Raw genomic sequence first — 57,671 nt, 5'->3', positions numbered from 1 at the left:
GCGGCGGGGAATTTCAGCACGCGGGTGGAAGTTGACAGCGAGGATGAGCTGGGCAAACTGGCGCAGGATTTCAACCAGCTGGCGATGACGCTGGAAAAAAATGAACAGATGCGGCGGGCATTTATGGCTGATATCTCCCACGAACTGCGCACCCCGCTGGCGGTGCTGCGCGGCGAGCTGGAAGCCATGCAGGACGGCGTGCGTAAAATGACCCTCGGCTCGCTGGAGTCGCTGCAATCCGAGGTGTCGATCCTGACCAAACTGGTGGATGATTTGCATCAGCTTTCCCTTTCTGATGCCGGCGCACTGGCTTATCGCAAAGTCGATACCGATGTCGTGCATCTGGTCCAGCTGGCAGAGGCCGGTTCGCGCGATCGTTTCCACAGCAAACAGTTAACCCTGACCAGCACGCTGCCGGAGCGCGCCGAGGTGTTCGGCGATCCGCAGCGTCTTTCTCAGCTTTTCAATAATCTGCTGGAAAACAGCCTGCGCTATACTGACCCCAATGGCGGGCTGGAAATCCTGGGTGAAATCCGTGAGAAATCGCTGTGTCTGACCTTTCAGGACAGCGCCCCCGGCATCAGCGATGAACAGCTGACGCGCATTTTTGAACGCTTTTACCGCACCGAAGGCTCGCGCAATCGCGCCAGCGGTGGCTCAGGTTTAGGCCTGGCGATCTGCCAGAATATCGTCGAAGCACACGGCGGGCAGATAAGCGCCAGCCACTCTCCCGCAGGCGGCGTGCGTGTCACGGTCGTCCTGCCGCTTTCTGTTCCACATGGACCGAGAAACTGATGAACGATTCTGTAATGTCCGGCCCTGCGCCGTTAAAAATTATGATCGTGGAAGATGAGCCGAAACTCGCTCAGTTGCTGATCGACTATCTCGAGGCCGCAGGTTACGCCACGCAGTGGCTGGCGGACGGCCACGATGTGATCGCCCAGGTCAAGGCCCACCCACCCGCGCTGATTTTGCTGGATCTGATGTTGCCGGGCAGCAGTGGTCTGTCTATCTGTCGCGATATTCGCCAGTTTTCTGACGTGCCCGTCATGATGGTCACGGCAAAAACTGAGGAAATTGACCGCCTGCTGGGGCTGGAAATTGGCGCAGATGATTATATCTGCAAGCCTTACAGCCCGCGTGAAGTGGTGGCGCGTGTAAAAGTGATCCTGCGACGCTGCGTGCGGCCTGAAGAAACGTTCACGAAAAGCCACGGGCTGCACATTGATGAGGCGCGTTTTCAGGCGTCATTCCAGGGGCATGAACTGGAACTGACACCGGCGGAGTTCCGGCTGCTGAAGACGCTTTCGGTGAAACCGGGCTACGTGTTTACCCGCGAAGTGCTGCTGAATAATCTCTACGATGATTATCGCGTGGTGACGGACCGCACCATCGACAGTCACATCAAAAATCTCCGCCGTAAGCTGGAATCTCTTGATGGGGAAAAAGCCTTTATCCGCGCGGTTTACGGCGTCGGTTATCGCTGGGAAGCGGAGCCCTGCCACCTCGCCTGATGCACTCCGGGCCGGCATTTCAGTTTTGTAAAGTTACTGAAAGTCTGTCGGCCGGTTCACATTTCATGCCATAACTTCCTCTTATTGCCGCGAAACATTCTTCTTTAACTACACTTATCTCAGGAAAATCACCCCCTCTTGCTGGAGATAACTTTTATGGCAACTGGTCACTATGATCTGAAAAAAGCAAAGAATGGACAGTTTCACTTCAACCTGAAGGCCGGGAACGGAGAGATTATTCTCACCAGTGAAATGTATGCCAGTAAAGCATCGGCGGAAAACGGCATCACCTCGGTACAAAACAATGCCCCGCACGAAGAGCAGTACGAAGTGAAACCGTCAAAAGACGGTCAGTTTTACTTCGTACTGAAAGCCAAAAACCATCAGGTAATTGGCGTGAGCGAAATGTACACGACCGAAAGTGCAGCAAAAAAAGGCGTGCAGTCGGTGGTTAAAAACGGGAGCACCACGGATATCCGTGATCTGACCCAGCAAACTGCCTGATCGCCCTTTTCCTGAGGTTGTCACGTTCCTGCGGCAACCTCAGTCGCCAAAAATTGATCTGACCCCGTAAAACCCCAAATACCCACACTAACCGGCTGCTTTTGATCAACTCAGACGTTACAATTCTGGCCTTTCGTCGCCCCGCATACGGGACGGCCCTGACTTGTGATCAGACTGAGATTGACTATGTTGACCCCCGATTCTTTTGTTCCTGAACTGCTTTCCCCTGCCGGTTCCCTCAAAAACATGCGCTACGCTTTCGCCTATGGCGCAGATGCGGTCTATGCCGGCCAACCGCGCTACAGCCTGCGCGTGCGTAATAACGAATTTAACCATCAGAATCTGCAAACCGGCATCGACGAAGCCCATGCGCTGGGTAAAAAGTTCTACGTGGTGGTCAACATCGCCCCGCACAATGCCAAGCTGAAAACCTTCCTGCGTGACCTGCAACCGGTGATCGACATGGGGCCGGACGCATTGATCATGTCCGATCCGGGGCTGATCATGATGGTGCGCGAAGCCTTCCCGCAGATGGATATTCATCTCTCGGTGCAGGCCAACGCGGTGAACTGGGCGACGGTGAAGTTCTGGAAGCAAATGGGGCTGACGCGGGTCATTTTATCGCGTGAACTGTCACTGGAAGAGATCGCTGAAATCCGCACCCAGGTGCCGGACATGGAAATCGAAATTTTCGTTCACGGTGCGCTGTGTATGGCGTATTCTGGCCGCTGCCTGCTTTCCGGTTACATCAACAAACGCGACCCGAATCAGGGAACCTGCACCAACGCCTGCCGCTGGGAATATAAGGTTCAGGAAGGCAAAGAGAACGATATCGGCAGTATCGTGCATCAGCATGAACCGATCCCGGTACAACAGGTGGATGCCGTGGAACCGACGCTGGGCGTCGGCCAGCCAACGGACAAAGTCTTCATGCTGGAAGAAGCGATGCGTCCTGGCGAATACATGAGTGCGTTCGAAGATGAACATGGCACCTACATCATGAACTCAAAAGATCTGCGCGCCATTCAGCACGTTGAAACCCTGACCCGGATGGGCGTGCATTCTCTGAAAATCGAAGGCCGCACCAAATCTTTCTATTATTGTGCCCGCACCGCGCAGGTTTACCGCCGCGCCATTGATGACGCCGTCGCCGGAAAACCCTTCGACCCGACGCTGCTCTCTACGCTGGAAGGCCTGGCGCATCGCGGCTATACCGAAGGTTTTCTGCGCCGCCATACGCACGACGCACAGCAAAACTATGAATACGGTTTCTCGGTCAGCGACCGTCAGCAATTCGTCGGTGAATTCACCGGCAACCGCGTTGATGGCTGGGCGGAAATCGATGTGAAGAATAAATTCAGCGTCGGTGACAGCGTGGAAATGATGACGCCGCAGGGCAACATCCAGTTCAAACTGGAGGCCCTGCGCAACAAAAAAGGCCAGCCGACCGACGTGGCGCCAGGCAACGGGCACATTGTGTATGCTGCACTGCCGGAGGATGTCAGCCTGGAATTCGCTATCTTGTTGCGCAATCTGGAAGAAACCGATACGCGCAATCCGCACGCGAAATAAGGCTTTTGTTGAAAACAAGAAACTGATCACATCTATTTCTTGCCGGGCTGGATAATATGCATTCGCAATTTACTTCGAATGCAAAATAAAGCACCGGACTACACTAGGAACCACCTCCTTGGCCAGCTCAATCTCCCTTGAGCTGGCTTTTCTTTTGGTAATCAATCCCCTCTGAATGTTCGCCGTCCTGTCTCATTATTTTTTCTTTCCTTTCTATTAATAAATAAAATTGACGCCTAAATAATAGCTTTAATAAATATATATAATTTCAACCATTTCATTTATGAATGAGGTTTTCGATCATTTATCTGATAGCCAAGTATGCGCTTAATCATTTATGGTAGTTATAGAAAGAAACGAGGAGCATACATGACCACAGCACTGTTGATTTTGAATGGAAAAGGCGCAGGCAATGAAGAGCTGCGTGAGGCCGTCGGTGCTCTGCGCAAAGAAGGGATCGAACTGTTTGTCCGCGTGACCTGGGAATACGGCGATGCCCTTCGTTACGTCGCAGAAGCTGTCGCCCTTGGGTGTGACACGGTGATCGCGGGTGGCGGTGATGGCACCATCAACGAAGTCGCCGGCGCACTGGCGCAACTTGAAGGCCCGCGTCCGATCCTGGGCATTGTGCCACTCGGCACTGCCAATGATTTTGCGACCGCTTGTAATATTCCGCTGGCGCCTGAACAGGCATTATTGCTGGCGATCAAAGGCCGTGCAGAAGCCATCGATTTGGCTCAGGTGAATGATAAACATTTCTTCATCAATATGGCGACGGGCGGTTTTGGTACGCGCATCACCACTGAAACGCCGGAAAAACTCAAAGCGGCACTCGGCGGCGTCTCGTACTTCATTCACGGACTTTTACGTCTGGATACGCTGAAGGCTGACCGCTGCGAGATCAAAGGCCCGGATTTCAGCTGGGAAGGCGACGCCCTGGTCATCGGCATTGGTAATGGCCGTCAGGCCGGTGGCGGGCAGCAGATTTGCCCGGAAGCGCTGATCAACGATGGTCTGCTGCAACTGCGTCTGCTGACATCAGAAGAACTTCTGCCGTCTTTCCTTCGCAGCCTGCTCAACAACGAAGAAAACAAAAATATCGTCTCCGCCCATCTCCCGTGGCTGGAAATCACTGCCCCCCATGACATGACCTTCAATCTGGATGGCGAACCGCTGACCGGGAAACATTTTCGCATTGAAGTTCTGCCCGAAGTCATCGAGTGCCGGTTGCCACCCCATTGCGAGTTGCTGGGCTAACCTCTCCCCTCCTGTCATTTGTTTATTCTCTGTACTGTGATCTGCCTTACAGTACAGAGGAAATCCGTCCCTGATTTTGTGATCCCTCCTGTTAAATCCCGATAAATATACTTGTATGGTAGCCGTGCATTACCTAGGTTTACATTGCCTATGCCGCTGAAGGTCCACGGATGAAGTTCTGCGGGCGTTATTATTCGTGTCTTTTCATGACTTTTATTTATCTCAATTTTATTGGATACAGAGGCATCATGATTAATCATCATAAAGAAAGACCGATATCGCTTAAAAATATGCTGGCGTACGGCGGAGGTGATTTCTTCGGCGGCGGATGTTTTGCGGTATTGGGTTTGTGGATAATGTTTTTCTATACCACTTATGCCGGATTAAGCCCCGCAGAGGCGGGAGCCGTTATTGCAACGGCACGTCTGCTGGACGCTTTTTTTGATCCACTGATGGGATATGTCACTGATAATTTCTACCGTAACCCGCTGGGTAAAAAATACGGACGCCGGGGATTCTTCTTCTTATTCGGCGCACCGTTAATTATGGTGACTTACATTATTATGTGGGTCAGCGGCATGGGGTTCTGGTATTACCTGGTCACGTATATTTTATTCTATGCTGCCTATACGCTGGCCATTGTGCCGTATGAAACGCTGGCAGCAGAAATGACCTCCAGCTTTAAAATGCGCACCAAACTCACCGGCGTCAGAATGTTCTTTTCTACCGGCGCGGCAATATTAGCGGCATGGTTACCGGGGCGGATTATTGCGTATCTCGGAGATGACTCTTCTTCTTCTTTTCTGATTATGGGTGCCATTTTTGGCGTGCTGTTTGCCGTGGTGATCCTGCTGTTGTACTTCTACACCTGGGAGCGCCCTATCCCTGTGGATGTTTCTGCACCTAAGCTCTCTTTTCGACGGGACATGAAACATCTGTTTAAATCCCTGGTTTCCACCATGAAAGTGCGGACTTTCCGCCAGCATGTGGGCATGTATCTGGGGGGCTATGTCGCGCTCGACGTGCTCGGCGCAGTGCTCGCTTATTACATCATTTTTGTTCTCGGGCAGAATGCCGTGTCAGCCTCCAACGCCATGACATTAATGACGCTGGTCCAGTTTGTGTGCGTCGCGCTGTTTATTTTTCTCTGTATGAAATGGGGAAATGGTGCATCGTACAGAATTGCTCAACTGTTTATGTTAGCCAGTGTCGGCTTATTCATTGCCATTCATCTTCTGCAATTGCCTTATAATATGGCGCTGATTTATGTGTCTGTTATTCTCATGGGCGTCGGGCGTTCCGGCACCAGTTATGTTTGCTGGAATATCTACAGCTTTATTCCTGATGTGGATGAAATGCTCACGGGTAAACGTCGCGAAGGTATATTCGCCGGGGTAATGACCTTCGTGCGCAAGGCCGTTCAGGCAGTGGCGTTATTCAGCGTCGGGCTGTTATTACAGCATTATGGATTTACCCCAAAAAGCAGTACTCAACCTGCCGAAGCTGTTTATGGTATTACGCTGGTGTTCGGTGCCGGTTCAGTTATTTTCCTGCTGATCGGTTTATACAGTTCAATGAAATTCAAACTTACCCGCCATAATCATGCCTTGCTGGTTAATGAAATCGAACGCCTCAAAGCCGGTGGCAGTAAATATGACGTCACGCCTGAAACCCGTTTAATCGCCGAACAACTGACCGGCTGGCCTTACGAAAAATGCTGGGGTGATAATAATATTCTTAGTCAAACCGACATTATTTCTTCCCCGACTTCCCCTGAACTCTCAACCGGAGCCGACCATGCAAAGAATTGAATTCAGCCTGATGCAACAGACAATCCAGCGCGCCCTGCTTAATGCCGGGCTGGATGATGAAAGTGCGCGGGTTTGCGCCCGTATCCATACCGAATCCAGCTGCGATGGCATTGCCTCACACGGCCTGAACCGGGTGGCGCGCTTTGTGGATTATGTCAAAAAGGGCTGGATTGATATTCATGCCAAACCGGAACTTGAAAAATCTCTGGGCGCCATCGCTATTTACAACGGACATCAGGGGATCGGCATCACCAACGCCCTGTTCGCCGTTGAAAAAGCCGCAGAGATGGCGAAGGAATACGGCGTCGGCATTGTGGCACTGAAAAACAGCAGCCACTGGATGCGCGGCGGAAGTTATGGCTGGCACGCAGCCGAACATGGCATGGCCGCGATATGCTGGACGAATACTGAATCCTGCATGCCTGCCTGGGGCGGTAAAAACACCCGCGTCGGCAACAACCCGTTCGTGATGGCGGTGCCCCGCGCCAAAGGCCCGATCGTGCTGGATATGGCGATGTCACAGTATTCCTACGGCAAATTACAGGTTACCCGGCTGAAAAACGAAAAACTGCCTTTCCCCGGCGGCTACGATAAAGAGGGAAATCTTACCGACGATCCGGGCCCGATCGAAGCCTCCATGCGTATTTTACCCACCGGTTACTGGAAAGGTTCCGGTCTGGCGATTGTGCTGGATGCCATGGCGGCACTGTTGTCAGCCGGAGCCCCCACCAATGAGATCGACAAAATAGGCAAAGGCAGCTGCACCGGCGCCAGTCAGATCTTCATGGTGTTCGATCCGCAACAACTCGGTGGCGCTGAGTTCACCGAACGCATGGCCGACAGCGTGGCAGATTACGTGAATGGATCCGATCCCGCCGAAAACAGCCGTGATGTGCGGTATCCGGGGCAAACGGCGGCATCAAACCGCCGTGAGAACCGCAGCCAGGGGATCCCGGTGGATGATGCGGTATGGGAGGAAGTGATGCGGCTGGCGCAATAGAAGCACCCGAAGCCTCCCACAGTGGAGGCTTTTTTATTGGCATCCGTGGCCGGTTTCCCGCCTCTCCTCATATTCACTTTTCCGCAACAAAGTGTGATCCTCCCCGGCAAAAAACGATAAACATACTTGTATGGTAGTTGTCATGTGGCGTATTTATAGCCAAAGAAAATGCATCTTACTTTACTGCAGAAGGTCATAACCGATGAAAATCGTGAATGCTGAAGTCTTTGTTACTTGTCCGGGGCGCAACTTTGTTACGTTGAAGATCACTACCGACAGCGGGCTGACCGGGATCGGTGATGCCACGCTGAATGGCCGCGAACTGCCGGTGGCGTCCTACCTGAAAGATCATGTTTGCCCGCAACTGATCGGGCGTGATGCGCATCAGATCGAAGATATCTGGCAGTTCTTCTACAAAGGCGCGTACTGGCGTCGTGGCCCGGTCACTATGTCGGCGATTTCCGCCGTGGACACCGCGCTGTGGGACATCAAGGCCAAAGCCGCCAATATGCCGCTGTATCAACTGCTCGGTGGCGCATCGCGCACCGGCGTCATGGTTTACTGCCACACCACCGGCCATTCGGTGGATGAAGTGCTTGATGACTACGCTAAACACAAAGAGCTGGGCTTCAAGGCGATCCGCGCGCAATGCGGCGTACCGGGCATGAAAACCACTTACGGCATGGCGAAAGGCAAAGGGCTGGCCTACGAACCGGCCACCAAAGGCAACTGGCCAGAAGAACAGCTGTGGTCAACGGAGAAATACCTCGATTTCACACCAAAACTGTTTGAAGCCGTGCGTAACAAATTCGGCTTCGACGAACACCTGCTGCACGACATGCACCACCGCCTGACGCCAATCGAAGCAGCGCGCTTTGGTAAAAGCATTGAAGACTATCGTCTGTTCTGGATGGAAGATCCGACCCCGGCGGAAAATCAGGAATGCTTCCGTTTGATCCGCCAGCATACGGTGACGCCAATCGCGGTAGGGGAAGTGTTCAACAGCATCTGGGATTGCAAACAGCTGATCGAAGAGCAACTGATCGACTATATCCGCACCACCATTACCCACGCGGGCGGCATTACCGGCATGCGCCGCATTGCTGATTTCGCCTCGCTGTATCAGGTGCGTACCGGCTCGCACGGCCCTTCCGACCTCTCACCCGTTTGTATGGCGGCGGCGCTGCACTTCGACCTGTGGGTGCCAAACTTCGGAGTGCAGGAATATATGGGTTACTCCGAGCAAATGCTGGAAGTCTTCCCGCATAACTGGACGTTCGATAACGGCTACATGCACCCTGGCGAAAAACCGGGTCTGGGCATTGAGTTCGACGAAAAGCTGGCAGCGAAATATCCGTATGAACCGGCCTATCTGCCGGTAGCCCGTCTGGAAGACGGTACGTTGTGGAACTGGTAAGGGAGCGAATAATGAACAGTGTCGTTATACAAGAACCAGGAAAACTGGTGATCGAGCAACGTGCCTTGCCGGTACCTGCCGCCGGTGAGGTACGAGTTCGGGTCAGTTACGCAGGGATTTGCGGTTCGGATGTGCACATTTATCACGGGCATAATCCGTTCGCAAAATATCCACGGGTGATCGGCCATGAGTTCTTCGGGCACATCGACAGCGTCGGAGAAGGCGTAGACACCTCGCGTCTCGGCGAGCGCGTGGTCGTTGATCCGGTGGTCAGCTGCGGCCATTGTTATCCCTGCTCCATTGGCCGCCCGAACGTGTGCGCCGAGTTGCAGGTGATCGGCGTCCACAGGGACGGGGGTTTCAGTGATTATGCCTGCGCACCGGCGAAAAATGCCTACCTGGTGCCTGCGGCCATTCCGGACAAACTCGCCAGCATGGTCGAACCCTTTACTATCGCGGCCAATATCACCGCCTTTCTCAAACCGACACCGCAGGATACTGCGCTGGTGTACGGTGCCGGTCCGATGGGGCTGACGGTGATTCAGGTACTGAAAGGCGTCTACGGCGTGCAGAAAGTGATTGTCACCGATCGCATTGAAGAACGTCTTCAGATGGCACAGGAAAGCGGCGCGGACTGGACCATCAACAATGCAGAACGCAGCGTAGCCGACGTGCTCGCCGCAGAAGGTGTGCGCCCGACGCTTATCGTGGATGCCGCCTGCCATCCGGCGATTTTGCAGGAAGCCATTCTGCTGGCGTCTCCGGCAGCACGCATCGGCATGATGGGTTTCTCCGGCGAACCCAGTTCGGTGACGCAGCAAAGTATTACCAGCAAAGAGATTTCGTTGTTCTCTTCACGCCTGAACAGCCACCGGTTCCCGCAGGTGATTGAATGGATTGAGCAAGGGAAGATCGCGCCCGAAAAGCTGGTGACGCACTGGATGCCCGCCAGCGAAGTCGAAGCCGCGCTGACGCTGTTTGAGAAAGATCAGCGTTCGTGCTGCAAGGTTCTGCTGGCATTCTGATCACGAAGATATCTGACGATTTGGCTTTAACGGGAGGAGAATTCAATCCTCCCGTCTGTTGTACCTCATATTCTACTTATAAAAACGTAACACTATTAAAACAACACTACGTGGAGCATCTATGTTTAAGAATCTACGCTGGATAATCGTATTCCTGCTATTTATGGTTTACATGATCAATTATCTCGACCGCGTTGCGCTGTCGATCACGGTCCCGATGATAGAAAAAGAACTGGCCATCAATCCTGAACAGTTCGGCATGATATTTGGCAGCTTCTTCTTTGGTTACGCGATATTTAACTTCCTTGGCGGTCTGGCTGTCGATAAATTTGGTCCGACCATCGTCATGGGGTTAGCCGTCGGGTTATGGTCACTGTTTTGTGGCATGACCGCTATCGCCACCGGCTTTTATTCCATGCTTATTCTGCGGGTATTATTTGGCATGGCCGAAGGCCCGATATGTGCCTCGGCAAATAAGATGATCAACGGCTGGTTCCCAAAGAAAAAGGCGGCGACCGCCATGGGTCTGCTCAGCGCCGGTTCGCCGCTCGGCGGCGCTGTGGCCGGGCCTATTGTCGGGTATCTGGCAATCTCCTTTGGCTGGCGTCCGGCGTTTATGGTCATTGCCGCGATTGGTATTGTGTGGATGGTAATCTGGTTCTTTACGGTGGCTGATAATCCGCTGAAAAGTAAGCGCGTGTCCCAGGAAGAATTACGTTTAATTGATGCAATGAAGAATGAAAATATCAGCGAAGAAGAAGATCTGGCGCAGGCTGCGCATGGGCTGGGGTATTATTTAAAACAACCGATTATTCTGGTCACTGCCTTTGCATTCTTCTGCTACAACTATATTTTGTTCTTCTTCCTCAGCTGGTTCCCGGCTTATCTGGTGCAGGCGCATGGCCTGAATATTAAAGAGATGAGCCTGACAACGGTTATTCCGTGGATTGTCGGCTTCGTCGGACTGGCACTGGGCGGTTATATTTCAGATAAGATCTTCAATATTACCGGCCGCTTATTGCTGTCGCGTAAAATTATATTGGTGGTCAGCCTGTTAGCCGCTGCCATTTGTGTCGCCCTCGCCGGTATCGTCACCAGCGTGGTGCCGGCGGTGGTGCTAATGTCAGTGTCTATTTTCTTCCTGTATACCACCGGGGCAATTTACTGGGCGATTATTCAGGACGTAGTACATAAATCCCGCGTCGGCGGCACCAGCGGATTCATCCATCTGGTCGGCAGCATCTCCGGCATCATCGGGCCCGTAGTCACCGGATTTATTGTCCAGAATACCGGTCGTTTTGACAGCGCCTTTATTCTCGCAGGCGGCGTCGCCGCGCTGGGGGCAATTCTGGTGTTCTTCGTGATCAAACCGCCTAAACAGTCCGCCGAGACAACACTCTCTCACAGCTAAATCAGTGAAAGGTTATTCAAAACCCGGCCACCTGCGCCGGGTTTATTTTTTGGAGGCTGGTTCAGCCTTTTCTACACTTCATCAATCCACACCCGCATCTCCCCTTCCCCACGGTTCGCCCAGGAAAAATACGGCACAAAGGTCATGGTTTGCGGCAAGGTTGCTTCCTCTGGCGGATTGTAGCGGTACAACGGCTGCTGCCCGGCCTGTACCGACGGGCGTCGCTCGCCCTGCGTTTGCAGCAATGTTTTACCCGCGAACAGTCCGCTGCCTGAAATCAGGCGGAACGGCGCATCGTGCGGCAAACGAATGTTATGCAGTTCACGGCCGTTATCCGCCTGTTCCAGGCAATACACCAGTGGCCCGCGCTGCACGGCGACTTTTCCGGCGACATGGCGCAGCAGTGCGTTACCTTTCACGCGGGTGACCGGCATCGGTAAGGTCATTTCAATGCGATCGCCTTTCTGCCATTGCCTGGTCAGACGCAAATACCCGCGCTGCGTCAGGCTGGTCAGTTCAAGCGGATGACCATTGATAGTGACCTGCGGGCTGGCGCACCAGTCTGGTAAACGCAGCGCCAGCGTGGCTTCCAGCGTTTCATCGGTATCGACGTCAATCGTTACGTTTTCAGCCCACGGGTAGCCGCCGGACTGTTTCAGCCGCAGCGGTTTTCCGCCGATTTCCGCCTCCACATCGCTGCCGATATACAGATTGATATCCACACCGTCCGGGCGCCGGGTATAAATGTAATGGCCGAGTGACGCCAGCAGCCGCGCGATGTTGGGCGGGCAGCAGGCGCAGCCGAACCAGCGCTGACGCACCGGTTTTACGTGATCATAAATATGGTTGAACGGGATGCTTTTCGGGTGCACTTCCAGCGGATTCACATAGAAGAAATGTTTACCGTCGAGCGCCATACCGGCCAGCACGGTGTTGTAAAGCGCACGTTCCATCACGTCGCTGTAACGGCTGTCGGCCTCCATCTGCAACATGCGGTTGGCAAACATCATCAGGCCAATCGAGGCGCAGGTTTCGGTATAGGCCGTGTCATTGGGTAAATCGTAATCCGAGGAAAACGCTTCGCCGCTGCTTTGCGAACCAATCGCACCGGTGATGTACATCTGCCTTTGCGTCATGTTTTCCCATAAGCGCTGGCAGGTTTCGCGTTTTTCCTGATCCTGACTCAGCCTCGCCAGGTGCGCGACACCGGCGTACAGATAAACGAATCTCACCGCATGGCCGACCGCCGTGGTCTGTAGTGCTATCGGCAGATGCGCCTGCGTGTAGGCTTTATCCTTAACCATCCACGCCGGGCCGTAGTTATTCCAGTGCGATGTTTTACCGCGTTTTTCATATTCGATATCGTAAAAATGCGGCTGCGCCCCGCGCTGCTCAACGAAATACCTTGTCAGTTCGAGATAACGGGTTTCGGCGGTTTGCTCATACAAACGCATCAGCGCCAGTTCAATTTCAGGGTGACCGGGGTAGCCGTGTAATTGCTTTTCGCCCGGCCCGAAGACGTCGGCAATGTGATCAGCCAGTTTGCAGACGATCTCCAGCAAACGGGTTTTGCCCGTAGCCTGCGCATAAGCCACACCGGCTTCGATCAGATGTCCGGCGCAGTAAAGCTCGTGACATTCCGCCAGATTGGTCCAGCGGTGTTGCGGCTCTTTGACGGTGAAATAGGTGTTGAGATACCCGTCGGGCTGCTGCACCGCGCCGACCAGTTCGATCACCTGATCGGCGGTTTCCTCCAGCGCCGGGTCCGGCGTTTTCGCCAGCAAATAACCCACCGCTTCCAGCCATTTGGCAACGTCGCTGTCCTGAAAAACCATGCCGTAAAACTCACCGTCACTTTGCCCGGCGGCAATGCGGAAGTTTTCTATCGCGTGGCTCGGTTCGGCATCGGCAACCTCATCATTGAGCGCCTTCCACTGATACGGCACCACCACATCTTTCACCAGACGCTGATACTCCCGCCAGAACGCGTCGGAGACATTCACCTTGTGCAAAGGCACTTCTAAGGATTCAACCGGAGAAAAAGACATACAACCTCCTGAACAGTTATCAACATTAAACGTTTGCCGCCAGCTCGCGGGACATGCGGGTCAGCAATGTGTTATTGAGCTTGCAGAACATCAGCGTCCCGGCCAGCAGTAAATGCATCGCCGCGGGCAACAGCGTTTCCAGCAGCGTGATCCCGCCAAGGGATGCCGCGGTCTGGTGCTCGGCACCGGCCTGATAAGACACCCAAATAAAGACCAGGCTGATGATCCCGGCGCTGGAGGCCCAGGCCAGTTTGATAAAGAAAAGATTGAAGGCGAAGTTCATGCCGGAAGAGCGGATACCGTTTTTCCAGTGTCCGTAGTCATCGGCAAACGCCATGATGGAAAAGTGCAGCGGCAGCGTGAAGCCGAGGATCACACAATGTATGAAGATAATGCCAAGCCACAGCGTCTGGAATTGTTCACCCACCGGCACAAACCACAACAGCAGGGAAAACACCGCCAGCACCAGATTGGTGATCAGGTAGAGACGCACGCTGTCGATAAATTTGGTCAGCTGATTGACGATGATCGCGCCGAGAATTGACGCCAGCGTCACCATGCCGAAGAACATCGACGCGTACCCCGCGCCGCCTTTCAGCACGTAGGTGATGAAATACATATAGCCGCCACCGCGCAGGTTGAACACGTTGATCAGCAGGAATGACATGAGGAGAACCAGCAGCAACTGATCGTTTTTCAGCATTCCGCGGATGTGCTCTTTAATGCTGAACTGCCCCAGCAGCGCCAGCGGCAGACGCTCGCGAACCGTGAAGAAGCACCACAGGAACATCACCACCGCCACCGCGCACAGCAAGCCGACGCCCTGCTGATACCCCCGCGCAGCATCACCTTTGCCGAAGAGTTGCACCAGCCACGGCAGCCCGACGGAAACCATAAATCCGGCCACACCGCATAAAACAAAGCGCCATGACTGGCAGGAAATCACCTCCCGGTGATCGGTGGTCATGGTGTTAATCAGCGCGCAATACGGCACGTTGATGGCCGTGTATGACACCGAAAGCAGGAAGTAAGTGAAGAAGGCGTACGCGATTTTGGCATCACCGCTCAGGCCGGGCACCGTGAAGGTGAGAAAACCGACTACGCCAATCGGCAACGCTATCCACAACTGCCATGGACGAAAGCGCCCCCAGCGGCTTTGGGTGCGGTCAGCCAGAATGCCCATCAGCGGATCGGAAATCGCGTCAATCACCCGCAGGGAAATAAACAATGTGCCGACAATCGCCGGTGTCAGCCCGAAGACATCGGTATAAAAGAAGGTCAGAAAACTGGTGATCAGACAGGTTATTATCGTGCCACCGGCGTCACCTAATCCGTAACCGATTTTCTCACTGACGGAGAGTTTAGCGTTAACAGAAATTATTTTTCCCTCAACGCTTACCGGCGAAGAACCGGTATTAACTGAATCTGTTGGCATTATTTTTCCTCGCTTTTATATCGTTATTTATAAGCTGTAGGAACACAATGAATAAGGCTGATTTTTCGCATCAGCCCTGAGATGAAATAAGGTACGCCATAAATTTGGCATAGAGACTTCATGCCAACAAGAGGAGGATAAAGTAGTTAAACGGGACAATTCCGACTCACGAACAGAATCTGTGAAGCAGATCAAAACCTCTTTACGCCCGGCGGGTAGCGCGTGTTTCTTGTGCTACTGTCAGTCTACACCTGCCTGATGAGCGCCTGAAAATGCCTGAAATGCTTGCGTTTCCCGTTAATTACCCGGTAAAAGTGCAAAACGGTGGTCTGTTTATTTCACGGGGGATTGGCACACATCCGACCCGACGCCTGAGTTCGCACGAGTTAATTTATGTCGTGCGGGGTTCGCTGTCTTTGCAGGAAGAAAATAACCGTTTTGATTTACACGCAGGCGAAAGTTTATTGTTATTTCCAGGGCGTGAACATAAAGGGATCACAACATTCGATCCCGATTTAAAATTTTACTGGCTGCATTTCGATATTGTGAAAGATAGCGCAATAATGAAAATACAACCAAACAGTCCCTCTTTACAGCTGAATATTCCACAGCACTGTAAAGTCAGAGACAGCGAAACCCTGTTAACGCTGTTCAGATTATTTTTATATGAACAGGAACGCGGAGGTAACTCTCTCGAGCTGTTTCTGATATTGCTGTTACAGGAAGTCTCGCGTGCCTGGCCGGAGAATGTCGAACCGGGCGGCCCCGGCGTGGCACTGGCTTATAAAGCCCGCCAGCTCATCACGACACAGTTTCACCTGCCGCTGGGGGCTTCGGAACTGGCGGAACGACTGCACTGCAACGCGGATTATCTCGGACGGGTTTTCCGCCTGACTTTCCAGATGACGCTGACCGAAGCATTGCATAAACAACGTGTTGCCGCCGCCGAGAAACTGTTGCTGGCGAATACCGGCAATGTGGCGGATGTGGCCCGCCTCACCGGGTTTAATGACGTGGCGTATTTTCGACGAGTGTTTCGCAAACTGCTGGGGATCACGCCAGCGGCGTATAAAAAGCTCTATTGCCGTGAGCACATTAATTCGGATTAGCTTTGATGAAATAAGCCAAATATCTGTGAAAACCTTGCGCTAACAATCTCAAAATCCTGAGAAAACTCATGTTAGTATTGTGGACTCCCGATTCTTAAGACAACTTTTGCCCATGACAGACGCCTTTGAATTTCTCAGCAATGTACCGGTTAATCAGCAGATTTACCGTACCTTGCGTCAGGACATCGTCACCTGCGCCATTGCGCCGGGGGCATTCCTGTCGGAGAAAGAGATTTCCACACGCTTTAACGTGTCCCGCCAGCCGGTGCGCGAAGCCTTTATCAAACTGGCGGAAGCCGGGCTGGTGCAGGTACTGCCACAGCGCGGCACCTATGTGATGAAAATTTCCTCCAAGCGGGTGGCTGACGGCCGTTTCATTCGCGAAGCCGTCGAAACCGCCGTGGTGCGCCGTGCGGCGATGGTCGCCACCGGGAAAGATCTGGCATTGCTGGAACACAATCTTGAACGCCAGACGCTGGCCGCCAAAAGCCAGCAAACGCAGGAATTCCTGCTGCTTGACGATGATTTCCACCGCACCATCGCGCAAATCATTGACTGCCGTCTGGCGTGGGAAACCGTCGAACACATCAAAGCCACCATGGACCGCGTGCGGTTCCTGACGCTCAGTAAAGTCTCCCCGCCGGAGAATCTGATTGCACAGCATTATGCGATTTTCGATGGTCTGAAAGCACATGACCCGGATGCTGCGGAAAAAGCTATCCGCATTCATTTGCAGGAAATGATTTCCACTATCACGCCCATTGCTGAACAGAACAGTGACTGGTTTGATGCCGAGTGAGTTTGTCTTCCCGCGTGGTAAAACGATGCCAACGCGGGAGATAATTTTCACTTCAGGGCAATTTGTTCCAGTCTTTTGAAGGGCGGTAGCAGGCTTCTCGCGGGCCAAGCAGCACACCTCCCCCTTCAAAACCTTCAACATCTTTTTGACCTTCATATTTTTCATCGCAGGATCTTAAAAATCCGACAACGAGTTCCACAAGTTCTGTCTGCCGAGGCGTTAAATTAACCGGTTTTTCCTTGTCTCGCTTCATGTGCTGCTCCTGATAAGTCTGATAAAAATTCTCTGTCTGAAATGATGAATTCATTCTTCAAACGTTGATATTAAATAAATCCATATTTATATATTCACGTAATAAATAGTAAGTGGATTCGCACTCCATCTCTTGCGAAACTTGCGACAGGGGCGCTGCGGAGATATAAAAACGCATTACATCATCATTAACAACATCTTTAATTACAAATCTCGCCCTTTCTTTCTTTAATATACCCAGCTCATTAAGAACCTCAGCGTAAATCACCATAAGACAAAGGCTGTAATACAGCATATTCCTTTTCAAAGGATGCCCTGCTGTCTTGCGATAAAAATTCTCCAGTGCATTGAGCTCCAGTTCTTCTGATAAGCACCGGCACGAGGTTAACAGGAACGCGGCCCGCTCCTGCTGCAGGTTATTGAGACAAAACACATAAGCGGCCTGCTCCATACCTGAATTCTGCGGCTTATTTTTCCGATACTGGTTAAACAGCCATTTCCAGTTAAGCTGGTGTTTTTCAGGTTGTCGTAAATTACGCCTCCCCCGACGCTGCTGCCAGATAATATCACTGCGACGAATACACTTTATAATAAGAGAGACATCTAACTTACTGAAGACGGCATTCATTATTGTGACCATCTCATTAATCACCCTTTCATGTAACGTCATCCTTTCCATTTTATTTCCACAGGTTGCATATAATTTCGCAAGAATAATCCGCAATCCGGGAATAACAATCATGATGCGTTTTTTTTTCGAGACGTCTCGTAAAATTTCATCATGACCTGGGTCTGTAAGGCGAAGGTTTTCTGTCCATCCCACTGTCTGCGGCGTTCAATTTTTGCGGGTTAGCGCCAAAATCTGTATGACAACTTAGTGTAAGCTGTAAACCACATTAATATCGTGGATACCTTTATGCCAGCCGCAGCCCCCCTGAAAAAAAGCTATTACAGTGCCGAACAGTCACTCTCCCTCGCCCAACTGGATGAAGAAAAGATCAGCCAGATTGCACGCGATCTGGACGTGGCCGAAAGCGAGAAAGAGCATTATCTCACCGGATGGATGGGCCAGAACAGTGTGGTGCTGGTAAGAAATTATCAGGATAAACGTGGCACCGCGAACGGCCTGGTGATGTCGCGGGGTAACCGTTACAAACTGACCGTGCAGGCCATCACTTTTCGCATACCCAAAGTGCTGCTGTGGGTGACTTTCCGCCGCACGCCGCGCACCATGACCGTCATTGCCTATAACAAACTGGGCGAACAGGCGACCGGCCTGCAACAGTTTATGCATGTGCAGGATCCTGAGCTGAAAGAGCGCCTCGAAAACGACTGGCGCGAGCTGAATGATTATCTTGGTATGGCCTGCTGGCAGATGGACAATAACCGCCCGTTATGGCGTCAGCTGCATGAAGAGATCACCCCGCAGGCACTGTGGCTGCTGGCGGATTCATCGTGGTTCAGCGGCAAAAAACTGCAAAAAGATGGCGAACTGGAAGGCTTGTGGCTGCATGAGCAGTTTATTGGCCGACGCAGCGGCGAACACGCGGCGCTGGTTCTTTCATGGAAAGATGAAGAGAATCAGGACATCGCCAGTTATCTGTATGAGCGGATTTCTGTCAGCCAGATCCGGGTGATGCTGCGCCCGCGTAAAGACGAGAAATTCTACCCGCTGAATCCGTTTGATGCCGTGCATTTACAGCGGGCGCTGATGATGTTTCATCAGGCAGAACAGGCACTGGAAAAATCGCAGCGCAGCGCCTGACTGCCCGTCACTATCGCCTTACCACCAGCGATGAAAATGATGCACCGGCCCGATGCCCTGCCCGACATCCAGCGAGTCGGCCTGTATCAGCGCCTGTTGCAGATAGGCTTTGGCTTCGCGCACAGTGTCTGCCCAGCCGCTGTGGCGCGGGCGCAGTGCCGCCAGGGCGGCTGACAACGTACAGCCGGTGCCATGTGTATGGTGGGTGTTCACCCTCGGCGCAGTGAAACGCTCACGCGTATCCCGCATAAATAACCAGTCCGGACTCTCTTCGTCGCTAAGATGCCCTCCCTTCATCAACACCGCGCCACACCCCATCGCCAGTAAAGCTTCGCCCTGCTCGCGCATTTCCGCTTCACTGGTGGCGATGGCGCATTCAAGCAACGCTGCTGCTTCGGGCAGGTTTGGGGTGATGATCGACACCTGAGGCAAAAGCAGCCGCCGCAACGCCTCGACCGCTTCCGGTTGCAATAAAGGATCGCCGCTTTTCGCCAGCATCACGGTATCGAGCACCACGAACGGCGGCTGATAATGGCCAAGCCGCTCCGCCACCGTTTCCACAATCTGACTGTTTGCCAGCATGCCAATTTTAGCGGTGTCGATACGCACATCGCTGAGGACGGAATCAAGCTGCGCCGCCACAAACTCCGGTGCGATGTAACAGACCGACTGAACGCCACGGGTATTTTGCGCCACCAGCGCCGTGATCACGCTGGTGCCATAAGCGGCGAGGGCGGAGAAAGTTTTCAAATCTGCCTGAATGCCCGCGCCGCCGCTCGGGTCCGTTCCGGCAATGGTCAGCGCATTAATGCGTTTCATGACAGCCCTCCCCGTTCAGCCATGTTTCGTTCAATAAATACAGATTATCGAGGAACGCTGGCGTAAAGCTGCCCGGCCCGCGGGCTGTCGCACAAGCCCGTTCACCGGCACATGACATGACGCGACACGCCGCCGCGACGTTGTCCAGCCGGTCGCCCGGTAAAGCCGAAAATGCCGCTACCACGGCAGATAATGCACAGCCGGTACCGACCACGCGGGTCATCATCGGATGCCCGCCCGGCACAGCCCAATGGCGTTTGCCGTCGGTGACGTAATCCGTTTCGCCGGTCACAGCCACTATCGCCCCGGTTTGCTGCGCCAGTTGCTGTGCGGCAGGCAGAGCGGAAAGCGAATCGTCGCCGCTGTCAACGCCGCGGCCTGACGCGCTCAGGCCACTGAGGGCACGGATTTCAGACGCATTGCCACGAATGGCGGCGGGTTTTAACGGCAGGATATTGAGGCAAAATTCGGTTCGCCAGCTCAGGCCACCGACCGCGACGGGATCTAACACCCAGGGTTTCCCGGCCTGATTGGCGGCATGAATCGCCGCCAGCATCGCGTTAGCGTGGGGATGTGTGAGCGTGCCGACGTTCACCAGTAAGGCATCGGCAATGGCGCTGAACTGCGCCGCTTCATCGGGATCGACCACCATCGCCGGAGAGGCACCTAGCGCCAGCAGGACATTGGCAGTAAAAGATTGCACCACATCGTTGGTCAGGCAATGGACCAGCGGTGAGGCATGGCGGAGTTGATGTAAAGAACCGGCGGCAGTAGCACCGGGAAATACGGAAGGTCGGACGTTCATAAGTCTCCCAACCGGCTTTCAGGAAGGCGGCATCGGGAGAGATACCTGACTTCCCTACGCTGGCATAATCCAGATCAGGTAATACGGGTAAAATCTCAGCCGTTCTTTTGCAAGCGCGGCACCCCGAGTCAAGGGAGCATTATTGGTGTGGACGGCGGGAAGATCAATCAGCAATTGATACAAAAAAGCCCTGTCCATTGACAGGGCTAATGAAACAACCGCGATTTACAACGTAGCGGGCACGTCGCCAGTCGTGCCTTCGCTGCGCGCCTGCCACAACGTTATCCAGCGCAGAACAGATGCCACCATAATCACCGCGCCGAGGGCGACCATGATGATTGAGATGGTGCCGTTGAACAGGTTGAAACCTTTGGCCGCAGAATTGAAATACACATGAGCGACCATCCAGTACGCCGCATAGTTGACCGTGACATAGAGATAGGCCAGCGGGATCAGGCAGGTCAGCATGTAGCGGCGTTTGTCCGCCAGACGCAAGATAATGGTCGCACCGATCATCAGGCCAATCGAGGCCATCAGCTGGTTTGAAACGCCAAACAACGCCCAGACGGAGTTGATGTCGCCCGAGTTAAGAAGGTATCCCCACAGCAGGCAGGCGACGATGCTGCACGCCACTGTGCCCGGCCACCAGTCAGTACGTTTGAGCGGCGACCACAGATCGCCGAAGAAATCCTGTAACAGATAGCGCGCCACGCGGGTCCCGGAATCCACGGCCGTCAGGATAAATACCGCCTCGAACATCACCACAAACTGGAAGAAGTACGAAGACAAATGGCTGAACCACGGGATGCGGGTAAAGATATCCGCCATGCCGACTGCCAGCGTCACAGCCCCGCCGGTACGGCCACTGAGATCCAGACCAATTTCCTGGCTGAGTGTCGGCAGATTCACCACCTGCATCCCCAGACCGGCAAAGACCTCGGGCGCCGAGTTGATCGCAAAGTAATCCGCCGGATGCAGCGCAGTCGCGGCAATCAGCGCCATCACGCCGACCACGCATTCCGCCAACATCGCACCAAAACCGACCGGTAAGATGTCGCTCCATTTATCGATTTGCTTCGGCGTCGTGCCGGAACCGATAAATGCGTGGAAGCCGGAGATCGCGCCACAGGCGATAGTGATTGAGATAAACGGCCAGACCGGCCCGGCCAGCACAGGGCCGCCACCGTGGATAAACGGTGTGATCGCCGGAAACTGGATCTCGGGGTTAATGAACACTACCCCGACGATGAGCGCCCCGAACACGCCGATTTTCATGAAGCTGGAGAGATAACCGCGCGGTGTCAGCAACATCCACACCGGCAATGCGGTCGCGAAGAATGCGTAGACCGGCAACACCAGGCTGACCGTCGAAGCACGCAGGCTCAGCCATTCCCCAAACGCCGAAGCCTGAATGTACGGCCCGATCACCACACAGGCCATGATGGCAATAATCCCCACCCACGAAGCGGCTTTCATACTGCCGGTCAGACGTTCCCACAGGCCAACGCAAATCGCCACCGGGATGGTCATGAAGACGGCAAACGTCCCCCACGGATTACGCTCAAGAGCGTGGACAACCACCATCGATAAACCGGCCATGGTGATAGTGATGATGAACAACATCGCCAGCCCCGTGCACCAGCCTGCCACCGGGCCAAGCTCTCGCTTAGCGACCTCGGATAACGATTTCCCCCGGTGTTTCATGGAGGCAAACAGCACGACGGTATCATGCACCGCGCCGCCGACCACACAGCCGATCAGCAGCCATAACATGCCGGGCAGATAACCGTATTGCGCGGCCAGCACCGGGCCGACCAGTGGCCCCGCCGCCGCGATGGCCGCGAAGTGGCTGCCAAAGTTCACCCATTTTTTGGTCGGGACGTAGTCTTTCCCGTCTTCCAGTAAATGCGACGGTGTGACCTGAGCATCATCGGCTTTCAGCACTTTACGGACGAAAAACACCCCGTAAAGCCGGTAACAGATTGTCAGAATACACAAAGTCGCGATGACAAAAGTCAGTGCGTGTTGCATCTTGTTGTTCTCCGGATAAGGAATAATCCGGCGCAACGTAACAAAGTGCCGATGAAAGCGCTCCGGCTGTTGGCGTGAGCGGCGTAATAGCGATTTAAACGGTTAAAACGCCGGAGTGAACGGTGCGGGTTACAGGCCCAGCCGGGACTTCAGGGCTTTCAGGTAGCGACGACTGACCGGCACCCGTACCTCATTTTTCATCACAAGCTCTGCCAGCCCGCAGTCATCAAAACGGATTTCGCGCAGATGCTGCATATTAATCAAATACTGCCGGTGGCAACGCAGCAACGGTGTGCGACTTTCCAGCGTGCGCAGCGTCAGCTCTGTAAAGCATTCACTGCCGTCGGCGCGGTTCACAAATACCCCGCTGACCCGTGAGCTGACAAAAATCACCTCATCTGTGGAGAGCAGATAAATACGGTTCTGCCCGCAGCAGGGGATCAGGGCCAGATCTGGCTCCCCCGCCATCAGCGCACTGACATTTTGCGCAGGAAGATGCTGCCGCAGGCGATGAAGGGTTTTCTCCAGCCGTGAGGCCTGAACCGGTTTGAGCAGATAATCGAACGCATTCTCTTCGAACGCCTGCAGGGCGTACTCATCATATGCGGTGAGAAAGACGATATGAGGCATGCGCTCGGGGTCGATCATACCGACCAGTTCCAGACCGCTGATGCGCGGCATGTGTATATCCAGAAACACCACGTCAGGTCGCAGCCGGTTGATCGCGCCAAGGGCTTCCACCGCATTTTCACATTCGCCAGCCACGATGATGTCAGCGACCGGCTGCAACAGCACGCACAGGTTTTCACGCGCCAGCGGCTCGTCATCAACAATCAATATTTTCAGCATGTCGGCTCCTGGCTGGCAAACGTAAAATGACGCGGGTGAACCTTTCCGGCTCGCATTCAACCTGTAACCCGAACTCGTCGCCGTAACGCCCACGCAGTCGGCGATCGACCAGGCTCATCCCAAGCCCGTTACCGTTCGCCGACGGCGCGTACAGCCCGGCGTTATCTTCCACGGTGAGCACCAGACACTCTCCCTGCCCGATGGCTGAAAGACGAAGCTGCCCGATACCGAGCAACTGCGATGTCCCGTGTTTGATGGCGTTTTCCACCAGCGGTTGCAGGGTAAAAGCGGGTAAACAGAGCTGTTGCAGCGCCTCGGGGAAATCAAAGGTGACATTCAGACGGTCGCTGAACCGCGCTCGTTCGATATGCAGATAGGCTTGCACATGCTCGATTTCGTCGGCCAGCGTCACCACTTCCTGCGGGCGTTTGAGATTTTTGCGAAAAAACGTAGAAAGATGCTGTACCAGTTCACTGGCCTGTTGGCTGTCGCGACGGATCACCGCCACCAGGGTATTCAGCGCGTTAAACAGAAAGTGAGGATTCACCTGCGCGTGCAGCAGTTTAATTTCCGACTGGATCAGCAACTGTTTGTGCCGTTCGTACTGTCCGGCGAGGATCTGCGCCGACAGCAGGCTGGCGATGCCTTCGCCCAGCGTACGGTTGATCGAGCTGAACAGCCGGTTGCGCGCTTCATACAGTTTGATCGTGCCGATCACTTCCTGATTTTCACCGCGCAGCGGGATCACCAGCGTCGAGCCCAGCTTACACGACGGGCTTTGCGTGCACTGATAGGCCACCTCATTGCCGTCGGCATAAACCACCTCGTTATGTTCGATGGCGCGGTGCGAATGTTCGGACAATATCGGCGATCCCGGCAAATGGTGATCGTCGCCGATCCCGACAAACGCCAGCAGCTTCTCACGATCGGTAATCGCCACCGCGCCGATATCCAGCTCCTGATAAATGATCTGCGCCACCCGTGCAGTATTCTCCTGATTAAACCCCTGACGCAGCACACCTTCGGTACACGCGGCGATATTGAGCGCGCGGGCGCTGAACGCCGTGGTGTAACGTTCAAACATCGCCCGCCGGTCGAGCAGAATGCGCATAAACATGGCTGCGCCGATGGTATTGGTCACCATCATCGGCGTGGCGATGCTTTTGACCACCCGCAGCGCTTCGTCAAAAGGACGCGCAACCATCAAAATGATCGCCATTTGCAGCACTTCAGCAAACAGCGTGACGCCCGCGACGGTCAGCGGATTAAACAGCCGGTCAATACGTCCCCGCCGCATCAGCACACGATGCACTATGCCGCCGAGCAATCCCTCGATAACCGTCGAAATCATGCAACTCAGCGCTGTCATGCCCCCCAGCGAATACCGGTGTAACCCGCCCGTCAGACCGACCAGAACACCGACGACCGGCCCGCCGAGTAAACCGCCCAGCACCGCGCCGATAGCCCGGGTATTGGCGATGGAATCCTGAATATGCAGACCAAAATAAGTGCCCATAATGCAGAACATCGAGAACATGAAATAACACAGCAATTTGTGCGGAAGCCGCACGGTGACGTGCATCAGCGGGATAAACAGAGGAGTTTTGCTGAGTAAATACGCAATGACTAAATAGACGCACATTTGCTGCAACAGCAACAAAACCAAATTGAACTCATACATAGTCGCTGGCAGTATCGTTAAGTGAGTTGCGTACCATACGCACAAATAACCCCACAGTCTTTGAGGAGTCTCACTCTTTGGTATCACCACTTCACATCCGGGCTTACGAAGAAGCCGATCGTCCTTTTTTACGCACGCTGTATCTGGCCGCACGCAAAGATACCTGGACATGGCTGACAGAGGTTGACTACAAGCTGGAAGATTTTGACCGTGCGGTGATCGGCGAGACGATACTTGTCGCGGAGCGCGATGGGCATTTACTCGGGTTTGCCTCGATTTTTACCCAGGAAAACTTTCTGCATAACCTGTTTATCGACCCGCAATTTCAGGGGACTGGCGCCGGCAGCGCCTTACTGCGTGCCGCTGAAAAAACCTTTACCCGCACCGGTTCGCTGAAATGTTTGGTAAAGAGTCAAAAATCGGTCGAATTTTATTTATCAAAAGGCTGGGACATCGTCGCCACGGGGGATAGCCCTAAAGGCGAGTACTATCTCTTTCATTCACCAAATAAATGAGACGAGCGTGATCAATCATGCGCTCCTCTCACAAATATCAATACTCTGTTCTTCATCAATTTTTCTTTGTTGTTAAGAGGTTAAATTCCCCAGCGGTGCTATACATACTTTGTCTTCCTTAAAAATTTCGAGGGTTCGAATGAAAAAAATAAAGCTGCTGCAGATTGCTCTTGTGACCGGTACGATGTTTTTAGCGGGCTGTACAAGCCATGTTACGCAGACTGAAAAATTCTCAGGCTTCCTGGGGGATTATTCGGGCCTCAAGGAAGTGAAAACTGCCTCAGGAAATCCGGTTCTGCGCTGGATCGATCCTTCGTTTAAGAAAGAGAATTACTCCTACATTAAATACGAACCGATTAAATTCTATCCTGAGCCTCAGCCTACTGAGCAAATCAGCAAAGAGACACTTCAGGGGGCTCTGGATTATGCCAACAGCCGCATGAAAACTGCGCTGTCTGAGCGTCTGCCGCTGACCGATCACGCGGGGCCACGTACTTTGATCTTCAAAGGTGCCATTACCGGTGTGAATACTTCGGCTGAGGGTTTGCAGTTCTATGAAGTTATTCCGGTGGCGCTGGTGATTGCAGGTACCGAAACGGCCACCGGCCATCGTACCCGTGATACCGAAGTGTACTTTGAAGGCGAGCTGATCGATGCCAGCACCGGTAAAGCGGTGATAAAAGTTGTTCGTAAAGGATTCGGCAAACAGGTTTCCAACGATAAACAAAAAGTGACGGCAAACGATCTGAAAAGCGTCGTCGACAGCATGGCGAACGACACCCGGTTGTTCAACGAATAACGCCCACATGTGGCATGACAACAAGGCGGCCTGAGGGCTGCCTTTTTTGTTTTATTTTTTTCGACTTTCATTTTTGATATCAAATAGTGATATCATAAAAATTTGGCGGCAATCACTTTCGAAGGATCGATAAATTATGAAGATGCTAAATGCCGCACACCTGAAAACGTTACATCTTATTTTTGCCTTACCCACCCCCTCAACGCTCGAATGGCGAAAAATAGAGGTTTTATTTATCGCTTTGGGTGCCAAAGTCAGTGAAGGCAAAGGTTCGCGGGTACGCTTTGAAATTAACCAGGTTGTTGCTTCATTTCACCGGCCACACCCGGAAAAAGAAGCGAAAATTTATCAGGTACGGGATGCCAGAACATTTCTTGAAGCGACAGGAGTAAAACCATGAGTACCATGACCTATCAGGGATATGCAGCCAGGATAGAATATAGCGACGAGGATCAGTGTCTGATCGGGCACATCGCGGGTATTCAGGACGTAATAGGTTTCCATGCAGATAACGTCTCAGACCTCAGGGCTGTTTTTGAAGAAGCCGTTGACGACTATCTCAGTTATTGTGCTGAGCAAGGTCGCGCTCCTCAACGTCCCGCAAGCGGTAAAATCAGCCTGAGGATTCAGCCTGAAGTCCATGCTGCTATCAATATTGCAGCAGAGATCTCCGGTAAAAGTGTCAATCAATGGATTAACGATATGTTGATTCAGGCAGTTCACGGTTAGAAAAATGTACCCGGAATGAGGCAGCCCGTTGATTGCCTCATTTCAAATTGATTGCGCGATAATTTTCCGCGCACTCAATCTTCTGGCACCCATGCCGCAGTTCCGCCGTTATCCGCGTCTGACACTCAACTCAGACACCGCGCCAGAGAAGAATGGGTTTGGGGCGCACAGAAAATAAAACTCTGAGAGGATTTCACACATAAAAAAACGCCAGCGGATCTTGCGATCGCACTGGCGTTTTTACGGATTCAGGCTTCAGCTTTTGCTAAAACTTATTCCCACTCAATCGTCGCTGGTGGTTTACCCGAGATGTCGTAAACAACGCGGGAAATGCCGTCAACTTCGTTGATGATGCGGTTGGAGCAGCGGCCGAGGAAATCGTACGGCAGGTGTGCCCAGTGCGCGGTCATGAAGTCGATGGTTTCCACTGCGCGCAGGGAAACGACCCAGTCGTATTTACGGCCATCGCCCATCACGCCAACAGAGCGGACTGGCAGGAAGACGGTGAAGGCCTGGCTGACTTTGTTGTACAGATCGGCTTTGTGCAGTTCTTCGATGAAGATAGCATCGGCACGGCGCAACAGGTCGCAGTACTCTTTCTTCACTTCGCCCAGCACGCGAACGCCCAGACCTGGCCCCGGGAACGGGTGACGGAAAAGCATGTCGTATGGCAGACCGAGTTCCAGACCGATTTTACGCACTTCGTCTTTGAACAGCTCTTTCAGCGGCTCAACCAGACCCAGTTTCATTTCTTTTGGCAGACCGCCCACGTTGTGGTGGGATTTGATCACGTGCGCTTTGCCGGTGGCAGAGGCCGCAGATTCGATCACGTCAGGGTAGATCGTGCCCTGCGCCAGCCATTTCACCGCATCCTGCTTGCAGGCTTCTTCATCGAACACTTCAACAAAGACGCGGCCAATGATTTTACGTTTGGCTTCAGGTTCATCAACGCCTGCCAGCGCAGACAGGAAACGCTCTTCGGCAGCGACGTGAACGATGTTCAGGCCGAAACGGTCGCCGAACATTTCCAGAACCTGATCGGCTTCGTTAAGACGCAGCAGGCCGTTATCCACAAATACGCAGGTCAGACGGTCGCCAATCGCGCGGTGCAGCAGCATCGCAGTCACAGAGGAGTCAACGCCGCCGGACAGGCCGAGGATCACGTGATCGTCGCCAATCTGCACGCGCAGACGCTCAACCGCGTCTTCGATGATTTTCGCTGGCGTCCACAGGGCTTCGCACTCGCAGATGTCCATGATGAAACGTTCGAGCATACGCAGGCCCTGACGGGTGTGCGTCACTTCCGGGTGGAACTGCACACCGTAGAAGCGTTTTTCTTCGTTCGCCATAATGGCAAACGGGCAAGTCTCGGTGCTGGCAACGGTCACAAAACCGGACGGGATGGCCGTCACTTTGTCGCCGTGGCTCATCCAGACGTCGAGCAGCGGTTTGTTGTTCTCGCTCAGGGCGTCCTGAATGTCGCGGATTAACGCGCTTTCAGTCTGAACTTCAACCTGCGCGTAACCAAATTCGCGCTCGTTAGAGCCTTCAACATGGCCGCCTAACTGCATTGCCATGGTTTGCATGCCGTAGCAGACGCCCAGAACCGGCACACCGGCTTCGAAGACGTAATCAGGGGCGCGCGGGCTGTCATGCTCGGTGGTACTTTCCGGGCCGCCGGACAGGATGATCCCGTTCGGGTTGAATTCGCGGATTTGGGCTTCGGTTACGTCCCAGGCCCAGAGTTCGCAATAGACACCCAGTTCACGCACGCGGCGCGCAACAAGTTGGGTGTACTGGGAGCCGAAATCGAGGATCAGGATACGGTGCTTGTGAATATTTTCGCTCATGAGGGGGCGTTTTCCAGAAAGCAATAAAAGCGTTAAAACAACAGGTTAAATTTTCTGACAATCTTAAAAGCAGACAGCGAGCCTTTAGCTCGCTGTCTTTCGGGTCAGGAACCCATGCGGTAGTTCGGTGACTCTTTGGTAATGGTCACGTCATGTACGTGGCTTTCCTGGATCCCTGCACCGCTGATGCGGACAAATTCAGCCTTGGTGCGCAGGTCGTCGATGGTAGCACAACCGGTCAGCCCCATACAGGAGCGCAGACCGCCCATTTGCTGGTGGATGATTTCTTTCAGACGGCCTTTATAGGCCACGCGACCTTCGATACCTTCCGGTACCAGTTTGTCAGCGGCGTTGTCCGTCTGGAAGTAACGGTCAGAAGAGCCTTTGGACATCGCGCCCAGAGAACCCATACCACGGTAAGATTTGTATGAACGGCCCTGATACAGCTCGATTTCGCCCGGCGATTCTTCGGTCCCTGCCAGCATCCCGCCAACCATCACGCAGCTTGCGCCAGCCGCGATAGCTTTAGCGATGTCGCCGGAGAAGCGGATACCGCCATCAGCGATAACCGGAATGCCTGTGCCTTCCAGCGCTTCAACCGCGTCAGAAACGGCGGTGATTTGCGGAACACCCACGCCGGTCACGATACGGGTAGTACAGATGGAGCCAGGACCGATACCGACTTTCACCGCGCTCACGCCCGCTTTCGCCAGTGCCAGAGCACCTGCGCCAGTTGCGACGTTACCGCCAATGATTTGCAGATCAGGGTATTTAGCGCGGGTTGCGCGGATACGTTCCAGAACGCCTTCAGAGTGACCGTGAGAGGAGTCAATCAGCAGAACGTCAACACCGGCCGCGACCAGCGCATCGATACGCTCTTCGTTGCCCGCACCTGCGCCAACCGCAGCACCGACGCGCAGGCTGCCCTGCTCATCTTTACAGGCGTTCGGTTTACGTTCGGCTTTCTGGAAGTCTTTTACGGTGATCATACCGAGCAGATGGAATTGCGCGTCAACCACCAGCGCTTTCTCTACGCGTTTTTCGTGCATTTTCTGCAGCACGACTTCGCGGGCTTCGCCTTCTTTGACGGTGACCAGACGCTCTTTCGGCGTCATGACTGCCGTTACAGGCTGTTCCAGATCGGTCACGAAGCGCACGTCACGACCGGTAATAATACCGACCAGTTCGTTTTCTTCCGTCACGACCGGATAACCGGCAAAACCGTTAATTTCAGTGAGTGCTTTAACCTGACGCAGAGTGGTCGAAGGTGTGACGGTTTTAGGGTCAGCAACAACGCCGCTTTCATGCTTCTTCACGCGACGGACTTCTTCCGCCTGACGCTCAATAGACATGTTCTTGTGGATGAATCCGAGGCCGCCTTCCTGCGCCAGAGCAATCGCCAGATTCGCTTCAGTCACGGTATCCATGGCTGCGGACAGCATAGGGATATTCAGACGGATTTTAGCGGTCAGTTGAGTACCGAGATCGGCAGTATTGGGCAGAACTGTGGAGTGGGCTGGAACAAGGAGAACGTCGTCGAACGTTAGTGCTTCTTTTGCGATACGTAGCATGGGCAATATCTCACCAAGGTGGATGCGGAAAAGATAAAATATTGCAGCGGGAGTATACAGGTGAGTAGGCATTCCGACCAGAACTATTTCAAAAACTTCTTGATTACCTTTTGCGGGCATGTAGTATCGTTCGATTAAGTCTCTGTTTTTGAATTTGATCTGGATCACATGTCACTACCTTCTTCGCCTCCTATTTTTACCGTAAGCCGCCTGAATCAGACGGTCCGACAGTTGCTGGAAAACGAAATGGGTCAGGTCTGGCTCTCCGGTGAGATTTCAAACTTCTCTCAGCCGTCCTCCGGCCACTGGTATTTCACGCTCAAAGATGACCGCGCTCAGGTCAAATGCGCGATGTTTCGCAACACCAATCGCCGCACGACGTTCCGCCCGCAAAACGGTCAGCAGGTTCTGGTCCGCGCGACCATAACCTTGTACGAACCGCGCGGCGATTATCAGCTGATTGCCGAAAGTATGCAGGAAGCCGGTGACGGCCTGTTGCAGCAGAAATTCGATCTGCTGAAACAGCAACTGGCCGCCGAAGGTCTGTTTGATGCGCAGTTTAAACAGCCGCTGCCCTCGCCTGCCAAATGCGTCGGTGTGATCACATCCGCCAGCGGTGCTGCGCTGCATGACGTCTTAAATGTCTTAAAACGTCGTGACCCGTCATTACCCGTCATTATCTATCCGACTTCCGTTCAGGGCGTGGATGCGCCAGGGCAAATCGTTCGTGCCATTCAGCTGGCGAATGCCCGTGAAGAAGTGGATGTCCTGATTGTCGGGCGCGGCGGCGGTTCGCTGGAAGATTTGTGGAGCTTTAATGATGAGCGCGTGGCTCGGGCGATTTTCGCCAGCCGCATTCCGATCGTCAGCGCCGTCGGCCACGAAACAGACGTCACCATTGCCGATTTTGTCGCTGATTTACGCGCGCCGACGCCGTCTGCCGCCGCCGAACTGATCAGCCGCAACCAGCTGGAATTGCTGCGTCAGATCCAGTCACAGCAGCAGCGCCTTGAAATGGCGATGGATTATTATCTCGCGCAGCTCACTCAGCGTTTCACGCGTCTGAATCATCGTCTGCAACAACAGCATCCGCATTTACGTCTGGCGCGCCAGCAAACGGCGCTGTTCAAACTGCGCCGTCGTCTTGATGAAGCCATGCAAAATCAGCTGCGCCAGATGCTGCGCCGCACCGACCGTTTACAGCAACGCCTGACACAGCAGCAGCCGCAACAGCGTATTCACCGCGCTCAGCAACGGGTCCAGCAATTACAGTACCGCTTGCAGCAGGCGATGTCCGCGCAACTGGGCGAACATCGCGAGCGCTTCGGCAAGGCCTGTGCACAACTGGAGGGCGTCAGCCCGCTGGCAACGCTGGCACGCGGTTATAGCGTGACCACCACGCCACAAGGCGCGTTACTCAAGAAAACCACCCAGACCGCACCGGGCGATACGCTAAAAACACGTCTGGCCGATGGCTGGATTGAAAGTGAAGTGAAATCGATTGTGGTGGAGAAGAAGGCGCGGAAACGGACGGTTAAATAAACGTTGGGTTTAAAACCTCCTCCCCTTTTCAGAGGAGGAGTTTGAAATACTTAAAGATTATAGCCAGTTGTCTTCACACCGTTCACCCACACCTCACGCGCTTCGCCTGCCGGCAGCACAATGTTAAGGGTTTTCCACGCCGGTTTGAATTCCCCGCGCTGAGTGATTGTGATATCGATGCGTTGCGCGTCAGTGACAATATTCCAGTTCAGCCACAGCGCCTGATTTTGCTGCCAGCGGTGGCTTTCGCCGTCATCTTCGAACAGCATTCCCGCTGACGTCAGCTCACCCGGTGCCGGATAAATGTGCAGCTCGCGCTCCAGGTCTTTATGGCTGTCAACGTGGGCCAGCCGTGCGGATTGCGGCAATGCGGCGCCGGCACGGACCAGCAGCGGCAAGCGCTCAAGCGGTGCATCAAGGGTGATTGTCTGGCCGCCTGCAAACCATTCCCCGGTGTAAAAATCACACCAGCCGATACCGTTATCCGGCAGATAAACCTGACGTTCACGCTGACCTTCATCCACCACGCTGGCGACCAGCAAATCCTGCCCCATCAGGAAATCATCGGTTTCCGCGAAGGTGTTTTTGTCGTGCTCGTGGTCGAGGAATGTCGGGCGCAGCATCGGCTCATCGTCGGCATGTGCCTGCCACAACAAGGTGTAGAAATACGGCAGCAGACGGTAGCGCAAACGGATCGCGTCGCGGATAAGCGGCGTCACCTGCGGGTACATCCACGGCTCATTCACCGTGTGATCGTCATTCCAGGAGTGAATGGTAAAACGCGGATGCATCACGCCGTTTTGCACCCAACGTACAAACAGTTCAGCATCGGGCTTATCGCCAGAGAAGCCGCCGACGTCGTGGCCGACGTTGTACAAACCGGACAAACTCATGCCAATGCCCATGCGCGTGTTGTACCGCAGCGTCTGCCAGCTGGTGCGATTGTCGCCGCTCCACGTCTGCACGTAACGTTGCATTCCCGCACAGCCGGAACGTGAAATCAGATACGGACGTGTTTCCGGCGCGAAACTTTGCTGCGCTTCAAACGACGCACGCATCATCAGCAGCGGCATTACCGGGCGGATATGTTTAATGGCGATGGACTTACCGAAACCGTGACAGCGCGCATCGTTGTCCCAGACTTCGTATTCGTTGTTGTCGTTCCAGGTTGAGCCGATGCCCTTTTCCAGCAACTGCTGCGTCACCCCTTTTTGCCACCAGCGCACCGCGGCCGGGTGGGTGAAATCGAGATGCGATCCTTCGTCGTCCCAGAAAACAGAACGTTCCGGCACATTGCTCTCGCTGTCACGAATGAACAATCCCTGCTCCGCCACCTGCCCGTATTGCGGGTGATCCTGCAACAGACAAGGTTTGATGTTGGCCGCCAGACGAATACCCGCATCAAGAAATGCCTGCGACATCACTTCTGGCTGCGGCACTTTGTCGTAGTTCCAGTTGAAGACATAACGCTTGTTGCCAATCGAGGTATAACCCGATGAAAGCTGGAAAGAGTCGCAGGGAATTTCATGTTGCTGACACAGCGTGATGAATTTCATCAGCTGATGCTGGGCGTCCGGCGAGTCGGTGTAGTACATGGTCGAGCCACTGTAACCGAGGCTCCATTTCGGGCCAAAGGTAGTTTTACCGGTCAGCTTCACCAGTTTTTTGGTGACATCCAGCGCAGTCGGGCCGATAAACAGGTAGTAATCAAGATCCCCGGCTTCGGCGCTGAAACGGCGGTATGGCAGATGGTAGTTATCCAGCTCATTGCCAAGATCAAGCCAGACATTGCTGAGATTGTCGTAGAACAAGCCAAAACTGACGTCGTTGCGGCGGGTCAGGGTAAACGGAATATGTTTGTATAACGGATCGGTGCTGGCGGCGTTATAACCCATCGCATCCAGATTGCGCATTTCAAAACGACGCCCGCTGCGGTTAAGATCCCCGGCTTTTTCGCCCAGCCCGTACACGCCATCCTGTGCTTCACGCAACTGATAGTGCGCCGAGGCATCGCCTTTCACCGACAGCATATACGCGCCGGTTTTTCGATCGCTGACCAGCGGTAACCAGACGCCCGCCTCATTTTTATGTTCCCACTCCAGCCACAAGGGCTGATGCACGGTGACACGTAACATTTCGGTGGTCACCGTCAGGGTATTTTCGCCGTGCGAAAGTTGGTAACCCGGCAACGTAAAACCTTCATTGCTCAGACGATCGCGCCCTTCCCACGGCACATCATTTTGCGGCGCAATGCTCCAGGTGCGGTCCAGTGCCAGTTCGCCATTGCGCTGAATAAAGACACGGATTAACCCCTGCTCCAGCACCCTCAGACAAAACAGATGCTTACCTTCGACACGCAAATCCACGCCTGCGTCATGATGTCCGGCCAGCTCCCAGTGTTTCAACGTCTTCATACATGCTCCCTTTTTGCCGGATTGCGGCGTTCAGCGATCAGCGCAACCAGGAATATTGCCCCAATCAAATCAAAGAATCCCATTGCGATAAACAGCGGATTGAAACCAATCGTGTCGGCAACTGCGCCGATCAGCAGTGAAAACAGGAAGCTGGCGATCCACGCGGAGGAACCGCGCATGCCGTTGACGGTCGCTACCTGATTTTTGTCAAACGTCTCTACCACCACGGCGCTCAGCATGCAGGAAATCACCTGGTGCCCGAAGCCACCGATGGAGATCAGCGCAATCGCCGCGTAAGGACTTTGTGTGAGTGCAACCAGGGCCAGAGACAGCATCATGAAAGCGCCGGTCACGGAGCTGGCAACGATGGAGTTAATGCGCGTACAGCCAAATACTTTGCGGTAGAGCGTGGTGAGATAACCGCTGGCGATACTGCCCAGATCGGCGGCCAGGAAGGGTAACCAGGCGAACATCACGATGTGTTTCAAATCCATACCGCGTTCGTTGGCCAGATACAGCGGCACCCAGAAACTGAACACGGCCCATGCCGGTTCGGCCAGAAATGCCGGAATGGCGATCCCGTAGAACTTTTTGTTTTTGCAGACGATTTTCAGCGACTTAAGGAACGGCAAACGCGTTTGCTGCGGCTCGTTATCAGAGCGGATCAGCGCCAGTTCGTCTTTGCTCAGGTTCGGATGGGTTTCCGGTGAATGATAAAATTTCCACCACAGCAGCACCCACAGCATTGAGAGCACACCGCAAAACAGAAACGCACCGCGCCAGCCAAAAGACAGGTGCGCCACCAGAATAATAGGCGGCGCCAGCATCGCGCCTATCGAGAAGCCTACGCCAGCCCAGCCGGCAGCAACCGGCCGCTCTTTACGCGGGAACCAGTCGGAAATCGCTTTGGCGTTGGCCGGGGTGGCCGCCGCTTCTGCGCTGCCCATGAAGAAACGCAAAATCGCCAGCTGGATCCAGCTGCCTGCCCCGGCATGCAGCATACACACCACCGCCCAGACGGAAGCGCAGATCAGGAAGCCAAGCTTCAGACCGATCACGTCAATCAGCCAGCCGCACAGGGGCTGGAAAATGGTGTACGCCGCCTGAAACGCGGCGACGATGTAGGAATATTGTTCGGTGGTCATGTTCAGGCTGGTTTTAAGTTCCGCAGCCAGTAAACCCAGAGAGTTACGGGTGATGTAGTTAACGGTCACACCCAGCAGGAACAGCGCCAGCATCCACCAGCGCAAGGCTTTTATTTTTCGACGTCCGATAACGGCCGTATTTTCGGTGTTGATTTGAATTGTCATGTCCGTTCTCCCACCCGTCGGCCTGGCCGCAGATGATGTGTTATGTGAGGTACTTTTGCAGAGTAGGCAGGCGGATTTGTGAGTGGAACGTGATTTTTTGCAAAAGCTTTCACGCTATAACTGCGTAGCGAAATCAGAGCGGATAAAAGCTTATGGATGAGCGGGCTTCTCAGATGAAAAATTTTGCATGAGCGATTTTGAAGGAGATCACAGTTTGAAAGGAAAGTTAAATATCCAGCAAATTGCCGACCAGACAGGGCTCTCAATCAGCACCGTTTCACGGGTTCTGGCCGGAAAAAATAACACCAGCAGCAAAGCACGCGATCGCGTGCTCGAATGTGCGAAATCACAGGGCGTTTTTAACGGGCTTTCAACCGGTCGCCTGATGCTCAACAACATCATGATTTTCGCCCCGGCACGCGCTTTCGATGTGCGCAGCGATATTTTTTATTACAAAGTGGTTCAGGGGATCCTGGCGGCGACGGCTCACCATGAAGTGCGGGTGCGCTATTGCGCGATGGAAGAAGAAAATGCCAACGCGGCGTTGTTTATCGCCAAAATGACCGACCCGCTGACCGAAGCTGCCTTGCTGGTCGGTATCGACGATCCGCATATTCATCTGCTGGCGGCGGAAATGGGTAAACCCTGCGTGCTGGTGAACTGTCATGACCGGCACATGCGCCATGACAGCGTCAGCCCCGATCATCAGAGCATGGGGGATTTTGCCTGTGACTACCTGTTTTCACAGGGCCATCAGCACATCGTCACGCTGCAATGCCTGCGCCGACATACCATGGAACTGCGTCTGAGCGGCATCAAACAGGCCTTCACCCGCCACCATCAGACCTTCAGCGACAACCATCATCTGATCAACACATCAGGTTTTGGCGCGCAGGAAAGCGAACAGGCGTTACTCGAATATCTGGACGCTTTACCCATCGGGCAACCCTTGCCGACAGCGATTCTGGCCGGGGGAGATTACATGGCGTCCGGCGTGGTGGCTGCGTTGAGTAAAAAAGGGATTTCGGTACCCGGTGATATCAGTGTGCTCAGCACCGACGGGTTTAATCTGGCGGAGATCCATGACGTTCTGCTCACTGCGGTGCACGTGCCGCGTGATGAACTGGGAACCGAGGCTATCGCGCTGTTACAGCGCCGTATGTTGCGCCCTGACGCGCCTTATACCAGCCAGCTGTTACAAGGGAAGCTGGTGGTGAGAGAATCGGTACGCAAGGCGTCTGGTCGCGCGGTGATCCCCCGTCCGCATCATCTTTATGATCAACCTGTTTTATAAGCGGGTATTGTGTGACCCGCAGGCGGACAGATAAATCTCATCTTTCACGGGCAGGTTGTCGCGCGGTTCTATACTGAAAAGTGACGACTAAACATTAGCCGCTTTTCACTATCAGACTGTCCGAACACCTTTCTTTCACCTCCGGGTGACCCTTGATAAGGAGATTCACGATGAATCACAGTTCCGCGAAACGTTACAACAGCGTCATCCCACCTTATATGCTCAACCGCATTATTGAACACGGCTCAGAACCTCAGCGCAGATGTGCAAAACAGACGCTGGTGCATGTTAATACCCTGATGGCCCAGCCTTACGCCAAACCGCAAAAGACGGTGACGGCCAAAGCGGGTCTGGTTGAGCGCGATATTTACGACGCCAAAAACACCACCCGCCTGCCGGGCGAATCCGTGCGAAAAGAAGGCCAGGCGAGTAACGGCGATGTCTCGGTGGATGAAGCCTATGATTATCTCGGCGTAACCTATGACTTCTTCTGGCAGGCGTATCAGCGAAACTCTCTCGACAATAAAGGACTGGCATTGCTCGGTACCGTTCATTACGACAAGGGCTATCAAAATGCCTTCTGGAACGGTCAGCAAATGGTATTTGGCGACGGTGACGGGGAAATATTTAACCGCTTCACCATTGCTATCGACGTGGTTGGCCATGAACTTTCCCACGGTGTGACTGAAACAGAAGCCGGCCTGGAATATAACGGGCAATCCGGCGCGCTGAACGAATCGATGTCGGATGTGTTTGGCTCGCTGGTGAAACAGTTCCATCTGAAACAGACTGCCGATAAAGCCGACTGGATCATTGGTGAAGGATTACTGGCAAAAGGCATTCGCGGCACCGGCCTGCGGTCGATGTCACATCCCGGTACTGCGTATGATGATCCGCTGCTCGGCAAAGATCCGCAGCCTGCCGACATGAGCGGCTACGTCAACACCCGCGACGATAACGGCGGTGTGCACATCAATTCCGGCATCCCTAACCGCGCATTTTATCTGGCGGCGACGACACTTGGCGGTAACGCGTGGGAACGCGCCGGTTATGTCTGGTATGACACAATCTGCGATAAGTCCCTGCCCAAAGACGCAGACTTTGTGACCTTCGCCCAACTAACGGTTCAGCATGCGGAAAAACGGTTTGACGCTTCTGTCGCTCAGGCGGTACGTGAGGCCTGGGAGCAGGTTGGAGTGATGTAAATGAAACCTTTAGATTCGCTGGAAAGTAATGCGGTGATTGAGATTTACCGCGAAGGCGGCATCGCGTTTATCCCCAAACTCAGCGGGCCGCGCAGGGTCGAGCTTGCAGGAATGAGCGATGACAAACGGCAGCAAATTTGCCAGCTCATCAACCAGGCCATGCCCTTCGCTCAGGAAAAAGAAAACGCCGGTCGCGGTGACCAGCGTTATTTCCGTATTGAGATTTACGTCGAATCGGCCGAGCACTCTGCCAGTCTGGTGGTGATTATTCCCGAAACCGAAGCCCCGGAGGCGCTGGTGAATTTATGGAAACAGGCTCAGCCCGATGATCATCCCTCTGAATAAGGCGAATACGTAAACAACACCCGTTTTTTAGATACCATCCCGTGCCCGTTTTGGCAGAAATAGTCGACCGCGCCGCAGGCTTTCAGCTCCTGCAACGGTTGCTGACAATCCGGGCATAACGCCGTTTGATTGTATTCTGTGCCGCAGGCGTCGCAGCGAAAGTGACCGCTCACCCAACTCATTGGCTGCTCACAAACCGGACAATATGCTTCCATAATGCCTCTCCTTTAAATGACCCCGAGCGTCCGTAATAAATACAGGCCCAGCGCGGTGGTAAAAAATGATCCCAACGTCGTGACCGCAATAATGTTCGCCGCCAGCGTGGCATTTCCGCCCATGGCGCGGGTCATTACGTAGCTTCCTGCGGCCGTGGGCGTGCAGGAAAAAAGGAAAATGACGCCAAGCGCCGCGCCGCGAAAACCAAAAGCCCATGCGCCCAGCGTCATCAGCGCAGGCACAAATACCACACGCGAGGCGGATGACCAGGCGGCCACATTCGAACTGCGGAACATCGCACGCCAGTCAAGGCTGGCACCGGCGCACAGCATCGCCAGCGGCAGCGCCATGCCGGAGATGAACGCGCCGGTGCTGGCGAGAGTTGCCGGCATCGGCAGATGGCTGTGCTGGAATGCAAGCCCCAGCACCAGGCCAATAATCAGCGGATTGGTCAGGATACCGTGCAACACAGGCCGCATTCCGATGCGCTTACCCTGCCCGCCCTGCAAACTGCGGGTCAATGTAATCACCGACAGCACGTTGAACAAAATCACCGTCACTGCCAGATACATCGAGCCGAGCGCAATGCCTTCACTGCCAAAAGCCAGCGACGCATAGGCCAGCCCAGCGATGCCGGTATTCGCGCGAAATCCGCCCTGCACAAATATGCCGCGCTCACGCGGATCTTTCACCAGCTTTAGCGCTACCAGCTCCAGCAGCAGGAAAGACACCACTGTCGCCACGCCACCATAAATCGCCAGCGGCAGGTTAGAACCCGAAGAATCATGCCCTTGCGCCACACTGAAAAAGAGCAGGCAAGGTAACGCGATATTGAAAACAAGCCGGCTGGCTTTCTCATTAAAACTGTCGTCCATCAGGCCGGTACGGCGTAAAACCATGCCTAACAATAAAATCAGTAAATTTGGCACCGTTACGCCAAATGCAAAACTCCAGGTCTGCCAAAACATCCAGCCAGTTCCTTGCGAAAAGTGGGGCAAAAAAATGGGGTACATTTTCATGCACCCCATCAGTTTAGGATTTGTTTTTCAGATGCTGCAGAAGGCGTCGACGTTTACGCTGCTGGTGTGGTGACAGCGTGTTTTTCTTGCCTTCATACGGGTTCTCACCCTCTTTAAACTGGATGCGGATAGGCGTTCCCATCACTTTCAATGAACGGCGGAAATAGTTCATCAGATAGCGTTTGTAGGAGTCAGCCAGATCTTTCACCTGGTTACCGTGGATAACCACGATCGGCGGGTTATACCCCCCGGCATGAGCATATTTCAGCTTCACACGACGGCCATTGACCAGCGGTGGCTGATGATCGTCCGCCGCCATCTGCATGATACGGGTCAGCATGGAAGTGCTCACTCGCGTGGTCGCGCAGGTGTAGGCTTCGATCACTGACTCAAACAGATTGCCAACGCCGCTGCCGTGCAGGGCCGAGATAAAGTGGATTCGGGCGAAGTCGACAAAACCAAGGCGCAGATCCAGCTGGTCTTTCACCTGTGCACGCGCATCTTCACTCATGCCATCCCATTTGTTCACCACAATCAGCAGTGAGCGCCCACTATTGAGGATGAACCCCAGCAGTGAAAGGTCCTGATCGGAAATGCCGTCGCGGGCATCAATCACCAGCATCACGACGTTCGCGTCTTCAATCGCTTTCAGGGTTTTGATGACGGAGAATTTCTCAACGGTTTCAGTAACTTTACCGCGCTTACGCACGCCGGCAGTATCGATCAGAACGTATTCACGCTCGTCACGCACCATCGGGATATAAATACTGTCACGGGTGGTCCCCGGCATGTCGTAAACCACGACACGCTCTTCCCCCAGAATACGGTTAGTCAGTGTGGACTTACCTACGTTAGGACGCCCGACAATAGCCAGTTTGATTGGCAGGGACTGCGGATCAAAGTCGTCTTCTTCGTCTTCCGGGATTTCATCACCGGTCGCTTCTTGTTCTGCCCAGTAAGCGGCGTTAGCCTCTTCTTCAGTCAGTTCGACTTCTTCCGGCTTTTCACCGACAAACGGGATCAGCACGTGTTCAATCAGCTGCGCCACACCACGGCCATGAGAAGCCGCGATCGGGTAGACTTCGCCTAAACCCAGTGAGTAGAAATCGCCGACGGCGCTGTCCGGATCAATACCGTCGGTTTTGTTCGCGACCAGGAAAGTGGATTTTTCACGGCTGCGAAGATGTTGGGCAATGCCCTGATCGGCAGGCATCAGGCCCGCGCGCGCATCGACCATGAAAAGCACGATGTCCGCTTCTTCGATTGCCAGCAATGACTGGCCAGCCATGCGGGTTTCAACGCCATCTTCGGTACCGTCAATACCGCCGGTATCCACGATGATGAATTCATTACCCTCAATCTCAGCACGACCATACTTGCGGTCACGCGTTAGCCCCGGGAAATCCGCAACCAGCGCGTCGCGCGTCTTGGTCAAACGGTTAAATAAAGTGGATTTACCCACATTCGGGCGCCCAACAAGCGCAACGACAGGTATCATTTTGAAGCCTCAGTTTTTTTATTTATAGCTAAACGCAAATAGCCTGCAGCCCTTCACTTCTGGACAAACAGCTATAATTCAATTTGTTACAGCGCAATCTGTTCGAAAAATTGCACGGTTTTCAGAATACGAAACGGCCCCTGAGCAATTCAGGAGCCGTTTTTAAGCCCGCGATCAAACGATCTCAGGGCCAGACGCCGGGCGCGATATTAGCGGGTGAAGGAGTAAACTTCGCCACCTTTCGCCTGCACGACCAGCTTGTCACTTGCCACAATCGGCGCACTCAGGAAGCCATCGCTGTCGACTTTCTGCTGAGCAACGAAACGACCGTCTGTGGTATTGATCCAGTGCAGGTAACCTTCGGAATCACCCACCACGATATACCCATTATACAGCACTGGCGCGGTGAGATTACGGTGCAACAGATCACTTTGACGCCACAGGCTAACGCCGCCTTGCGTATCAAGCGCCATCACGCGGTCATCCTGATCGACCATGTAGATACGGCCGCTGTCGACGATGATGTCATTGACGGAACCCACATCACGTTTCCACATGACCTGACCTGAACGCAGATCCATGGCCACCAGATTACCGTTGTAAGCCAGCGCATAAACGACGCCATCAACGATGACCGGCGTAGTATCCACGTCACTCAGACGATCGATTTCAGTCGTCCCGGTGGTTTGTGAAATACGTTGCTGCCAGATCAACTGACCTTCTTTCATCAGCACTGCGCTGACACGGCCGTTATCACCGCCGACAATCGCTGCGCCAAACGCCACTGCCGGGGCTGACTCGCCGCGCAGGGACAGGGTTGGCATATCGAGGTTAGCAGTCCACTGCACGGTACCGTCAGATTCGCTCAGCCCCTGCAACATCCCGTTGCCGGTATGAACCAGCACTAAGCCATCGCTGACCACAGGCCGGGACAGTGCTTCGCCCGCCACTTTGGTCTGCCATGCCACTGTACCGTCTTCGGTATTCAGCGCATAAACAACCGCTTTTTCACTGCCGACATACACATGGCCGCCAGAAACAGTCAGACCGCCGGACAGTTGTGCTGAACGGTTGCTGGAGAAGAAACCTGTTTTTTCAGACAGATTAACACTCCACTTTTCCTTACCGCTGTCAGCATCCAGTGCTTTCACGATGCCAAAACGATCGGCTGCGTAAATGGTGCTGTCCTGCCAGGCCGGACGCAGGTGGGAGTAGAAATCGCCTACGCCGTCGCCTACGGATTTGCTCCAGACCTGAGTCGGAGTAAATTGATTTTCAACTTTTGGCAGCGGGGACATTTTGACAACATCTTCTTCGCTGTTAAACAATGAACAGCCACTCAGCAGGGCAACAGAAACCCATCCTACCAAGAGTGTTTTACGCAATTGCATCGGGGTTCCCCTTAGCTGGCTAAGTTGTTCAATTTCATACGCAGCATCGTTTGCAGCGTTTGAGAGGGTTTAGATTCCAGACCTTTGCTAAAGGCTTCACGAGCCCCTTTCGCATCGCCTTTTGCGAGCAGAACATCACCGCGGATGCCTTGCTGCATTGCTGTCCAGCCTTCACCCTTCACGCCATCTAACGTTTTGAGTGCATCATCAAATTTGCCTTGCTGCATCTGGACACGTGCCAGACGTAAGTTCACCAGCGAGCGTAAATTGTCTTCTTTGGCCTGACTTTGCCCCTGAAGAAGCTGCTTCTCAGCATTCGCGAAATCTTTGATTTCGACAAAGTGATCGGCCAGTTGCAGAGCGGCAAACACACCGTAGTTATTGTCATTGCTCTGACCAAACTTTTCCAGCTCAGCCACGCCTTGCGGATTTTTGCTGGTCAGCGCCTGATTTGCTTTCTGGAAAGACGCAGAAGCTTCCGTCAAAGCGGAATCCTGATGGCTCTGCCAGACACGCCAGCCGCCCAGGGCGACAATACCCAGAACAACGCCGATGGCCAGCGCTTTACCGTTCTCGGCAAAGAAGCGACGTACAGCATCAACCTGTTCATTCTCAGTGGTATAGACTTCCACAGTGTCCTTCTCCTTAACCCAACATCGAGGCCAGACGCACAGCAACATCACTCTGCGTCAGCGTTTCTTGCGTTCCAGTCTGCAGGTCTTTGATCACAACCTGCTGGTTAGCGACTTCATCTTCGCCTAATACCAGGGCAACTCGCGCACCCCATTTATCTGCACGGGCGAATTGCTTCTTAAAGTTTCCGCCACCGTAGTTAGTCATCACTTTCAGCTCCGGCAGCGCATCACGCAGTGTCTCAGCCAGTTTAATGGCTGCACCTTGCGTCCCTGCTCCCGAAGAAATGACGTAAGCATCTACCGTCGCAGGGGCTTTGAAGTCCGGGTTTACGGCCTGAACCAGTAACACCAGACGCTCCAGACCCATCGCAAAACCGACAGCAGGGGTTGCACGGCCCCCTAATTGTTCAACCAGCCCGTCGTAACGGCCACCGGCACAAACAGTACCTTGTGCGCCAAGGCTGCTGGTTACCCATTCGAACACGGTGCGGTTGTAATAATCCAGACCGCGCACAAGTCGCTGATTAACCGTATATGGGATACCAGACTGCTCTAAAAGTTCACACAGACCTGCAAAGTGTTCTCTTGATTCTTCATCAAGATAGTCACCCAGTTGCGGAGCATCATTCAATAATGCCTGGACATCCGGATTTTTGGAGTCCAGAACGCGCAACGGGTTGCTGTACATGCGACGTTTGCAGTCTTCATCCAGCTTGTCTTTATGCTGCTCCAGGAAAGCCACCAGCGCATCACGATAGCTGGCGCGGGCTTCCAGTGAACCGATTGAATTCAGTTCAAGCGTCACGTGTTCAGAAATGCCCAGCGCACGCCACCAGCGCGCACTCAGCAGGATCAGCTCCGCGTCGATGTCCGGGCCCTGCAGGCCAAAGACTTCCACACCTAACTGATTAAACTGACGATAGCGGCCTTTTTGCGGGCGCTCGTAGCGGAACATCGGGCCGATGTACCACAGACGTTGTTCCTGATTGTACAGCAGACCATGTTCGATACCGGCGCGCACACAGCCCGCCGTACCTTCAGGGCGCAGCGTCAGGCTTTCACCGTTGCGATCCTCAAAGGTATACATTTCTTTTTCCACGACATCGGTCACTTCGCCGATCGCGCGTTTAAACAATGGGGTCTGCTCTACAATCGGCATACGGATTTCGCTGTAGCCGTAACCACTGAGTACCTGTTTCAAAGTACCTTCGATACGCTGCCACAGCGCAGTGTCTTCCGGCAGGTAGTCGTTCATGCCGCGAATGGCCTGGATATTCTTTGCCACGTCAGTTCTCTATCGTTTTATAAAAAATGAACCCGATTATAGGGGGTTTGTGTCCTGCGGTTCAACGCACAACGCCGTCACCCCTGTCGGGTTCAATATAATGCAGATGTACTCTGACACCCGCAACCGATGTTACTTTTCAAGATGATTGATAACGATACGTTTACTCTCATCCATAATCGCCGCTTTAGCACGGATCTTCGCTTCTAACTGGTCGATCATCTGTTCGTTGTCAAAACGATCTCTCTGACGTACGCCGTCTTCATAGAAGCCGCTTTTATTATGGCCTCCGGTGACGCCGATCGTGGACACCAGCGCTTCGCCCGGCCCATTCACCACACAACCAATGATGGAAACATCCATCGGGGTGATCAGATCTTCCAGACGCTGCTCTAACGCGTTAACCGTACCGATGACATCAAATTCCTGACGCGAGCAGGTCGGACAGGCAATAAAGTTGATGCCACGCGAGCGAATGCGAAGTGACTTCAGAATATCAAAGCCTACCTTCACTTCTTCGACAGGGTCGGCGGCCAGCGAGATGCGCAGCGTATCGCCGATACCTTCAGACAGCAAAAGACCGAGGCCGATGGCCGATTTCACGGAACCGGCGCGTAAACCGCCCGCTTCAGTGATGCCAAGATGCAAAGGCTGATCGATACGCTTCGCCAGCAGACGATAAGACTCAACGGCAAGAAACACGTCTGAGGCTTTAACGCTCACTTTGAACTGATCAAAGTTGAGGCGATCGAGAATATCAACATGGCGCATCGCCGATTCCAGCAGCGCTTCCGGCGTAGGTTCGCCGAATTTTTCCTGGATATCTTTCTCCAGAGAGCCGCCATTCACGCCGATACGAATAGGAATATTGTAATGACGGGCGCAATCCACTACCGAGCGAATGCGGGATTCATTACCAATGTTACCTGGATTAATACGCAGGCAATCAACGCCGTATTCGGCTACTTTGAGCGCGATACGGTAATCAAAATGGATGTCAGCGACCAGCGGGACATTAACCTGCTGCTTGATGAGCTTGAACGCCTCAGCGGCATCCATGGTAGGCACGGAAACGCGAACAATATCGACACCGACACGTTCCAGCGATTTGATCTGCGCGACCGTCGCCGCGACATCTGTGGTGCGGGTGTTGGTCATCGATTGCACAGCAATCGGTGCTCCGTCACCTACAGGCACCTTGCCGACATAAATCCGGGTTGATTTGCGACGGGTAATGGGTGCTTGGTTATGCATTACTTCACTCTCCATCGTTGCAATCGTCCGACAAGCTGCCGATTACTCGGCAGCGATAGTCAGGCGCGCAACACGGCTTGATTTTACGAAACGACTTAAATCAACCGGCTTGCCCTGGAATTGAATATCCACTGCACCCGGTGCACCGATTTTCAGCTTATAAGGTGCAGTTCCCTTCACGCTCAGGGTTTCGCCGCCTTTTTTGATGCCGCTGAACAGGGTCTTACCTGACGCGTCATCGATCTGTAACCAGCAGTCAGCTTTGAATGTCAAAGCGACAGCTTGTGGATCCGCACCTGCCGCAGCAGTTTGTGCATCACCGGTTGGCAGACCATTCTCAGCCATGGCTGGCTGGCTGGTGGATACTGCAGCAGGTGCTTGTGCTGCAGGCGTTCCGGCGGTGGCCGGTGCGCTGCTATCCGTTGGCGTTGACGTGGTGTTCAACGGAATTGAGTTCTGTGCCTGTGGTGCCCCGGCCGCTGCGTCAGGCGCAGAAGAGGAATCTTCTGTCGTCGGTGCAGAATTGGCGTTGTCACCACCGCCCAGAGGAATAGTTTGCCCCTGGCCGTTATCCTGATTCAGTTGAGCCGTTGACTGATCGGCCATTGTCGCGATTTCTTCCTGCTGCGCCTGATGGTTTTGCCACCACCATGCACCGGTCAGGCCAATCACAACAAACACGATCAACCAGGTAAAGCCCATCAGCCAGCCATCGCGTTTTTTACGAGACTTGCCGAGAGAAAAACCCTGCATTGAAGCGACTTTCGGCACTTTGATGGGGGCTTGCTTACCGATCAGATCTAACAGTTCTTCTTCCGGGATATGAACCAGTTTGGCGTAAGAACGAAGATAGCCACGCAGGAAAGTCGGAGCGAGATCGCCCGGCGTCGTTTCTTCTTCGATTTGGCGAATCGTTGAGACTTTCAGACACAGGCGTTCTGCAACGGCCTGATGGCTTAGCCCTAACTCTTCACGTGCCTGACACAGGCGTTGGCCTGCGGTCAGTTTAACTTTATTTTCTTGGGAGGCTTCAGTATTCATTAGCTAAGAACTGCTGGTACTGTTGGGATTGTGGATAACTACGCGCAAGCTGCTTACCGTAGCGTTGAACGCTGTCCGGATTGCCCGCTAACGCAGCGAATCGAATTTGTAACATAATGCTGTCAGCCGTGGCTGGCAGAACATGCTGGTATACATCCAGTAGAAGTTTTGCCTGAGCGCGATTCCCTTCTCCAAATTCTTTGGTTGCCTCTGTCAGCAAGGGTGCGCCTTTATCGGGATCGATTTTTAATGCCCGGCTCAGTAACACTCGCGCTTCCTCATTCTGATTTGCCTTCAGAAAACAGTAGCCTGCATTTTCGAGACTGTCAGCAACCTGACCGTAATCAGGCGCATTAGCTGCGGCGCTAAACTGCTGTTGTGCCGGTACATACTGCCCTAAACTACACAAAAACGCACCGTAATTATTCAACACGGTCCCATTTTGCGGTGCCAGCTTCAGCGCTTGCTGGTAGCGACTTTGCGCAGCTTTTTGATCGCCGGTTTTTTGCTCGTAAAGCGCCATGCCCAGCTGAGTGCGATAATCGTCAGGCGCGCTGTCCGCGGCTATCTGCAAATTCTGTTTCGCCGCATCCATATTTCCCTGGGAAAGATACGCCATTCCCAGTTCAAGACGCGTCTGTGAGGCTCCGGTAGCTGACTGCGTCTCCTTCGGAGAGCTTGAGCACCCGGCGAGCAAAGAAGCGGCTAAACCCGCCGCCATCAGCACCTTCACACTGCCTTGCATTGTCATGCTTAATTCCCTTTATTCTGCCACCGACAATAAACAAACGGGCTGTGAAATGGTATCTGCACAGCCCGAACGCACCTACACACACTTCTGACAACTAAACGGCTTTAACGGAAATCTGCTGCTCAGCGGCCATTTTTTTCTTCAACGTACGCTTGGTACGGTCGATCACATCACCGGCAAGCTGACCACAAGCGGCATCAATATCGTCGCCGCGGGTTTTACGCACAATGACGGTAAAACCGTATTCCATCAGCACTTTAGAGAAGCGATCGATGCGGCTGTTTGAGCTGCGGCCATACGGCGCGCCAGGGAACGGGTTCCACGGAATGAGGTTGATTTTGCACGGCGTATTTTTCAAACGCTCAGCCAGCTCATGCGCATGCTCAGTACCGTCGTTAATGTGGTCAAGCATCACGTATTCGATGGTTACACGGCCCTGGTTAGCATTGGATTTGCTGATATAGCGTTCAACAGCGGCCAGGAACGTATCGATGTTGTACTTGCGGTTAATTGGCACGATCTCGTCGCGGATAGTGTCATTTGGCGCATGCAGGGAGATGGCCAGCGCAACGTCAATCATGTCGCCCAGCTTATCCAGCGCAGGAACCACACCGGACGTAGACAAGGTCACGCGGCGTTTAGACAGACCAAAACCGAAGTCATCCAGCATGATTTCCATGGCCGGCACCACGTTATTCAGATTCAGCAAGGGTTCGCCCATTCCCATCATCACTACGTTGGTGATTGGACGGGTACCGGTGACTTTCGCAGCACCGATGATTTTAGCCGCACGCCACACCTGGCCGATGATTTCGGACACACGCAGGTTACGGTTGAAACCCTGCTGAGCGGTAGAACAGAAGGTACATTCCAGCGCGCAGCCAACCTGAGAGGAAACGCAGAGCGTCGCACGATCGCCATCCGGGATATACACAGTTTCGACCAGCTGGCCGCCTACCTGAATCGCCCATTTGATGGTGCCATCGGTAGAACGTTGTTCGGAAGCGACTTCCGGCGCACGGATTTCAGCCACACGCGCCAGTTTGTCACGCAGCGGTTTGTTGATATCGGTCATTTGCTCGAAATCATCGCTGCAATAGTGATACATCCACTTCATGACCTGATCAGCACGGAACGGTTTCTCGCCCATGTTGATAAAGAACTCACGCATTTGTTTGCGGTTGAGGTCAAGAAGGTTAATTTTTGCGGCAGCAGGAGCAACAGTTTTCACTTCCTCTGCAGAGATTGGGAAGGTTTCAGACACGTTTTGCTCGGGAGTTGTAGATTCTAACATAATGAAATATGGCCTCGTTGTTACACGTTATGGCGCCAGGGAAGTGCAGAGCCTGACCTTTTGCTGCCTGTCAGCGGCATTCAGATGGCCTGCAATAAATTGCGCCCCGAAGAGGCTGGCTCATTCGGGGCGCAACATTGTACAAATTTTAGGGCAGAGTTGCCATGTTTGGAAGGTGACCAGGGCAAATTCTTGTGAATATGCGGCGCATCTTCCAATCAGGCTTCGCCCAAAATCTTAACGCGGGCAGATTTCGCTTTCGTCGAAGAAGTAAGCGATTTCGCGTTGTGCAGATTCTACAGCATCAGAACCGTGAACAGCGTTAGCGGTGAAGCTGTCAGCAAAGTCTGCACGCAGAGTACCGGCCAGTGCATTTTCCGGGTTAGTTGCACCCATGATGTCACGGTTACGCTGAACTGCGTTTTCGCCTTCCAGAACCTGAACCATGATCGGGCCAGAGGTCATGAACTCAACCAGACCGTCGAAGAACGGACGACCTTTGTGCTCAGCGTAGAAGCCTTCAGCCTGCTCTTTGGTCAGTTTCAGCATTTTAGAAGCAATGATGGTGAAACCTGCACGTTCGAAACGCGCGTAGATTGCGCCGATGTCATTGTTTGCAACGGAGTTTGGCTTAATGATGGAGAAAGTACGTTGGATAGTCATGAAAAACCTCTGGCTGACTTTTATAGGTAGGGCCGGTTAATTTAATGTTATACCTGCCGTAAAATGGCGGTGATTATAGGGAGCGAAGTTAAAATTGCCTACCCGAATCACAACATTTAATTAAAAAAATGCGGCATTGATTCACGATCAAGCACAAACACCCCATTTCCCTTAAACAAAGCAGGGGCAATAAAGAGTTTTGTGCCCCGTTTACCTTATCGTTTTATGCCTGCCCGGACGAAGGAATGATGTTACGCAACCAGCTTCCCCATTTGCGCTGATAGAAAGGCTGGGTGTGGCTGATCAGATAATGGCTGATGCCGCGTTCTTTTTCGCAAACGATACAGAAATCAACCGGACGGTCATCGGGAGACGTTTCGGCAGCCACATTGCCGGCTTCACGGATCAGCGCATCGATTTCCTGTTCATCACCGTCAGCTTCTACACCGATCAGCAGGTTAGGTTGATCATCCACGGTTTTGTCATGGATAAGAGCCATAAACGCCCGGCGCACCGGCTTTTTCTGAGTAAACAGCGTGGTCAGCGCGTCGATCATCGCCGACGGATACTCCTCCGGCTGGCCAATCAGCAGCTGGCTTTCTTTATCCAGTACCAGTTCTGAAGGCGCATTCAACCCGCCGTTGCTCAGCAGCAGCGTCACTTCGCTTGGGTAGAATTCTTTGCCATATTCTGACTTCGGATTCAGAAATAATTCTTCCCCTTGTGTCATTTCAAACAACACACGGGCAGGCAGCGCAACAAACGCCTGCTCATCCGGGCTTTCGCCGGCACTGGCTTTTTCCAGAACGTCTACAGAGGAAAAGAAAGGAATGATTGAGCTGCCGTCCTGCTTTTCCCAGTGCAAAATATTCAGTTCACTGCCAGCGGTGATCGCCACACTGCCCTGCTTTTCAGCGTCATCCTGCCCTGCGTCACCCAGCACAAAAACTGTGGATTCCAGCAGCGTTTGATAGAACGCCGGGCGCCAGGCAGCCGCGGTGACAGACAGGCGGAGCAGGCGCTCGAGCTCGTTTTCACCGTCTGTTGCCGCTGCGCCGGCAGGGAGATGATCGTGTGGGACACTCATGATTCTTGACTCCGGTAATGGTATGAAACGGGGCGCCGTTAAGCGCCCCGTTGTGCTTCTTGCCATGCTGTCTTAATTTATTTGGCTTTTGCTAACAATAAGTTGGCAACGGTCCGCACACCCAGGCCGGTCGCGCCCGCAGACCACTGATCCGCCGCGCTTTTCCGGTAAGTGGCGGAGCAGTCGATGTGCAGCCAGCCTTTCTTATATTCAGTGACGAAATGAGACAGGAAAGCTGCCGCCGTGCTTGCACCCGCGGTATGAGAAGGGCCCGCGATATTATTCAGTTCAGCAAAATTGGACGGCAAATGTGCGCGATGGAACTCCTCCAGCGGCAAACGCCAGAACGGTTCGTGTTCGGCTTTCGCGCTTTCCAGCAGTTCGGCAGCCAGCGCATCGTCAAAGCTGAACAGCGCATGATAATCATTGCCCAGCGCCGTTTTCGCAGCGCCCGTCAGCGTTGCCGCATCAATCAGCAGTTCAGGATTCTGAGCAGATGCGTCGATAAGACCATCCGCCAGAACCAGACGGCCTTCGGCGTCGGTGTTCATGACTTCAACGGTTTTGCCGTTGCGGTAGCGAATAATGTCGCCCAGTTTCAATGCGTTGCCGCTGACCATGTTGTCGGCGCAGCACAGGTACAGTTTCACACGTTTGTTCAGGCCATTGGCCGCAGCCAGTGCCAGAGCGCCGGTCAAGGTGGCTGCGCCGCCCATATCGGCTTTCATCGAGTCCATGGAAGCGCTTGGCTTGAGGCTGTAGCCGCCGGTGTCAAAGGTGATACCTTTGCCGACCAGACAGGCGTAAACCGGTGCTTCAGCATCGCCGCTCGGGTTGTAATCAAGTGCCAGCAATACCGGCGGACGATCAGAACCCCGGCCAACAATGTGCAGCCCCTGATAATTCTGCTGACGCAGATCGTCACCTTTGGTAATGCGGTAGCTGACTTTATCGTTGCCGAATTCGCACATCAGATCCACAGCGCGGGTCGCCAGTTGCTCAGGTGACAACTCTTCCGCCGGAGTATTGATGGTGTTACGTACCCAGTCGATGATTTTCAGGCGTTGTTTCAGTGTAGTGGCGTCATCTTCTGATAATTCAGCCCACTCAACGTTGCGCGCGCCTTTCGGGCCGCGGAAGCCTTGCCAGAACGCCCAGCTGTTTTCGAGATCCCAGCCTTCACCGGCCAGCTTAACGTTTTTAACGCCCTGACCATCGATACGGCGCGCTGCACGTGAGATTGCCGTCAGCGCGTCGCCGCCATTCAAATGAATGGTCATGCCCGCTGAATCGGTACTCAAAGTGGCTTTTTCGCCCCAGCGTGCATCGGCAGGCTGAGTGGAAAGGAAAACGTGCATGGCTTCATTGGTCGTTACTTCGGAACTCATAACAGCACTCCTGATTGTTTTTATCTTCAATGATGACAGGTAAATCGCCCTTTCACGGGGAGGCACTTCATTTCGTATAAACCGGGGGTAACTCACGCAGGCGGGTGACTGATTTCACCACCAGCGCGATGGCATAATCGATTTCTTCTTCGGTTGTCCAGCGTCCCAGCGAGAAGCGGATCGAACCGTGTGCCAGTTCTTCACTCAATCCTATGGCACGTAAAACGTAGGAAGGTTCAAGGCTTGCCGAGGTGCAGGCTGAGCCGGATGAAACGGCAAGATCTTTCAGTGCCATGATCAGAGATTCACCTTCCACGTTGGCAAAACTGACGTTCAGGATATTGGGCGCCGCGTGCTGCACGGAACCATTGAGGTGCACCTGCTCCAGTTTCTGAATACCTTTCCACAACCGGTCGCGCAGTACAGTCAGACGCGCCACTTCAGCGGGCATTTCTTCTTTGGCGATGCGATACGCTTCGCCCATGCCGACAATCTGATGCACCGGTAACGTCCCGGAACGCATACCGCGTTCGTGACCGCCACCGTGGATTTGGGCTTCGATGCGGACTTTCGGTTTACGGCGTACATACAGCGCACCAATGCCTTTTGGCCCGTAAATTTTATGCGCTGAAAACGACATCAGATCCACCGGCAACTCGCTGAGATCGATGGAGATTTTACCCACGCTCTGCGTCGCATCCACGTGAAACACAATACCGCGACTGCGGCACAGTTCGCCGATGGTCGCAATATCCTGAATCACACCGATTTCGTTGTTCACCTGCATCACCGACACCAGAATCGTGTCCGGGCGCAGCGCAGCTTCAATGGCGGCGGCGGTGATAATACCGTCGCTGCGCGGTGCAAGAAAGGTGACGTCAAACCCTTCACTTTCCAGCTGAAGGCAGGTATCAAGCACGGCTTTGTGTTCGGTCTGGCTGGTAATGATGTGTTTGCCTTTTTCACGCTGTGCGTGAGCCGCGCCTTTGATCGCAAGATTGTCTGATTCTGTCGCGCCTGACGTGAAGACAATCTCACGCGGGTCGGCATTAATCAGCTCGGCAATCTGGTTACGCGCCACATCTACCGCCTCCTCCGCCTGCCAGCCAAAGCGGTGCGAGCGGGAAGCCGGATTGCCGAAAGTACCGTCCAGTGTCAGACACTGCATCATTTTCCCGGCCACGCGCGGATCGACCGGCGTCGTGGCTGAGTAATCGAGATAAATAGGTAATTTCATGGCAGGCAAGCTCCGGACTGCGCGTTCGACAGCGAACGAAAGAATTAAAAACGACAACCAGTTTAAAACGGCTTCACGGATTCTTAAAAGGGAAATGACGTTTTGCGGGCACTTATCGGTAAGAATTGGCTTTTGAAAAGCAAAAGCCCGCGGGAATATGCATTTCCGCGGGCTTTTTAAAGCGGTTATCAATGTGGATTAAGCGATCAGGCTCTTAAATTGACATTGATGGTTTCCATCTGGCGGCCGTTAGGCTGACGACGGACTTCACCGTTCTGACGGTCGGCCACTTCCAGGATTTCCTGATTGTTGACCAGTTCAGCCAGCGTAATGTTGTTGAGGAAGCCGCTGATGCGCTCGCTCAGATCACGCCATAAGGTGTGAGTCAGGCAGCGTTCGCCATTCTGGCACCCTTCTTTACCCTGACAACGGGTAGCGTCAACCGATTCGTCGACAGCAGTAATCACTGCGCCCACGGCGATATCAGCTGAATCTTTACCTAACAGATAACCACCGCCGGGACCACGAACACTGGCAACCAGACCGTTTTTACGCAAACGTGAGAACAGCTGTTCCAGATACGAAAGAGAGATGCCCTGGCGCTCAGAAATGTCAGCCAGTGGTACCGGTCCTTCCTGTGAATGCAGCGCTACGTCAAGCATAGCGGTCACGGCATAACGGCCTTTGGATGTCAGTCTCATAGCATGATTACCTGTGTTGAAGAACTTAAAAAGTACAATGGGTCGCAATATGCAAATGAGTCTGCCATTCCCGAGTAAAACAGTCAACTATTTAACCTAGTAATTTACTCAAGTATTATAGAGCGGTCAGAACGGAGGGTAAGAGAAGGGATTAACAGGCTGATAAATAAACATAAAGTCGTCTTTATTATCAGCCTGAAGGGCTTATTCTTTGTCGTTCTTAGTCTTTTCAATCGACGTCAGGATGCCGCGCAGGATGTTTAATTCCTGAGATTCAGGGCGCGCACGGGTGAATAATCGACGTAATTTACTCATCACCTGCCCCGGATGTGCCTGGCGAATAAAGCCAGTTTCCAGCAGCGTATGTTCCAGATGCTGATAGAAACGTTCAAGGTCATCTACCAGCGGATACGGTGACTCTTCGTATTCCACCTGCGGTTTGGCAGCTTCCAGCAAGGCGAGGTGCGCGACGCGAACTTCATACGCAATAATCTGCACGGCCATGGCCAGATTCAGCGAGCTGTATTCCGGATTCGCCGGGATGCAGACATGATAATTACACTTTTGCAGTTCTTCGTTGGTCAGCCCCACGCGCTCACGGCCAAACACCAGTGCGACCGGTGCGGTTTGTGCCGCAGCCGCACTGTGCTCGCCGCATTCACGCGGATCCAGCATAGGCCACGGCAGCGTACGCGAACGCGCACTGGTGCCGATCACCAGACTGCAACCCGCCAGGGCTTCGTCCAGCGTATCAACGATCCTGGCGTTACCGATCACGTCACTGGCACCGGCAGACAACGAGATGGCCTGAGAGTCAGGTTTCACCAGCGGATTCACCAGATAAAGGCTGGATAATCCCATGGTTTTCATGGCACGGGCGGTAGAGCCCATATTGCCGGTGTGGGAGGTTTCAACTAATACAATACGGATATTGGGCAGCATACAAACTCTGAGCGTGGCGGAAAATCACAACAGCCTATCACAACGGTAGTTAATTTTCAGAACCCCTGCTATACTGCGCGCCGTTTCCCGTATTCCCGTTCTTTAACATCCTAGTTGGAAGATATCCATGCATCCGATGCTCACCATCGCCGTGCGCGCTGCGCGCAAGGCCGGTAACCTGATTGCCAAACATTACGAAACGCCAGATTCTGTAGAAGCGACTCAAAAAGGTACCAATGATTTTGTTACCAATGTAGACCGCGAAGCAGAACACATGATTATCGACGTCATTCGCAAATCCTATCCAAAACACACCATCATCAGTGAAGAGTGTGGCGAGCTGGAAGGCGAAGACAAAGATGTACAATGGATTATCGACCCGCTGGATGGCACCACCAACTTCGTTAAACGCTTCCCACATTTCGCTGTTTCTATCGCCGTGCGCATCAAAGGCCGCACTGAAGTTGCGGTAGTTTACGATCCAATGCGTAACGAACTGTTCACCGCGACCCGTGGTCAGGGCGCACAGCTGAACGGTTACCGTCTGCGCGGCACTAACGCGAAAGATCTCGACGGCACCATTCTGGCGACCGGCTTCCCGTTCAAAGCAAAACAACACGCAAACAGCTACATCAATGTGATTGGCAAACTGTTCACTGAGTGCGCAGATTTCCGTCGCACCGGTTCTGCTGCGCTGGATCTGGCGTATGTGGCCGCTGGCCGCGTTGACGGTTTCTTTGAAATTGCCCTGAAGCCTTGGGATTTCGCCGGTGGCGAACTGCTGGTGCGTGAATCAGGCGGCGTGGTCACTGACTTCGTTGGCGGTCACAACCATTACTCTTCTGGCAACATCGTTGCCGGTAACCCGCGCGTTGTTAAAGGTATTCTCAATACCATGCGTGAAGAACTGAGCGAAGCGCTGAAGCGTTAATTCCGCTGCCGGTCAGTTAAAAAAAAACGGACGTCCCATCGGGCGTCCGTTTTTTTATGCCTGCCGTTTACCCCCTGAAGGGACCGCCGGTTATCGGGGAGACATCGCCGCCACCGGAGCTGTAGAGCAACATGCCCGCCACCAGCAGCACAATCCCGCCGGTCAGCGCCAGCAGCGACCAGGTGATCCGCTGCCAGGCCGCAGGCGTCCGGGTGGCGCTCAGTTTTACGGCCAGCGCACGGCTGTAAAACACCAGCACGCCGATAAGCGATACGGTCAGAGACGTTCCGACAGCCATGGTGATTGCAGAGATCACGCCCCAGCTGTAAACACCGATGACTTTCGCGAACAGCAACACCATGATCGCGCCGGAACAGGGCCGCAGTCCCATCGCCAGTACAATGGCCACCTGCGTGCGTAAATCTCCGCCGGCCTGAAGCTGCTGATCGCTGGGGACGTGCTGATGCCCGCAACCGCAATGCTCATCATGAATGTGCGTTTCGTTTCCCAGCGGCGAAAGACGGCGGATGTGCATCGCCGGTGCCGGGCGCAAACTTTTGATCGTCTGCCACACGCGTTTTAGTGCGCGCCAGCAGAGCAAAAGCCCCAGCAGCATCACCAGAATAAAGCTCCCCCGCTCCATCCAGAAACTGCTCTGATGCAGCTGACGCGAAGAGAGTTGCAGCACGCCAAGCACCACGCTGACCAGCAATATTGCCACCAGCCCCTGCACGATCGCCGACGCAAAAGTCAGTTTCAGGCTGCTTTTCAGCCGAGAGGGGTGCGTCGCCAGGTAAGTGGTGATGACGATTTTCCCGTGCCCCGGTCCGATGGCGTGGATCACCCCGTAAACAAGGCTGAAGCCTGCCAGCGTCATGCCCGACTGCATCGGATTTTCTTTCACCTGACGCAGCAGACCGGCCAGTTCCTGATGCAATTCCCGCTGCCAGATAATGCTGCTCAGCAAAATGCGCGGCCAGTAGTGCATCAGCAGCACACCGCCGCCCGCCAGCAAAATGAGGAAAATGGCCAGCGGCCAGAGATCACGCCATGAGAGTGTTTTCGACGGCGTTGAGATTAATGACATTCCAGCGTGACCTTTTGTGCAAATTGCTGCCCGAGATCCATATCTTCCGGCGGGGCATCGGCCTTATCGAGAGACAGCGCGTAGTTTTGCAGTGAAGCATCCGGTTTCGGCGTAAACAGCGCCAGCGTGCAGCGCTTTTCAAGCGACGGCGGCAGACGCAGCGCAGCGTTGTCTTTATAGGTCATATCGACAAAGTATGAGGGATCGAACGTTGAAAACTCCATCGGTTTGCCCTCCAGTAGTTGCGGTTTTGCCAGCGGCAGAACGAATTCCAGCACGGCCTGATCGCCCTTGCGGGAAAGCTGATATTCGCTGGGTAAATCCAGATATTTCACCGGTTTTCCTTCACGGTAGAAATTGGTGAAGTAGTGCTGGCTGAGCACCCGCGCCATCACTTCGGCGGCGAGTTTCTTCCAGATATCGGAACCTGGTTTGGCGTTCTGCGCGTCATACAGCAAATCTGCTGAGGTGATTTCATCCATCGTCCAGACCATTTTCAGCCCGGTCAGCGAGGTTTCATTCGCCACCAGCGTCGTCTGCATATCGATAAAACTGTGCGGGTGCGCCAGCACC

53 protein-coding genes and 1 riboswitch (1 of these 54 cut by a window edge) are annotated in these 57,671 nt (G+C 53.7%); of the genes, 22 read left to right on the top strand and 31 right to left on the bottom strand.

Going from position 1 to position 57,671, the window contains the following annotated elements; translation table 11 throughout:
- From baeS to ED901_RS23745, 10 genes are all read left to right on the top strand, one after another.
- On the top strand, window positions 1–795 hold the 3' portion of the coding sequence (gene baeS, locus ED901_RS23790; RefSeq protein ID WP_056781171.1) for a two-component system sensor histidine kinase BaeS. The gene continues 591 nt to the left of window position 1, outside the view; the window shows 795 of its 1,386 coding nt (coding positions 592–1,386); its start codon lies beyond the left edge, outside the window; it ends in the stop codon at window positions 793–795.
- Window positions 795–1,514, top strand: coding sequence for a two-component system response regulator BaeR (gene baeR / locus ED901_RS23785; protein ID WP_056781176.1), 720 nt, complete (start codon window positions 795–797; stop codon window positions 1,512–1,514). Before baeS ends, baeR begins: the two co-directional genes overlap by 1 nt.
- A gap of 156 nt (window positions 1,515–1,670) precedes the next feature.
- The gene (locus tag ED901_RS23780) at window positions 1,671–2,018 is read left to right on the top strand and encodes a YegP family protein (protein ID WP_122097438.1); all 348 of its coding nucleotides are present in this window, start codon (window positions 1,671–1,673) and stop codon (window positions 2,016–2,018) included.
- 186 nt (window positions 2,019–2,204) lie between these two features.
- Complete coding sequence (gene yegQ / locus ED901_RS23775; RefSeq protein WP_122097437.1) at window positions 2,205–3,590, top strand: tRNA 5-hydroxyuridine modification protein YegQ; 1,386 nt, start codon at window positions 2,205–2,207, stop codon at window positions 3,588–3,590.
- A 369-nt stretch (window positions 3,591–3,959) separates the two neighbouring features.
- Window positions 3,960–4,847 carry a lipid kinase YegS gene (gene yegS, locus ED901_RS23770; protein WP_122097436.1) on the top strand — a complete coding sequence of 296 codons (888 nt, stop codon included), beginning with the start codon at window positions 3,960–3,962 and terminating at the stop codon, window positions 4,845–4,847.
- A gap of 248 nt (window positions 4,848–5,095) precedes the next feature.
- Window positions 5,096–6,658, top strand: a complete 1,563-nt coding sequence (locus ED901_RS23765) for an MFS transporter (RefSeq protein ID WP_056781651.1) — start codon at window positions 5,096–5,098, stop codon at window positions 6,656–6,658.
- Window positions 6,645–7,658 (top strand): 3-dehydro-L-gulonate 2-dehydrogenase, encoded by a 1,014-nt coding sequence (gene yiaK, locus ED901_RS23760; protein WP_122097435.1) that lies wholly within the window; start codon window positions 6,645–6,647, stop codon window positions 7,656–7,658. The genes ED901_RS23765 and yiaK overlap by 14 nt, the downstream gene beginning before the upstream one ends.
- A 202-nt stretch (window positions 7,659–7,860) precedes the next feature.
- Window positions 7,861–9,075, top strand: coding sequence for a D-mannonate dehydratase ManD (gene manD, locus ED901_RS23755; RefSeq protein WP_056781191.1), 1,215 nt, complete (start codon window positions 7,861–7,863; stop codon window positions 9,073–9,075).
- An 11-nt stretch (window positions 9,076–9,086) separates the two neighbouring features.
- Entirely contained in the window at window positions 9,087–10,100 is a 1,014-nt protein-coding gene (locus tag ED901_RS23750) for a Zn-dependent oxidoreductase (protein ID WP_122097434.1), read from the top strand.
- Window positions 10,101–10,221: 121 nt separating this feature from the next.
- Window positions 10,222–11,511, top strand: coding sequence for an MFS transporter (locus ED901_RS23745; RefSeq protein WP_056781197.1), 1,290 nt, complete (start codon window positions 10,222–10,224; stop codon window positions 11,509–11,511).
- Window positions 11,512–11,582: 71 nt separating this feature from the next.
- Here ED901_RS23745 and ED901_RS23740 read toward each other — a convergent pair whose 3' ends face one another.
- Together ED901_RS23740 and ED901_RS23735 are read right to left on the bottom strand one after the other, a co-directional pair.
- Window positions 11,583–13,559: a glycoside hydrolase family 127 protein gene (locus tag ED901_RS23740; protein WP_122097433.1), complete on the bottom strand. Its 1,977-nt coding sequence runs from the start codon at window positions 13,557–13,559 to the stop codon at window positions 11,583–11,585.
- A 25-nt stretch (window positions 13,560–13,584) separates the two neighbouring features.
- A complete protein-coding gene (locus tag ED901_RS23735) occupies window positions 13,585–14,994 on the bottom strand; it encodes an MFS transporter (protein ID WP_122097432.1) in 1,410 nt (469 codons plus the stop codon).
- Between the two features lie 281 nt (window positions 14,995–15,275).
- Between ED901_RS23735 and ED901_RS23730 the strand changes: the two genes are divergently transcribed.
- Window positions 15,276–16,103: an AraC family transcriptional regulator gene (locus ED901_RS23730; RefSeq protein WP_371414343.1), complete on the top strand. Its 828-nt coding sequence runs from the start codon at window positions 15,276–15,278 to the stop codon at window positions 16,101–16,103.
- A gap of 112 nt (window positions 16,104–16,215) precedes the next feature.
- Window positions 16,216–16,902, top strand: coding sequence for a GntR family transcriptional regulator (locus ED901_RS23725; protein ID WP_056781211.1), 687 nt, complete (start codon window positions 16,216–16,218; stop codon window positions 16,900–16,902).
- A 52-nt stretch (window positions 16,903–16,954) separates the two neighbouring features.
- On the opposite strand, the gene ED901_RS23720 is transcribed toward ED901_RS23725, so the two are convergent.
- Window positions 16,955–17,155, bottom strand: coding sequence for a hypothetical protein (locus ED901_RS23720; protein ID WP_122097430.1), 201 nt, complete (start codon window positions 17,153–17,155; stop codon window positions 16,955–16,957).
- Between the two features lie 57 nt (window positions 17,156–17,212).
- Window positions 17,213–17,977 carry a hypothetical protein gene (locus ED901_RS23715; RefSeq protein ID WP_162997924.1) on the bottom strand — a complete coding sequence of 255 codons (765 nt, stop codon included), beginning with the start codon at window positions 17,975–17,977 and terminating at the stop codon, window positions 17,213–17,215.
- 93 nt (window positions 17,978–18,070) lie between these two features.
- On the opposite strand from ED901_RS23715, the gene ED901_RS23710 reads away from it, so the two are divergent.
- The gene (locus ED901_RS23710) at window positions 18,071–18,919 is read left to right on the top strand and encodes a hypothetical protein (protein ID WP_056781222.1); all 849 of its coding nucleotides are present in this window, start codon (window positions 18,071–18,073) and stop codon (window positions 18,917–18,919) included.
- Window positions 18,920–18,937: 18 nt separating this feature from the next.
- Here the strand turns inward: ED901_RS23710 and thiD are convergent, their stop codons facing one another.
- The 5 genes from thiD to ED901_RS23685 all read right to left on the bottom strand — a co-directional run bounded on the left by thiD (window position 18,938) and on the right by ED901_RS23685 (window position 25,104).
- Complete coding sequence (thiD, locus tag ED901_RS23705) at window positions 18,938–19,738, bottom strand: bifunctional hydroxymethylpyrimidine kinase/phosphomethylpyrimidine kinase (protein WP_122097428.1); 801 nt, start codon at window positions 19,736–19,738, stop codon at window positions 18,938–18,940.
- Window positions 19,725–20,543, bottom strand: coding sequence for a hydroxyethylthiazole kinase (gene thiM / locus ED901_RS23700; protein ID WP_122097427.1), 819 nt, complete (start codon window positions 20,541–20,543; stop codon window positions 19,725–19,727). The genes thiD and thiM overlap by 14 nt, the downstream gene beginning before the upstream one ends.
- Window positions 20,544–20,577: 34 nt before the next feature.
- Window positions 20,578–20,679: riboswitch (TPP riboswitch) on the bottom strand.
- 89 nt (window positions 20,680–20,768) lie between these two features.
- A complete protein-coding gene (locus ED901_RS23695; protein WP_122097426.1) occupies window positions 20,769–22,574 on the bottom strand; it encodes a carbon starvation protein A in 1,806 nt (601 codons plus the stop codon).
- Window positions 22,575–22,703: 129 nt separating this feature from the next.
- Window positions 22,704–23,423, bottom strand: a complete 720-nt coding sequence (btsR, locus tag ED901_RS23690) for a two-component system response regulator BtsR (protein WP_122097425.1) — start codon at window positions 23,421–23,423, stop codon at window positions 22,704–22,706.
- Window positions 23,401–25,104, bottom strand: coding sequence for a sensor histidine kinase (locus tag ED901_RS23685; protein WP_122097424.1), 1,704 nt, complete (start codon window positions 25,102–25,104; stop codon window positions 23,401–23,403). Before ED901_RS23685 ends, btsR begins: the two co-directional genes overlap by 23 nt.
- Window positions 25,105–25,181: 77 nt before the next feature.
- Between ED901_RS23685 and ED901_RS23680 the strand changes: the two genes are divergently transcribed.
- The 4 genes from ED901_RS23680 (at window position 25,182) to ED901_RS23665 (ending at window position 27,147) form a co-directional block, all read left to right on the top strand.
- Window positions 25,182–25,619, top strand: coding sequence for a GNAT family N-acetyltransferase (locus tag ED901_RS23680; RefSeq protein WP_122097423.1), 438 nt, complete (start codon window positions 25,182–25,184; stop codon window positions 25,617–25,619).
- 139 nt (window positions 25,620–25,758) lie between these two features.
- The gene (locus ED901_RS23675) at window positions 25,759–26,418 is read left to right on the top strand and encodes a DUF3313 domain-containing protein (protein ID WP_122097422.1); all 660 of its coding nucleotides are present in this window, start codon (window positions 25,759–25,761) and stop codon (window positions 26,416–26,418) included.
- 136 nt (window positions 26,419–26,554) lie between these two features.
- Complete coding sequence (locus ED901_RS23670) at window positions 26,555–26,818, top strand: type II toxin-antitoxin system HicA family toxin (RefSeq protein WP_122097421.1); 264 nt, start codon at window positions 26,555–26,557, stop codon at window positions 26,816–26,818.
- Window positions 26,815–27,147: a type II toxin-antitoxin system HicB family antitoxin gene (locus ED901_RS23665; RefSeq protein WP_122097420.1), complete on the top strand. Its 333-nt coding sequence runs from the start codon at window positions 26,815–26,817 to the stop codon at window positions 27,145–27,147. Before ED901_RS23670 ends, ED901_RS23665 begins: the two co-directional genes overlap by 4 nt.
- A 272-nt stretch (window positions 27,148–27,419) precedes the next feature.
- Here ED901_RS23665 and guaA read toward each other — a convergent pair whose 3' ends face one another.
- Both guaA and guaB read right to left on the bottom strand, forming a co-directional pair.
- Window positions 27,420–28,997 carry a glutamine-hydrolyzing GMP synthase gene (guaA, locus tag ED901_RS23660; protein ID WP_056781247.1) on the bottom strand — a complete coding sequence of 526 codons (1,578 nt, stop codon included), beginning with the start codon at window positions 28,995–28,997 and terminating at the stop codon, window positions 27,420–27,422.
- A gap of 104 nt (window positions 28,998–29,101) precedes the next feature.
- Window positions 29,102–30,568 carry an IMP dehydrogenase gene (guaB, locus tag ED901_RS23655; protein ID WP_136374760.1) on the bottom strand — a complete coding sequence of 489 codons (1,467 nt, stop codon included), beginning with the start codon at window positions 30,566–30,568 and terminating at the stop codon, window positions 29,102–29,104.
- 168 nt (window positions 30,569–30,736) lie between these two features.
- Here guaB and xseA point away from each other — a divergent pair, with 168 nt between their 5' ends.
- Complete coding sequence (gene xseA / locus ED901_RS23650; protein WP_122097419.1) at window positions 30,737–32,110, top strand: exodeoxyribonuclease VII large subunit; 1,374 nt, start codon at window positions 30,737–30,739, stop codon at window positions 32,108–32,110.
- A 50-nt stretch (window positions 32,111–32,160) separates the two neighbouring features.
- Here the strand turns inward: xseA and ED901_RS23645 are convergent, their stop codons facing one another.
- Window positions 32,161–34,524: a TIM-barrel domain-containing protein gene (locus tag ED901_RS23645; protein ID WP_122097418.1), complete on the bottom strand. Its 2,364-nt coding sequence runs from the start codon at window positions 34,522–34,524 to the stop codon at window positions 32,161–32,163.
- Window positions 34,521–35,834, bottom strand: a complete 1,314-nt coding sequence (locus ED901_RS23640) for an MFS transporter (RefSeq protein ID WP_122097417.1) — start codon at window positions 35,832–35,834, stop codon at window positions 34,521–34,523. Before ED901_RS23640 ends, ED901_RS23645 begins: the two co-directional genes overlap by 4 nt.
- A gap of 214 nt (window positions 35,835–36,048) precedes the next feature.
- Between ED901_RS23640 and ED901_RS23635 the strand changes: the two genes are divergently transcribed.
- The 3 genes from ED901_RS23635 (at window position 36,049) to ED901_RS23625 (ending at window position 38,678) form a co-directional block, all read left to right on the top strand.
- Window positions 36,049–37,128, top strand: coding sequence for a LacI family DNA-binding transcriptional regulator (locus ED901_RS23635; RefSeq protein ID WP_122097597.1), 1,080 nt, complete (start codon window positions 36,049–36,051; stop codon window positions 37,126–37,128).
- 170 nt (window positions 37,129–37,298) lie between these two features.
- Complete coding sequence (locus ED901_RS23630; RefSeq protein ID WP_122097416.1) at window positions 37,299–38,333, top strand: M4 family metallopeptidase; 1,035 nt, start codon at window positions 37,299–37,301, stop codon at window positions 38,331–38,333.
- The gene (locus tag ED901_RS23625) at window positions 38,334–38,678 is read left to right on the top strand and encodes a protealysin inhibitor emfourin (protein WP_122097415.1); all 345 of its coding nucleotides are present in this window, start codon (window positions 38,334–38,336) and stop codon (window positions 38,676–38,678) included.
- Here ED901_RS23625 and ED901_RS23620 read toward each other — a convergent pair.
- The 16 genes from ED901_RS23620 to trmJ form a co-directional block, all read right to left on the bottom strand.
- Complete coding sequence (locus ED901_RS23620) at window positions 38,663–38,893, bottom strand: zinc ribbon domain-containing protein (protein WP_122097414.1); 231 nt, start codon at window positions 38,891–38,893, stop codon at window positions 38,663–38,665. The two genes, ED901_RS23625 and ED901_RS23620, sit on opposite strands and share 16 nt — an antisense overlap.
- Before the next feature lie 12 nt (window positions 38,894–38,905).
- Complete coding sequence (locus ED901_RS23615) at window positions 38,906–39,862, bottom strand: AEC family transporter (protein ID WP_056781265.1); 957 nt, start codon at window positions 39,860–39,862, stop codon at window positions 38,906–38,908.
- Window positions 39,863–39,926: 64 nt separating this feature from the next.
- Window positions 39,927–41,411, bottom strand: coding sequence for a ribosome biogenesis GTPase Der (gene der, locus ED901_RS23610; protein WP_122097413.1), 1,485 nt, complete (start codon window positions 41,409–41,411; stop codon window positions 39,927–39,929).
- Window positions 41,412–41,620: 209 nt separating this feature from the next.
- Entirely contained in the window at window positions 41,621–42,802 is a 1,182-nt protein-coding gene (gene bamB, locus ED901_RS23605) for an outer membrane protein assembly factor BamB (RefSeq protein WP_056781269.1), read from the bottom strand.
- Window positions 42,803–42,813: 11 nt separating this feature from the next.
- Window positions 42,814–43,434: a YfgM family protein gene (locus ED901_RS23600; RefSeq protein ID WP_056781272.1), complete on the bottom strand. Its 621-nt coding sequence runs from the start codon at window positions 43,432–43,434 to the stop codon at window positions 42,814–42,816.
- 13 nt (window positions 43,435–43,447) lie between these two features.
- Window positions 43,448–44,722, bottom strand: coding sequence for a histidine--tRNA ligase (gene hisS / locus ED901_RS23595; RefSeq protein ID WP_122097412.1), 1,275 nt, complete (start codon window positions 44,720–44,722; stop codon window positions 43,448–43,450).
- Between the two features lie 132 nt (window positions 44,723–44,854).
- Window positions 44,855–45,976, bottom strand: coding sequence for a flavodoxin-dependent (E)-4-hydroxy-3-methylbut-2-enyl-diphosphate synthase (ispG, locus tag ED901_RS23590; RefSeq protein ID WP_056781278.1), 1,122 nt, complete (start codon window positions 45,974–45,976; stop codon window positions 44,855–44,857).
- 42 nt (window positions 45,977–46,018) lie between these two features.
- On the bottom strand, window positions 46,019–47,017 hold the full coding sequence (gene rodZ / locus ED901_RS23585) for a cytoskeleton protein RodZ (protein WP_122097411.1): 999 nt from the start codon (window positions 47,015–47,017) through the stop codon (window positions 46,019–46,021).
- On the bottom strand, window positions 47,007–47,738 hold the full coding sequence (gene pilW / locus ED901_RS23580) for a type IV pilus biogenesis/stability protein PilW (RefSeq protein WP_205965140.1): 732 nt from the start codon (window positions 47,736–47,738) through the stop codon (window positions 47,007–47,009). Before pilW ends, rodZ begins: the two co-directional genes overlap by 11 nt.
- Window positions 47,739–47,862: 124 nt before the next feature.
- Window positions 47,863–49,062, bottom strand: coding sequence for a bifunctional tRNA (adenosine(37)-C2)-methyltransferase TrmG/ribosomal RNA large subunit methyltransferase RlmN (locus ED901_RS23575; RefSeq protein ID WP_056781288.1), 1,200 nt, complete (start codon window positions 49,060–49,062; stop codon window positions 47,863–47,865).
- 237 nt (window positions 49,063–49,299) lie between these two features.
- A complete protein-coding gene (gene ndk / locus ED901_RS23570; protein ID WP_056781291.1) occupies window positions 49,300–49,725 on the bottom strand; it encodes a nucleoside-diphosphate kinase in 426 nt (141 codons plus the stop codon).
- Between the two features lie 223 nt (window positions 49,726–49,948).
- Window positions 49,949–50,812, bottom strand: a complete 864-nt coding sequence (sseB, locus tag ED901_RS23565; RefSeq protein WP_056781294.1) for an enhanced serine sensitivity protein SseB — start codon at window positions 50,810–50,812, stop codon at window positions 49,949–49,951.
- A gap of 77 nt (window positions 50,813–50,889) precedes the next feature.
- Window positions 50,890–52,200, bottom strand: coding sequence for an aminopeptidase PepB (gene pepB / locus ED901_RS23560; RefSeq protein ID WP_056781298.1), 1,311 nt, complete (start codon window positions 52,198–52,200; stop codon window positions 50,890–50,892).
- 67 nt (window positions 52,201–52,267) lie between these two features.
- Window positions 52,268–53,437 carry an IscS subfamily cysteine desulfurase gene (locus ED901_RS23555; RefSeq protein ID WP_122097409.1) on the bottom strand — a complete coding sequence of 390 codons (1,170 nt, stop codon included), beginning with the start codon at window positions 53,435–53,437 and terminating at the stop codon, window positions 52,268–52,270.
- Window positions 53,438–53,643: 206 nt separating this feature from the next.
- Window positions 53,644–54,138, bottom strand: coding sequence for a Fe-S cluster assembly transcriptional regulator IscR (gene iscR, locus ED901_RS23550; RefSeq protein WP_056781306.1), 495 nt, complete (start codon window positions 54,136–54,138; stop codon window positions 53,644–53,646).
- Window positions 54,139–54,342: 204 nt separating this feature from the next.
- Complete coding sequence (gene trmJ / locus ED901_RS23545) at window positions 54,343–55,080, bottom strand: tRNA (cytosine(32)/uridine(32)-2'-O)-methyltransferase TrmJ (protein WP_056781309.1); 738 nt, start codon at window positions 55,078–55,080, stop codon at window positions 54,343–54,345.
- A 127-nt stretch (window positions 55,081–55,207) separates the two neighbouring features.
- On the opposite strand from trmJ, the gene suhB reads away from it, so the two are divergent.
- Window positions 55,208–56,011 (top strand): inositol-1-monophosphatase, encoded by an 804-nt coding sequence (suhB, locus tag ED901_RS23540; RefSeq protein ID WP_056781311.1) that lies wholly within the window; start codon window positions 55,208–55,210, stop codon window positions 56,009–56,011.
- A 67-nt stretch (window positions 56,012–56,078) separates the two neighbouring features.
- Here suhB and ED901_RS23535 read toward each other — a convergent pair whose 3' ends face one another.
- Window positions 56,079–57,098: a nickel/cobalt transporter gene (locus ED901_RS23535; RefSeq protein ID WP_122097408.1), complete on the bottom strand. Its 1,020-nt coding sequence runs from the start codon at window positions 57,096–57,098 to the stop codon at window positions 56,079–56,081.
- Entirely contained in the window at window positions 57,089–57,640 is a 552-nt protein-coding gene (locus ED901_RS23530) for a DUF1007 family protein (protein WP_235533492.1), read from the bottom strand. The genes ED901_RS23535 and ED901_RS23530 overlap by 10 nt, the downstream gene beginning before the upstream one ends.
- Window positions 57,641–57,671: the final 31 nt, after the last annotated feature.

Source organism: Rahnella sp. Larv3_ips, from assembly GCF_003697865.1.
Lineage (GTDB): Bacteria > Pseudomonadota > Gammaproteobacteria > Enterobacterales > Enterobacteriaceae > Rahnella > Rahnella rivi.
Note: the sequence above shows the minus strand (reverse complement) of the source record. Positions and strands in the feature narration are given on the sequence as shown.

Excerpts from the sequence above, each read along its gene's own strand:
- bamB (WP_056781269.1), bottom strand. The coding sequence starts at position 42,802 with ATGCAATTGCGTAAAACACTCTTGGTAGGATGGGTTTCTGTTGCCCTG.
- ED901_RS23765 (WP_056781651.1), top strand. The coding sequence starts at position 5,096 with ATGATTAATCATCATAAAGAAAGACCGATATCGCTTAAAAATATGCTG.
- ED901_RS23530 (WP_235533492.1), bottom strand. The coding sequence starts at position 57,640 with ATGCAGACGACGCTGGTGGCGAATGAAACCTCGCTGACCGGGCTGAAA.
- pepB (WP_056781298.1), bottom strand. The coding sequence starts at position 52,200 with ATGAGTTCCGAAGTAACGACCAATGAAGCCATGCACGTTTTCCTTTCC.
- ED901_RS23745 (WP_056781197.1), top strand. The coding sequence starts at position 10,222 with ATGTTTAAGAATCTACGCTGGATAATCGTATTCCTGCTATTTATGGTT.
- ED901_RS23740 (WP_122097433.1), bottom strand. The coding sequence starts at position 13,559 with ATGTCTTTTTCTCCGGTTGAATCCTTAGAAGTGCCTTTGCACAAGGTG.
- btsR (WP_122097425.1), bottom strand. The coding sequence starts at position 23,423 with ATGCTGAAAATATTGATTGTTGATGACGAGCCGCTGGCGCGTGAAAAC.
- iscR (WP_056781306.1), bottom strand. The coding sequence starts at position 54,138 with ATGAGACTGACATCCAAAGGCCGTTATGCCGTGACCGCTATGCTTGAC.
- ED901_RS23575 (WP_056781288.1), bottom strand. The coding sequence starts at position 49,062 with ATGTTAGAATCTACAACTCCCGAGCAAAACGTGTCTGAAACCTTCCCA.
- manD (WP_056781191.1), top strand. The coding sequence starts at position 7,861 with ATGAAAATCGTGAATGCTGAAGTCTTTGTTACTTGTCCGGGGCGCAAC.
- der (WP_122097413.1), bottom strand. The coding sequence starts at position 41,411 with ATGATACCTGTCGTTGCGCTTGTTGGGCGCCCGAATGTGGGTAAATCC.
- ED901_RS23730 (WP_371414343.1), top strand. The coding sequence starts at position 15,276 with ATGCTTGCGTTTCCCGTTAATTACCCGGTAAAAGTGCAAAACGGTGGT.
- guaB (WP_136374760.1), bottom strand. The coding sequence starts at position 30,568 with ATGCTACGTATCGCAAAAGAAGCACTAACGTTCGACGACGTTCTCCTT.
- ED901_RS23685 (WP_122097424.1), bottom strand. The coding sequence starts at position 25,104 with ATGTATGAGTTCAATTTGGTTTTGTTGCTGTTGCAGCAAATGTGCGTC.
- pilW (WP_205965140.1), bottom strand. The coding sequence starts at position 47,738 with ATGGCGGCGGGTTTAGCCGCTTCTTTGCTCGCCGGGTGCTCAAGCTCT.
- ED901_RS23725 (WP_056781211.1), top strand. The coding sequence starts at position 16,216 with ATGACAGACGCCTTTGAATTTCTCAGCAATGTACCGGTTAATCAGCAG.
- xseA (WP_122097419.1), top strand. The coding sequence starts at position 30,737 with ATGTCACTACCTTCTTCGCCTCCTATTTTTACCGTAAGCCGCCTGAAT.
- ED901_RS23750 (WP_122097434.1), top strand. The coding sequence starts at position 9,087 with ATGAACAGTGTCGTTATACAAGAACCAGGAAAACTGGTGATCGAGCAA.
- ispG (WP_056781278.1), bottom strand. The coding sequence starts at position 45,976 with ATGCATAACCAAGCACCCATTACCCGTCGCAAATCAACCCGGATTTAT.
- ED901_RS23780 (WP_122097438.1), top strand. The coding sequence starts at position 1,671 with ATGGCAACTGGTCACTATGATCTGAAAAAAGCAAAGAATGGACAGTTT.
- ED901_RS23735 (WP_122097432.1), bottom strand. The coding sequence starts at position 14,994 with ATGCCAACAGATTCAGTTAATACCGGTTCTTCGCCGGTAAGCGTTGAG.
- sseB (WP_056781294.1), bottom strand. The coding sequence starts at position 50,812 with ATGAGTGTCCCACACGATCATCTCCCTGCCGGCGCAGCGGCAACAGAC.
- ED901_RS23710 (WP_056781222.1), top strand. The coding sequence starts at position 18,071 with ATGCCAGCCGCAGCCCCCCTGAAAAAAAGCTATTACAGTGCCGAACAG.
- ndk (WP_056781291.1), bottom strand. The coding sequence starts at position 49,725 with ATGACTATCCAACGTACTTTCTCCATCATTAAGCCAAACTCCGTTGCA.
- thiM (WP_122097427.1), bottom strand. The coding sequence starts at position 20,543 with ATGAACGTCCGACCTTCCGTATTTCCCGGTGCTACTGCCGCCGGTTCT.
- rodZ (WP_122097411.1), bottom strand. The coding sequence starts at position 47,017 with ATGAATACTGAAGCCTCCCAAGAAAATAAAGTTAAACTGACCGCAGGC.
- ED901_RS23620 (WP_122097414.1), bottom strand. The coding sequence starts at position 38,893 with ATGGAAGCATATTGTCCGGTTTGTGAGCAGCCAATGAGTTGGGTGAGC.
- ED901_RS23670 (WP_122097421.1), top strand. The coding sequence starts at position 26,555 with ATGAAGATGCTAAATGCCGCACACCTGAAAACGTTACATCTTATTTTT.
- ED901_RS23625 (WP_122097415.1), top strand. The coding sequence starts at position 38,334 with ATGAAACCTTTAGATTCGCTGGAAAGTAATGCGGTGATTGAGATTTAC.
- guaA (WP_056781247.1), bottom strand. The coding sequence starts at position 28,997 with ATGAGCGAAAATATTCACAAGCACCGTATCCTGATCCTCGATTTCGGC.
- trmJ (WP_056781309.1), bottom strand. The coding sequence starts at position 55,080 with ATGCTGCCCAATATCCGTATTGTATTAGTTGAAACCTCCCACACCGGC.
- ED901_RS23555 (WP_122097409.1), bottom strand. The coding sequence starts at position 53,437 with ATGAAATTACCTATTTATCTCGATTACTCAGCCACGACGCCGGTCGAT.
- ED901_RS23695 (WP_122097426.1), bottom strand. The coding sequence starts at position 22,574 with ATGCAACACGCACTGACTTTTGTCATCGCGACTTTGTGTATTCTGACA.
- yegS (WP_122097436.1), top strand. The coding sequence starts at position 3,960 with ATGACCACAGCACTGTTGATTTTGAATGGAAAAGGCGCAGGCAATGAA.
- ED901_RS23535 (WP_122097408.1), bottom strand. The coding sequence starts at position 57,098 with ATGTCATTAATCTCAACGCCGTCGAAAACACTCTCATGGCGTGATCTC.
- ED901_RS23645 (WP_122097418.1), bottom strand. The coding sequence starts at position 34,524 with ATGAAGACGTTGAAACACTGGGAGCTGGCCGGACATCATGACGCAGGC.
- suhB (WP_056781311.1), top strand. The coding sequence starts at position 55,208 with ATGCATCCGATGCTCACCATCGCCGTGCGCGCTGCGCGCAAGGCCGGT.
- ED901_RS23675 (WP_122097422.1), top strand. The coding sequence starts at position 25,759 with ATGAAAAAAATAAAGCTGCTGCAGATTGCTCTTGTGACCGGTACGATG.
- thiD (WP_122097428.1), bottom strand. The coding sequence starts at position 19,738 with ATGAAACGCATTAATGCGCTGACCATTGCCGGAACGGACCCGAGCGGC.
- yegQ (WP_122097437.1), top strand. The coding sequence starts at position 2,205 with ATGTTGACCCCCGATTCTTTTGTTCCTGAACTGCTTTCCCCTGCCGGT.
- ED901_RS23630 (WP_122097416.1), top strand. The coding sequence starts at position 37,299 with ATGAATCACAGTTCCGCGAAACGTTACAACAGCGTCATCCCACCTTAT.
- baeR (WP_056781176.1), top strand. The coding sequence starts at position 795 with ATGAACGATTCTGTAATGTCCGGCCCTGCGCCGTTAAAAATTATGATC.
- ED901_RS23615 (WP_056781265.1), bottom strand. The coding sequence starts at position 39,862 with ATGTTTTGGCAGACCTGGAGTTTTGCATTTGGCGTAACGGTGCCAAAT.
- ED901_RS23640 (WP_122097417.1), bottom strand. The coding sequence starts at position 35,834 with ATGACAATTCAAATCAACACCGAAAATACGGCCGTTATCGGACGTCGA.
- ED901_RS23665 (WP_122097420.1), top strand. The coding sequence starts at position 26,815 with ATGAGTACCATGACCTATCAGGGATATGCAGCCAGGATAGAATATAGC.
- yiaK (WP_122097435.1), top strand. The coding sequence starts at position 6,645 with ATGCAAAGAATTGAATTCAGCCTGATGCAACAGACAATCCAGCGCGCC.
- ED901_RS23720 (WP_122097430.1), bottom strand. The coding sequence starts at position 17,155 with ATGAAGCGAGACAAGGAAAAACCGGTTAATTTAACGCCTCGGCAGACA.